The sequence below is a fragment of the Streptomyces sp. NPDC058650 genome (assembly GCF_042717315.1).
Lineage (GTDB): Bacteria > Actinomycetota > Actinomycetes > Streptomycetales > Streptomycetaceae > Streptomyces.
This window is the reverse complement of sequence record NZ_JBHXRL010000003.1, coordinates 165,462-223,132: the sequence shown is the minus strand read 5'-3', so window position 1 is coordinate 223,132 and position 57,671 is coordinate 165,462. Positions and strand designations below refer to the sequence as shown.

Annotated in this window: 44 protein-coding genes (2 of these 44 cut by a window edge); 25 read left to right on the top strand and 19 right to left on the bottom strand. The window is 74.0% G+C overall.

All coding sequences use genetic code 11. The annotated features are described in order from the left end of the window. A protein-coding gene (locus tag ACFWWU_RS07105; protein WP_384140133.1) for a hypothetical protein crosses the window boundary here: on the bottom strand, positions 1-114 show its 5' portion. 435 nt of this gene lie to the left of the window's left edge; only the first 114 of its 549 coding nucleotides appear in the window; its start codon is at positions 112-114; its stop codon lies beyond the left edge, outside the window. Positions 115-422: 308 nt separating this feature from the next. Here ACFWWU_RS07105 and ACFWWU_RS07100 point away from each other — a divergent pair, with 308 nt between their 5' ends. The 5 genes from ACFWWU_RS07100 (at position 423) to ACFWWU_RS07080 (ending at position 5,843) form a co-directional block, all read left to right on the top strand. Next, positions 423-1,382, top strand: a complete 960-nt coding sequence (locus tag ACFWWU_RS07100; protein WP_384140130.1) for a serine/threonine dehydratase — start codon at positions 423-425, stop codon at positions 1,380-1,382. Positions 1,383-1,505: 123 nt separating this feature from the next. Further along, positions 1,506-2,588: a magnesium and cobalt transport protein CorA gene (locus tag ACFWWU_RS07095; protein ID WP_384140637.1), complete on the top strand. Its 1,083-nt coding sequence runs from the start codon at positions 1,506-1,508 to the stop codon at positions 2,586-2,588. A 115-nt stretch (positions 2,589-2,703) separates the two neighbouring features. Further along, positions 2,704-3,183 carry an Lrp/AsnC family transcriptional regulator gene (locus tag ACFWWU_RS07090; RefSeq protein WP_384140128.1) on the top strand — a complete coding sequence of 160 codons (480 nt, stop codon included), beginning with the start codon at positions 2,704-2,706 and terminating at the stop codon, positions 3,181-3,183. Between the two features lie 139 nt (positions 3,184-3,322). Further along, complete coding sequence (locus ACFWWU_RS07085; protein ID WP_384140126.1) at positions 3,323-3,718, top strand: molybdopterin-binding protein; 396 nt, start codon at positions 3,323-3,325, stop codon at positions 3,716-3,718. 130 nt (positions 3,719-3,848) lie between these two features. Beyond that, the gene (locus tag ACFWWU_RS07080) at positions 3,849-5,843 is read left to right on the top strand and encodes an ABC transporter permease (protein ID WP_384140123.1); all 1,995 of its coding nucleotides are present in this window, start codon (positions 3,849-3,851) and stop codon (positions 5,841-5,843) included. Between the two features lie 178 nt (positions 5,844-6,021). Here ACFWWU_RS07080 and ACFWWU_RS07075 read toward each other — a convergent pair whose 3' ends face one another. Next, complete coding sequence (locus tag ACFWWU_RS07075; protein WP_384140120.1) at positions 6,022-8,085, bottom strand: SpoIIE family protein phosphatase; 2,064 nt, start codon at positions 8,083-8,085, stop codon at positions 6,022-6,024. Between the two features lie 358 nt (positions 8,086-8,443). Between ACFWWU_RS07075 and ACFWWU_RS07070 the strand changes: the two genes are divergently transcribed. Both ACFWWU_RS07070 and ACFWWU_RS07065 read left to right on the top strand, forming a co-directional pair. Further along, entirely contained in the window at positions 8,444-10,318 is a 1,875-nt protein-coding gene (locus ACFWWU_RS07070) for a hypothetical protein (protein WP_384140117.1), read from the top strand. Continuing rightward, on the top strand, positions 10,315-12,063 hold the full coding sequence (locus ACFWWU_RS07065; RefSeq protein WP_384140114.1) for a serine/threonine-protein kinase: 1,749 nt from the start codon (positions 10,315-10,317) through the stop codon (positions 12,061-12,063). Before ACFWWU_RS07070 ends, ACFWWU_RS07065 begins: the two co-directional genes overlap by 4 nt. Here the strand turns inward: ACFWWU_RS07065 and ACFWWU_RS07060 are convergent. Both ACFWWU_RS07060 and ACFWWU_RS07055 read right to left on the bottom strand, forming a co-directional pair. Continuing rightward, positions 12,045-15,314, bottom strand: a complete 3,270-nt coding sequence (locus ACFWWU_RS07060; protein ID WP_384140111.1) for an AAA family ATPase — start codon at positions 15,312-15,314, stop codon at positions 12,045-12,047. The genes ACFWWU_RS07065 and ACFWWU_RS07060 overlap by 19 nt on opposite strands. A 148-nt stretch (positions 15,315-15,462) precedes the next feature. Next, positions 15,463-15,945 (bottom strand): phosphoenolpyruvate hydrolase family protein, encoded by a 483-nt coding sequence (locus ACFWWU_RS07055; RefSeq protein WP_384140634.1) that lies wholly within the window; start codon positions 15,943-15,945, stop codon positions 15,463-15,465. Between the two features lie 533 nt (positions 15,946-16,478). Here ACFWWU_RS07055 and ACFWWU_RS07050 point away from each other — a divergent pair. The 6 genes from ACFWWU_RS07050 to ACFWWU_RS07025 all read left to right on the top strand — a co-directional run bounded on the left by ACFWWU_RS07050 (position 16,479) and on the right by ACFWWU_RS07025 (position 26,813). Then, entirely contained in the window at positions 16,479-18,134 is a 1,656-nt protein-coding gene (locus tag ACFWWU_RS07050) for an FAD-dependent monooxygenase (RefSeq protein ID WP_384140109.1), read from the top strand. A gap of 22 nt (positions 18,135-18,156) precedes the next feature. Beyond that, positions 18,157-19,845, top strand: a complete 1,689-nt coding sequence (locus ACFWWU_RS07045) for a flavin monoamine oxidase family protein (protein ID WP_384140106.1) — start codon at positions 18,157-18,159, stop codon at positions 19,843-19,845. Next, the gene (locus ACFWWU_RS07040; RefSeq protein ID WP_384140103.1) at positions 19,842-23,075 is read left to right on the top strand and encodes a ferritin-like domain-containing protein; all 3,234 of its coding nucleotides are present in this window, start codon (positions 19,842-19,844) and stop codon (positions 23,073-23,075) included. Before ACFWWU_RS07045 ends, ACFWWU_RS07040 begins: the two co-directional genes overlap by 4 nt. A 4-nt stretch (positions 23,076-23,079) precedes the next feature. Then, the gene (locus ACFWWU_RS07035) at positions 23,080-24,924 is read left to right on the top strand and encodes an FAD-dependent monooxygenase (RefSeq protein ID WP_384140100.1); all 1,845 of its coding nucleotides are present in this window, start codon (positions 23,080-23,082) and stop codon (positions 24,922-24,924) included. Continuing rightward, complete coding sequence (locus ACFWWU_RS07030; protein WP_384140097.1) at positions 24,921-26,201, top strand: cytochrome P450; 1,281 nt, start codon at positions 24,921-24,923, stop codon at positions 26,199-26,201. The genes ACFWWU_RS07035 and ACFWWU_RS07030 overlap by 4 nt, the downstream gene beginning before the upstream one ends. Positions 26,202-26,264: 63 nt before the next feature. Next, the gene (locus ACFWWU_RS07025) at positions 26,265-26,813 is read left to right on the top strand and encodes a carboxymuconolactone decarboxylase family protein (RefSeq protein ID WP_384140094.1); all 549 of its coding nucleotides are present in this window, start codon (positions 26,265-26,267) and stop codon (positions 26,811-26,813) included. Between the two features lie 16 nt (positions 26,814-26,829). On the opposite strand, the gene ACFWWU_RS07020 is transcribed toward ACFWWU_RS07025, so the two are convergent. From ACFWWU_RS07020 to ACFWWU_RS07010, 3 genes are all read right to left on the bottom strand, one after another. Next, positions 26,830-27,171, bottom strand: a complete 342-nt coding sequence (locus tag ACFWWU_RS07020) for an ArsR/SmtB family transcription factor (RefSeq protein ID WP_384140092.1) — start codon at positions 27,169-27,171, stop codon at positions 26,830-26,832. 120 nt (positions 27,172-27,291) lie between these two features. Next, a complete protein-coding gene (locus ACFWWU_RS07015) occupies positions 27,292-27,678 on the bottom strand; it encodes an STAS domain-containing protein (RefSeq protein WP_384140089.1) in 387 nt (128 codons plus the stop codon). 278 nt (positions 27,679-27,956) lie between these two features. Next, positions 27,957-28,535, bottom strand: a complete 579-nt coding sequence (locus tag ACFWWU_RS07010) for an isochorismatase family protein (RefSeq protein WP_384140087.1) — start codon at positions 28,533-28,535, stop codon at positions 27,957-27,959. Positions 28,536-29,183: 648 nt separating this feature from the next. Between ACFWWU_RS07010 and ACFWWU_RS07005 the strand changes: the two genes are divergently transcribed. Further along, positions 29,184-29,408, top strand: coding sequence for a hypothetical protein (locus ACFWWU_RS07005; RefSeq protein WP_384140084.1), 225 nt, complete (start codon positions 29,184-29,186; stop codon positions 29,406-29,408). A gap of 6 nt (positions 29,409-29,414) precedes the next feature. Next, positions 29,415-30,677 carry a helix-turn-helix domain-containing protein gene (locus ACFWWU_RS07000; protein WP_384140081.1) on the top strand — a complete coding sequence of 421 codons (1,263 nt, stop codon included), beginning with the start codon at positions 29,415-29,417 and terminating at the stop codon, positions 30,675-30,677. 25 nt (positions 30,678-30,702) lie between these two features. On the opposite strand, the gene ACFWWU_RS06995 is transcribed toward ACFWWU_RS07000, so the two are convergent. The 3 genes from ACFWWU_RS06995 to ACFWWU_RS06985 form a co-directional block, all read right to left on the bottom strand. Next, positions 30,703-30,900 carry a hypothetical protein gene (locus ACFWWU_RS06995; RefSeq protein ID WP_384140078.1) on the bottom strand — a complete coding sequence of 66 codons (198 nt, stop codon included), beginning with the start codon at positions 30,898-30,900 and terminating at the stop codon, positions 30,703-30,705. Between the two features lie 326 nt (positions 30,901-31,226). Beyond that, on the bottom strand, positions 31,227-31,616 hold the full coding sequence (locus ACFWWU_RS06990; protein ID WP_384140075.1) for an STAS domain-containing protein: 390 nt from the start codon (positions 31,614-31,616) through the stop codon (positions 31,227-31,229). Between the two features lie 178 nt (positions 31,617-31,794). Further along, the gene (locus tag ACFWWU_RS06985) at positions 31,795-33,030 is read right to left on the bottom strand and encodes a DUF418 domain-containing protein (protein WP_384140073.1); all 1,236 of its coding nucleotides are present in this window, start codon (positions 33,028-33,030) and stop codon (positions 31,795-31,797) included. A gap of 136 nt (positions 33,031-33,166) precedes the next feature. Between ACFWWU_RS06985 and ACFWWU_RS06980 the strand changes: the two genes are divergently transcribed. Further along, positions 33,167-33,790: a GNAT family N-acetyltransferase gene (locus ACFWWU_RS06980; RefSeq protein ID WP_384140070.1), complete on the top strand. Its 624-nt coding sequence runs from the start codon at positions 33,167-33,169 to the stop codon at positions 33,788-33,790. Beyond that, complete coding sequence (locus ACFWWU_RS06975; RefSeq protein WP_384140067.1) at positions 33,787-34,752, top strand: PaaX family transcriptional regulator C-terminal domain-containing protein; 966 nt, start codon at positions 33,787-33,789, stop codon at positions 34,750-34,752. The genes ACFWWU_RS06980 and ACFWWU_RS06975 overlap by 4 nt, the downstream gene beginning before the upstream one ends. A gap of 27 nt (positions 34,753-34,779) precedes the next feature. Here the strand turns inward: ACFWWU_RS06975 and ACFWWU_RS06970 are convergent, their stop codons facing one another. Then, the gene (locus tag ACFWWU_RS06970) at positions 34,780-36,195 is read right to left on the bottom strand and encodes an aminopeptidase P family protein (protein ID WP_384140064.1); all 1,416 of its coding nucleotides are present in this window, start codon (positions 36,193-36,195) and stop codon (positions 34,780-34,782) included. Positions 36,196-36,366: 171 nt separating this feature from the next. On the opposite strand from ACFWWU_RS06970, the gene ACFWWU_RS06965 reads away from it, so the two are divergent. Continuing rightward, a complete protein-coding gene (locus tag ACFWWU_RS06965) occupies positions 36,367-37,350 on the top strand; it encodes a LuxR family transcriptional regulator (RefSeq protein WP_384140061.1) in 984 nt (327 codons plus the stop codon). Positions 37,351-37,408: 58 nt separating this feature from the next. On the opposite strand, the gene ACFWWU_RS06960 is transcribed toward ACFWWU_RS06965, so the two are convergent. From ACFWWU_RS06960 to ACFWWU_RS06940, 5 genes are all read right to left on the bottom strand, one after another. After that, positions 37,409-39,445, bottom strand: a complete 2,037-nt coding sequence (locus tag ACFWWU_RS06960; protein ID WP_384140058.1) for a prolyl oligopeptidase family protein — start codon at positions 39,443-39,445, stop codon at positions 37,409-37,411. A 4-nt stretch (positions 39,446-39,449) separates the two neighbouring features. Next, positions 39,450-39,995, bottom strand: coding sequence for an FABP family protein (locus ACFWWU_RS06955; protein ID WP_384140055.1), 546 nt, complete (start codon positions 39,993-39,995; stop codon positions 39,450-39,452). 125 nt (positions 39,996-40,120) lie between these two features. Beyond that, positions 40,121-42,187 carry an iron ABC transporter permease gene (locus tag ACFWWU_RS06950; protein ID WP_384140052.1) on the bottom strand — a complete coding sequence of 689 codons (2,067 nt, stop codon included), beginning with the start codon at positions 42,185-42,187 and terminating at the stop codon, positions 40,121-40,123. Between the two features lie 4 nt (positions 42,188-42,191). Beyond that, on the bottom strand, positions 42,192-43,169 hold the full coding sequence (locus tag ACFWWU_RS06945) for an ABC transporter substrate-binding protein (protein WP_384140049.1): 978 nt from the start codon (positions 43,167-43,169) through the stop codon (positions 42,192-42,194). Beyond that, positions 43,166-44,026, bottom strand: a complete 861-nt coding sequence (locus tag ACFWWU_RS06940; RefSeq protein ID WP_384140046.1) for an ABC transporter ATP-binding protein — start codon at positions 44,024-44,026, stop codon at positions 43,166-43,168. The genes ACFWWU_RS06945 and ACFWWU_RS06940 overlap by 4 nt, the downstream gene beginning before the upstream one ends. 140 nt (positions 44,027-44,166) lie before the next feature. Here ACFWWU_RS06940 and ACFWWU_RS06935 point away from each other — a divergent pair, with 140 nt between their 5' ends. The 3 genes from ACFWWU_RS06935 (at position 44,167) to ACFWWU_RS06925 (ending at position 46,628) form a co-directional block, all read left to right on the top strand. Further along, entirely contained in the window at positions 44,167-44,250 is an 84-nt protein-coding gene (locus ACFWWU_RS06935; protein ID WP_313884353.1) for a putative leader peptide, read from the top strand. Positions 44,251-44,371: 121 nt separating this feature from the next. Beyond that, entirely contained in the window at positions 44,372-45,517 is a 1,146-nt protein-coding gene (locus tag ACFWWU_RS06930; RefSeq protein ID WP_384140043.1) for an LLM class flavin-dependent oxidoreductase, read from the top strand. 7 nt (positions 45,518-45,524) lie between these two features. Then, positions 45,525-46,628: an NAD(P)-binding domain-containing protein gene (locus tag ACFWWU_RS06925; protein ID WP_384140040.1), complete on the top strand. Its 1,104-nt coding sequence runs from the start codon at positions 45,525-45,527 to the stop codon at positions 46,626-46,628. Positions 46,629-46,766: 138 nt separating this feature from the next. Here the strand turns inward: ACFWWU_RS06925 and mltG are convergent, their stop codons facing one another. Together mltG and ACFWWU_RS06915 are read right to left on the bottom strand one after the other, a co-directional pair. Next, positions 46,767-47,654: an endolytic transglycosylase MltG gene (gene mltG / locus ACFWWU_RS06920; protein WP_384140037.1), complete on the bottom strand. Its 888-nt coding sequence runs from the start codon at positions 47,652-47,654 to the stop codon at positions 46,767-46,769. A 289-nt stretch (positions 47,655-47,943) separates the two neighbouring features. After that, positions 47,944-49,839: an ABC transporter ATP-binding protein gene (locus ACFWWU_RS06915; RefSeq protein ID WP_384140034.1), complete on the bottom strand. Its 1,896-nt coding sequence runs from the start codon at positions 49,837-49,839 to the stop codon at positions 47,944-47,946. 95 nt (positions 49,840-49,934) lie between these two features. Between ACFWWU_RS06915 and ACFWWU_RS06910 the strand changes: the two genes are divergently transcribed. From ACFWWU_RS06910 to ACFWWU_RS06900, 3 genes are all read left to right on the top strand, one after another. Next, positions 49,935-50,423, top strand: coding sequence for a MarR family winged helix-turn-helix transcriptional regulator (locus tag ACFWWU_RS06910; RefSeq protein ID WP_384140031.1), 489 nt, complete (start codon positions 49,935-49,937; stop codon positions 50,421-50,423). Between the two features lie 39 nt (positions 50,424-50,462). Further along, positions 50,463-53,387 carry an FAD-binding and (Fe-S)-binding domain-containing protein gene (locus tag ACFWWU_RS06905; RefSeq protein WP_384140028.1) on the top strand — a complete coding sequence of 975 codons (2,925 nt, stop codon included), beginning with the start codon at positions 50,463-50,465 and terminating at the stop codon, positions 53,385-53,387. 240 nt (positions 53,388-53,627) lie between these two features. Further along, positions 53,628-55,067 (top strand): Gfo/Idh/MocA family protein, encoded by a 1,440-nt coding sequence (locus tag ACFWWU_RS06900; RefSeq protein ID WP_384140025.1) that lies wholly within the window; start codon positions 53,628-53,630, stop codon positions 55,065-55,067. Positions 55,068-55,115: 48 nt separating this feature from the next. Here the strand turns inward: ACFWWU_RS06900 and ACFWWU_RS06895 are convergent, their stop codons facing one another. Beyond that, complete coding sequence (locus ACFWWU_RS06895) at positions 55,116-56,732, bottom strand: peptide-N4-asparagine amidase (RefSeq protein WP_384140023.1); 1,617 nt, start codon at positions 56,730-56,732, stop codon at positions 55,116-55,118. A gap of 191 nt (positions 56,733-56,923) precedes the next feature. Between ACFWWU_RS06895 and ACFWWU_RS06890 the strand changes: the two genes are divergently transcribed. Next, on the top strand, positions 56,924-57,671 hold the 5' end (the start) of the coding sequence (locus ACFWWU_RS06890) for an ABC transporter transmembrane domain-containing protein (protein WP_384140020.1). It continues 1,085 nt past the right edge of the window; 748 of the gene's 1,833 nt are visible here — the first part of the coding sequence; its start codon is at positions 56,924-56,926; the stop codon falls past the right edge of the window.

Below are 57,671 nucleotides of genomic sequence, written 5' to 3'. Positions count from 1 at the left end.
GGCGAGCTCGGCGGGCCGGGCCGGTGCGCTCGGGGCCGGGGCCTCGGGGACGGCCACGCATCCGCTGGTGAGGAGCGCGGCGAGGAGAGCGACCATCGCTCGGCGGGTGTTCATGGGGCTCACGCTGCCCCAGCCTGGCCGGGGCCCGCGCGCCGGACGGACCGGATCCACCGTGACGAGTGACGAGGGACGACAGGCGTGACGCTACGGGCCGGCGGCGGCGAGTGGCGCGGGTGTGACAGCGGACCGCGTCCCTCCGTCGGGACGGCCCCGCCCCGCCCGGGCGGCGAGAGCCCGGCCCCGCCCCGGCCCGGCCCCGGCCGGAGCCCGGCGTGCGCCGGGCGGTGGGGCGTCGCGATAGGTTCGGGGGACGTGCAGCGGGGTCGCCGAGCGCCCCGGCCGATCACCCCCGGGAGCCCCAGGTGCACACCCTCGTCTACGACGACATCACGACCGCCGCCGACCGCGTCGCCGGCCACGTCCGGCCCGTCGCCCTCGCCGGGCCCACGGAGCCCGGCGGCGTCCACCTCGCGCTGGAGCTGATGCAGCACACCGGCTCGTTCAAGGCGCGCGGCGCGCAGAACTTCCTGCTCGCGCACCGCGAGGCCGGCACCCTCCCGGACGCCGGTGTCACGATCGCCTCCGGCGGCAACGCCGGGCTGGCCTGCGCCTGGGCCGCCGCGCGGCAGGGCGTCCCCGCCACCGTCTTCCTGCCGACCACCGCGCCCCGGGTGAAGGTGGCCCGCCTCCGCCAGTACGGCGCGGACGTCCGCCTGGTCGGTACGGAGTACGCCGAGGCCCTCGCCGCCTGCGAGGAGTTCGCCCGAACGACCGGGGCGCTCGCCTCGCACGCGTACGACCATCCGCTGATCGCCGCCGGCGCGGGCACCCTTCTCGACGAGATCCGCCGGAACGTCCCCGGTCTCGACACCGTCGTCGTCGCGGTCGGCGGCGGCGGACTCTTCGCCGGGGTCGCCACCGCGGCCGGGCACCACGGCATCCGTACCGTCGCCGTCGAACCCGAGAACTGCCGCGCCCTCGACGCCGCCGTCCAGGCCGGGCGGCCGGTCGACGTCACCGTCGACTCCGTCGCCGCCGACTCCCTCGGCGCCCGGCGCGCCTCCGCCACCGCCGTGCGGGCGGCCCAGCAGGACGGCGTCCGCTCCGTCCTCGTACCCGACGCCGCGATCGTCCGCGCCCGGCAGGCCCTGTGGGACGACCGCAGGCTCGCCGTCGAGCACGCCGCCGCCACCGCCCTGGCCGCCGTGGCCCATCCCGCTGCGGACGTCCTCGGCGCCGGGTACCGCCCGGCGCCCGACGAGACGGTCTGCGTGATCCTCTGCGGCGCCAACACCGACCCCACGGACCTCGTGGCTCCCTAGGGCCCTGTCCAGCTGATCATCGCGGACCCCCTGGAGGGTTCCTTCGATCGGTGGGCACTCGCGGACGCGTCGCCGCCGGTGGCACACTGGCGCGTCGATCCGCCGAAGGAGCACGTCGTGTCCATGATCCAGCGTCTGCGCAGAGCCGTCCGTCTGACGTACCGGCGTGCCGTGGACCTCAGCCACCCGGCCCGCTCCCCGCTCGGCAGCGCGGTCGTCAACTGCGTGGTCTACATCGACGGCGTACGGCGCAGCGGGCGCGGGTCGGCCGAGGAGGCCCTGCGGCAGGTCCGCAAGGCCGGCGACGGGTTCGTCTGGATCGGTCTGCACGAGCCGGACGAGACGGAGTTCACGGGGCTCGCCGAGCTCTTCGGGCTGCACCCGCTGGCGGTGGAGGACGCGGTCAACGCCCATCAGCGGCCGAAGGTGGAGGAGTACGACGGCGTGCTCTTCGCCGTCTTCAAGACCGTCCGCTACGTCGAGCACGAGGAACTCACCTCCACCAGCGAGGTCGTGGACTCGGGCGAGCTGATGGCCTTCGTCGGGCCCGACTTCGTCATCACCATCCGGCACGGCGGCCACGGCTCCCTCGGCCCGCTGCGCGAGGCCCTGGAGGACCTGCCCGAGCAGCTGGCCAAGGGGCCATCCGCCGTGCTGCACGCGATGGCGGACCACGTGGTGGACGACTACCTCGCCGTCGCGGACGCCGTGCAGGACGACCTCGACGCGATCGAGAGCGCGGTCTTCTCCGAGCAGGCGGACCGCCGGGACGCGGGGCGGATCTACCAGCTCAAGCGCGAACTCCTCGAACTCAAGCGGGCCGTGACGCCGCTGGCACGGCCGCTCCAGCACCTCGCCACCCACCCGATGCCGCTGATCGACCCGGACATCAGGGCGTACTTCCGCGACGTGACCGACCATCTCGCCCGGGTCGCGGAGCAGGTCACGTCCTTCGACGCGCTCCTCGACTCGATCCTCCAGGCCCATCTCGCGCAGGTGACGGTCGCCCAGAACGAGGACATGCGCAAGATCACCGCCTGGGCCGCGATCGTCGCCGTCCCCACCATGGTCTGCGGCGTCTACGGCATGAACTTCGAGCACATGCCCGAGCTGCGCTGGACCTACGGCTACCCACTGGTCCTCGGCGTCATCGCCACGGCCTGCGTCGTCATCCACCGGGGCTTCCGCCGCAACGGCTGGCTCTGACGGCGGGACGTCGTGTGGGCGAGGCGGGCCCGTCGGGGCATCGTCGCAGGCCACGCCCTGGGTAGAGTCGAGATCCCGATGACTGGACCGTGGGAGCGAAGGAGGCCGACCGGCCATGGCGGTGGACGAACTCGACACCCGCATCCTGCGGCTCCTCATCGAGCAGCCGCGTACGAGCGTGCGCGAGTACGCGCGGATCCTGAGCGTGGCGCGGGGCACCGTGCAGGCGCGGATCGACCGTCTGGAGCGGGACGGGGTGATCACGGCGACCGGGCCCGTCCTCTCCCCCGCCGCTCTGGGGCACCCCGTGCTCGCCTTCGTCCACGTCGAGGTGACGCAGGGCCATCTCGACGAGGTCGGTGACGCGCTCGCGGGCGTCCCGGAGATCGTGGAGGCCTTCTCGATCACCGGCGGCGGGGATCTGCTGACCCGGGTGGTGGCCCGGGACGCCGGGCACCTGGAGGACGTCATCCAGCGGCTGATCCAGGTGCCGGGGGTGGTCCGCACCCGGACCGAGATCGCGCTGCGCGAGCGGGTGCCGCACCGGCTGCTGCCCCTGGTCGAGGCGATCGGCCGCCGGTCCGGCACGGGGTGAGCACGCCCGCGCCGGTCCGGCACGGGGTGAGCACGCCACGACCAGCACCTTGTGGATTCCTCCAACAAGACTGGCGGATGCGCCGAGAAACGTCTTGATTCGTTGTAGACGGGAACCCGCACGACCTACCGTGGCGCATATGCAGTCCTACACCATCGGGCAGGCGGCGCGTCTCCTGGGCGTCAGCCCCGACACCGCACGACGCTGGGCCGACGCGGGCCGGGTCGCGACCCAGCGCGACGAGAGCGGCCGGCGGCTCATCGACGGCCGCGACCTCGCCGCCTTCTCGATCGAGATCGCCCAGAGCGGCACGGACGACGAGGACGATTCGTACACGTCCGCCCGGAACGCGTTCCCCGGGATCGTGACCGCCGTCAAGCTCGGCGACATCGCCGCACAGGTCGAGATCCAGGCGGGCCCGCACCGCCTCGTGTCCCTCCTCACCCGCGAGGCGGTCGAGGAGCTGGGCCTTGAGGTCGGCATGCGGGCGACCGCCCGGGTGAAGTCGACCAGCGTCCACATCGACCGCACCTGATCCACGGCCTCCGGGGCGCCACGCCCGGTCTCCCGCAGCGACCGGCCGGACCCCCGGAACTCCTCGTGGGGGCTGTCCGCGTCCGGGGGGACGGACAGCCCCCACCTCCACCTGCTCCCAGGGAACACCGATGACACGCCTCCGCGTCCGCCCCTCAGGTCACGGCCCGCGCACGCCCCTCGTCCTCATCGTCCCCGCGCTGCTCGCCGTGGCGTTCCTGGTCCTGCCCCTCGTCGGTGTCCTGGCCCGTACGGAGTGGGGCGCCTTCGGTGCGCACCTGACGGATCCCGGCACCGTGCAGGCGCTGAAGCTGTCGCTGGTCGTCTCCTTCTGGGCGCTCGGTCTGTCGCTGCTGCTCGGCGTCCCGCTGGCCTGGCTGCTCGCGCGGGTGCCGTTCCGCGGCAAGGCGATCGTCCGTTCCCTCGTCCTGCTGCCCATGGTGCTGCCGCCGACGGTCGGCGGTGTGGCGCTGCTGCTCGCGTTCGGGCGGCGCGGGCTCCTGGGGCCCTGGCTGGAGTCCACGTTCGGCGTCACGCTCCCCTTCCACACCTCGGGCGCGGTCGTCGCCGCGACCTTCGTGGCGATGCCGTTCCTCGTCATCAGCCTGGAGGGCGCGCTCGGCGGACTGCGCCCCCGTTACGAGGAGACGGCGGCGTCCCTCGGCGCCTCGCCGGTGCGGGTGTTCTTCACCGTCACCCTGCCGATGGTCGCCCCGGGGCTCCTCGCGGGCGCCGCGCTGACCTGGGCACGGGCGCTGGGCGAGTTCGGCGCCACCATCACCTTCGCCGGAAACCTGCCCGGCACCACCCAGACCCTGCCGCTCCAGGTGTACCTGCTGCTCCAGGAGGAGCCCGAGGCGGCGACCTCCGTCTCGCTGCTGCTGCTCGTCATCGCCATGGCCGTCCTCGTCGCCCTGCGCGGCCGCTGGACGGGCACGCCGGCGTCGCCCCGGCGGACCGCACCCGCCGCCGAGCCCAGCCCCGCCCCGGAGCCCGGTCCCGCTTCCGAAGCCGGTCCCACCCCCGAGCGCGCCTCCGAACAGCCCGCCTCCGAGTCCGGCGTCGCAGCCGGTCCTCAGCCGGGCGGCGGGCGCTGGGCGCTGCGGGCCGAGGTCGGCGGCTTCACCGAGCTGGCCCTGGACGCCGACCCCGGCACCACGATCGCCGTCGTCGGACCCAACGGCGCCGGGAAGACGACCCTGCTCCGGGCCCTCCTCGGCCTCACCCCGCGCGCCCACGCCACGCTGCGGCTCGGCGACACCGACGTGACCGATCTGCCCCCGCACCGGCGGCAGGTGGCCTGGGTGCCTCAGGACGGCGCGCTGTTCCCGCATCTGTCCGCGCTCTCGAACACCGCATACGGCCTGCGGGCTCGCGGCGTTCCCCGTGCCGAGGCCCGGCGGGCCGCCCAGGCCTGGCTCGACCGGCTCGGCGTGGGGCAGCTGGCGCACCGCCGTCCCGCGCAGCTCTCCGGCGGCCAGGCCCAGCGGGTCGCCCTCGCCCGCGCGCTGGCCGCCCGCCCCCGGCTGCTGCTCCTCGACGAGCCGCTCGCCGCGCTCGACCAGACCACCCGTGCCCATGTGCGGCACACCCTGCGCAGCCATCTCGCCGGGTTCGGCGGTGTCTGTCTGATCGTCACCCACGACCCCGTGGAGGCCGTCTCCCTCGCCGACCGGGTCCTCGTCCTCGAGGGAGGCCGCACCCTCCAGGACGCCTCCCCCGGCGAGGTGTCGCGCCACCCCCGGTCGCCGTGGGTCGCCCGGATGCTCGGCAGCAACGCGTGGCCGGGGGCCGCGACCGCCGAAGGGCTGTCGCTCGACGGGGGCGGTGCCCTGGTCGCCGCCGAACCGCCGCCGCCCGGCACGCGGGCGCTCGCGATCATCGCGCCCGAGGCGGTGGCCGTGCACCGCGAGAAGCCGGGCGGCAGTCCCCGTAACGTCTGGCCCGGAACCGTACGGGAGATCACCGCGAGCGGCAGTCGGCTGCGGGTCCTGGTGACCTCCGACCGGGCACCGGACCTCGTCGCCGAGATCACCCCGCAAGCGGCGGCCGAGTTGGGGCTCGCGGACGGGGTGCCGGTCTGGACGGGGGTCAAGGCGACCGAGGTGACCGTCGTGACGCTTTGACCGTCGGGACGCCCTGATCGTCGGGACGCCCTGACGGCCAGACCGTCGGGACGCCCTGGCCGTGGTGACGTCCTGACGCTCAGACCGTTCGGACGCCCTGGCCGTGGTGGCGTCCTGACGCTCAGACCGTCGGGACGTCCTGGCCGCTCGCGTCGCGGCGTTCGGCGGGCCCCTGACCTCAGCGGGTGGTCCGCGTACGGGCCATGAGGACCGCCACGTCGTCCTGGGCCGGGCCCGCGAGCAGCCTCGCGAGGACCTCGTCGCACAGGGTGTCCAGCGGCCGGTCCAGGTCCCGGAGTGCCCGGGCGAGCTGGCTCATCCCCTGGTCGAGGTCCCGGTCGCGGGCCTCGATGAGGCCGTCCGTGTAGAGCACGAGCAGGCCGCCCTCGGGCAGGGCGACCTCTTCCGTACCGAAGTCGTGGGCTCCGGTGCCCAGCGGGGTGCCGGGTGGGCCTTCGAGGAAGGTGATGGTGCCGTCCGGGGTGGCGATCGCGGGTGGCGGGTGCCCGGCGCGGGCGATGACCCAGCTTCCGGTCGCCGGGTCGTGGACGGCGTACACGCAGGTGGCCATCTCGTCCTCGCCGAGGTCGGCCACGACGGCGTCGAGCGAGCTGAGCATCCGGGCCGGGGGGATGTCGTGGCGGGCCAGGGTCCTTACGGCGGTGCGCAGTTGGCCCATGACGGCCGCCGCGTGGATACCGTGGCCCATGACGTCGCCGATGACCAGGCCCGTCCTGCCGCCGGGGAGGGTGATCACGTCGAACCAGTCGCCGCCGACGTCATGGGCGCTCGCGGGCAGGTAGCGGCCGGTGAGTTCCAGTCCGGTGACGGCGGGCAGCGCGCTGTTGGTGAGGCTGCGCTGGAGCGTGAGGGCCGCCTCCCGCTGGGTGGTGTAGAGGCGGGCGTTGTCGATGTTGAGGGCGGCGCGGGCCACGACCTCGTCGATGAGGACGCAGTCCTGCGCGTCGAACGGCTCACGGGTCCGCAGCCGCGTCACGGTGACCGCGCCGAGCACCTGCCCCCTGGCCACGAGGGGGACGAGGCGCGCCGAGCCGATGCGGGTCGCGAAGTAGGTGCGGAGCGCCTCGGTGCGCGGGTCGGTGAAGAGTTCCGGGAGGTCGGAGGTGTAGAGGTTCGTGGGTCTCCCCCGGGCGACGACCCGCTCGTACACGGAGTCCAGCGGGAGCTGGAAGGTCTGGCCCGCGACGAGCAGCGAGGTGGGGGCGGTCGGGTCGGGGAAGCCTGCCGCGAGACGGCGCAGCACTCCTCGCGTGGAGCCGGCCGGGTCGTCCGGTTCGAGGACCGATTCCAGCATCTGTACGTCGGCGGAGTCGGCGAGCTGGGGCACGAGGAAGCTCACCACCTCCTCGGCCGTCTGGTCCAGGTCGAGCGTCGTGCCGATCCGGGCGCCGGCCTCGGCGAGCAGGGCGAAGCGGTGTCTGGCCCGCTCGACCTCGATGTGCGCCTCCTGGCTCTCGGTGATGTCGACGAGGGAGGCGATGAGCCCGAGGGGCTCCTCGGCGCGGTCGCTGAGGGGCGCGTACGAGCAGGACCAGATGTGGTCGCGGCCGGGGTCGGCGGGCGTGCGGCCGACCCTGCGGGCGTCGACGACGGCGGTTCCGCTGTCGAGGACCTGGCGCATGAGGGATTCGAGCACGGTGGCGTTGACGCCGGGCACGACCTCGGTGAGACGGCGGCCGACATGGGCGGCGGACGGTACGCCGTTCATCCGGGCGAGGGCGTCGTTGACACGAAGGAAGCGCAGGTCGGGGCCGAGGAGGGCGAGGCCGATGGGCGACTGGGTGAAGAGGCTCTCCAACGCCGCGAGGTTCTCCCGCATGCGCAGGACCTCGGAGGTCTCCACCGCGATGAGCATGGCGCCGGGACGCCCCTCCGGGTCGGCGGCGGGCACGATCCACATCTCCATGGCGACGGTGTGGCCGTCGCGGTGGCGGACGGGGAGCGTGCCGACCATGGTCTCGCCGGACTGGACGCGCCGGGTGAGCCGCTCGGCCAGTTCGCGGTTGGCGTCCGGCACGAGGAGCGGTGTGGCGAGGCGCCCGAGCACGTGCTCGGGCCGATGGCCGAGCAGGTCCTGGGCGGCGAGGGACCATTCGACGACGCGACCCTCGGCGTCCTCCCGCCAGAGGGCGATGGGCAGCAGTTCGCGGAGCACGCCCGCGTCCCCGACGGCCGCCCGGGGCGGCTGCGGAACCCTGCTCGACGACTGATGAGTCTCCAACGCATCGACCTACGCATCGGCCTGGCCCCAGAGGGCAATCCCTATCGAATCACCCTAGCGGAGTCGATGACGGCGGGCTCTGCGCAGTGCGGCCGTCCGATGGCGGGCCGCCGCCGCGGGAGGGAGCCGGGAGGGGATCGGGAGGGGATCGGGAGGGAGCCGGAGGGGATCGGATGGCAGTCGGGAGGGAGTCGACGGGCTCGGATGGGCGTCGGGCGTCGGGGTACCTACCGCTCCGCGGTTCTTCCGTAGTTCTACGGATGTGCGGGCGGCGGGCGTCTGGGAGAGTCGTCGCGACCTCCATGTATGCGCATCCACCTGCGCCGCCGTTCCGCCTCGCGCCCCCGGAGTACCCCGCATGACCAGCCGCCCGTCCGACGCGCGTCCGTACGACCGGGGGCCCGGCGGCGGCCGGCCGGAGGACCCGCACACCCTGCTCGACCGGGCGCGGCGGCTCTCCGCGGCCGGCGGACACCCCGCGGCCGGCGGGGCCTGGGAGCGGGCCGCGACGGCCCTGCGGCGCGCCGGCGGGGCCATCACGCCCGGGGACCACGCCGACGCGCTGGACGCCACCGCCCTCGACTGCCGGGGCAGGGCGCGGCTCGCAGCCGAAACCCTCTTCTCGCGCGCCGCCGAACTGCACGAACGGTCCGGTCAGCCCGGTAAGGCGCTCATCTCCCGGGCCCGGGCGCTCGCCACCGGGCCCGAACCGGGGGCGACGGCCTGCGCGGGACTCGCGGACCTCTGCGAGCGGGCCGCCGCCCTGCACGAGGCGGGCCGGGCCACCGTCGCCCAGACCGCGACGGTCCTCCTGCTGTCCTGCCGGGCCCGCGCCGATCTCCTCGACACCGCGCCCGACCCGGCGGCCGAGGCCGCCGCGCTGCGCGAGGACCTCGTCCGGCTCGTCGCCTTCGCCGCGCCGCACCGGACGGACCCCGCCGTCCTCGGCCCCCTCGCCGACTCCCGCGCGCTCCTCGGGCGGGTCACCGCGCCCGACGACCCGGCAGTGGCCCTCACCCACCTGCGGGCGGCGCTCGCGGACCACGGCGCCTCGGGACGGCCCTGGCCCCCGACGGAGACCGAGCTGCTGCTCGCCGGGGTGCTCCGGGCCACCGGGGCGCACACGGAGGCGGCCACCGTGCTGCGCACCGCCGTCGGTTCCGGCGAGGAGAACGCCCTCCTCCGAGCCGCCGACCGGGCCCGCCTCCGCCTCGCGCTCGCGCGGACGCTGGACGGGCGCGAGGAGCGCGACGGACACGACGGACGCGACGGACGTGAGAGGCGCGAGAGGCGCGACGGACGCCAGGGGCGCTACGGACGCGAGAGGCTCGCCGCGTTCGACGTCCTCGACGGGGACGGCGGGGACCACGAGGACCACGGGGAGGACGAGGACCACGGGGATCACGGGGATGCCAGACCGGCCGCTCGTGCGCGCGGCGAGGAGGTGGAGTCGCTCCTCGCCGAGGCCGTCCACCTGTCCGACCGCTCCGGCGAGGATCCTCGCCTGGGCGTCCTCGCCCGGCTGTGCCTCGGCTCCGCCCACGTGGCACGCGGCCGCTGGCAGGAGGCCGTCACCGTCCTGGAGGCGATCCTGGCCGGGCCGGCGCGGGACGGGGACGAGGCGGCTCGCGTACGGGCCAGGGCCTGGCTCGCCTTCTGCGTACTGCGACTGGGGGAACCCGAACGGGCCGCACGGCAGTACGCGCTCGCGGCGGCCGAGGCCCGGCTCCGGGCCGATCGCCGTGACGGCGCGGCCCTCAGCCACCGTGCCGCGCACGCCCTCGGTACGGCCGGGGCGCCGGAGAAGGCGGCCCGGGCCTACGAACGCGCCGCCGACCTGTGGCGTTCCGTCGGCGACCACGGCGCGGCGGCCCGCTCCCTGCGCGCGCGGGCCCGGCACGTACGGACGGCCTGGGGCACCGCCAGGGCCGAAGCGGTCCTGGAGGAGGCCCTCCGGGAGGCCCAGCGCGGCCTGCCCAGCGCCCCGGGTCCTGCGGAACGCGACCGGCTGCGCGCCGAACTCGTGGCGATCCGCGAAGAACTGACGGATCTTCTCGACCCCGGTGCCACCCTCGCCGCCTCCGGCACGGACGAAGGCACCGGTCCCGGTCTGTGGCTCCCGCCGGATCCGTACGAAGCGTCGGGGCGGTACCAGGTGAACGTGTACGGCGACGTGGGCGGGGGCGGCCCGCCGGCCGCCGCGCCGAGGACCCGAGTACAGGGGTGCGTGTGAGCAGAGTGATCGACGGCCGCTTCGAGCTGGTGGAGCGACTGGGCGGCGGCGGCATGGGAACGGTCTGGCGCGCCCGCGACCTGGCCCTCCATCGTGACGTGGCCCTCAAGGAGGTGCGCCCGCCGGATCCCGCGCTGGCCGAGTACGACGCCGAGGGCGCCCGGACCCTGCGGGCGCGGGTGCTCCGCGAGGCCCGCGCGCTGGCCCGGATCGACCATCCGGGCGTGGTGACGATCCATCACATCGTCGACGCGGGCGAGGGCACGTACCCGTGGCTCGTGATGGAACTGGTCACCGGCGGCTCTCTCCAGGACCGCCTCGACCGTGGGCCGATGACGCCCACCGAGGCCGCCGTGCTCGGGCACCACCTGCTCGCCGCTCTGACGGCCGCCCACGAGCGGGACATCGAACACCGTGACGTGAAGCCGGCCAACGTCCTGCTGCGTCCGGACGGGCGGCCGGTCCTCACCGACTTCGGCATCGCCGCGATCCGCGAGTCCACCGTCCTCACGGCGTCGGGTTCGATCATCGGCTCGCCCGACTACATGGCGCCCGAGCGGATCCGCGGCGGTTCGAGCGGCCCCGCCGCCGACCTGTGGTCCCTGGGCATGCTGCTGTACGTGGCGGTGGAGGGCCACCACCCGCTGCGCCGGGAGAACACCCTGGCGACTCTGGCGGCCGTCCTCTCCGACGACGTACCACCGCCGCTGCGGGCCGGCGGTCTCACCGACGTCCTGACCCGGCTGCTGGTACGGGATCCGACCGCCCGCCCGGACACGGCGGAACTCGACCGCGCCCTGGCCGCCGCGGCGACCGGCTCGGAACCGGCGGACCTGAAGCCGGCGGAGGTGAAAGCGGCGGGCAAGGACGCGTCGGGTGCGGAGCCCGGCGGGCACGAGAAGACAGCCGGCGAGGGGGCCGGTGCGGGGATTGCCGGGGAAGGGGCCGCGACCTCGTTCCGGCTCGCGCCTCCCTCGCCCTCGCTTCCTTCATCTCCTTCATCTCCCACGTCCCCACCGTCTTCCCCCTCGGGCGCGCACCCCGAGACGGCGCCTTCGACGCCCCTGCCTCCCGCCGGAGGCGGGCGTCGGCGGGGGCGCGCCGCCCGGTTCTTCGGCAGCGCCCTCGTCGTGGTCCTCGCCGTCGGGATCCCCGTCGGCGCGATGGCCTGGGATTGGCGGCCCGGCGAGGCGGGCAGCGGCCCGAGCAGCGCTCCGTCCTCGCCGCAGGTACCGGCCGCGCAGCGTCCCGGCTCGTCGACGGCGCCGGGGAAGACCTCGGCCCCGAAGGAGCGCGATCTGCTCACGCCCGCGGGGATCAGGGCCGCCGTCGCCGCGGTCCACGCCGCCACGGACGGCGCGAAGGTCACCAGTTTCGTCGTGTACCCGGACTACGCCGTGGCCCAGTCACTGGTCAAGGGCAGTACGAAGCGCTATGACCGGTACATCTACCGGGGCGAGGACGTGGCCGTCCGTCAGGGCCCGGGCGGCACCGCCTTCCCCGGATCGGTCCCCACCGACCTGGACGCCTTCGACTGGGACACCCTGCCCGCCCTCCTGAAGCGCGCCGACAAGGACCTGGGTATCGACCGGCCCACCAGCCGGTATCTCGTCGTCACCCCCGGCTCGACGCTGCTCAACAGCGACGCCGGCCTGAGCATCTACCTGTCCGACACCTACGGCGTGGCCTACATCAACGCCGACACGAAGGGCCGGGTGACCTCCACTCATCCCCGCGAGAACTGACCCCCGCCCGCCCCGGTCCTGACGACCAGGGAGGCGAGGCCCGCCCGGGTCTCCACACCCGTCTTCCGGTAGACCCGGGCGACATGGCTCTCGACCGTGCGGGGACTCAGGCAGAGCCGGTCGGCCACCGCCTGGTTCGTCAGCCCTTCGGCGACCAGGACCGATATCTCGCGCTCGCGCGGGGTGAGCACGGAGAGCAGTCCGCCGGGCCCGCCACCGTCCGGAGGCGTCGGTCTGGTCCGGTCGGCCAGGTCGACCAGCATGCGGGCGCCGCCGTCGTCCGCCAGGCGGCGGCCCCTGCGCCAGAGCGCGGCGGCCCGGAGGTCGTCGCCCGCGGCCTGTACGTGCGGGGCGGCGAGGAGCAGGCTGTGGGCCTCGCGGAGCCCGGCCCCGGAGCGGGCGCTCTCCCTCGCGGCCTCGGTGAAGGCCTCGGCGGCGGCCGCCGATTCGCCCCGGTGGGCCAGCACCCGCCCCCACGCGCGCTGGGCGGCCCCCCGCTGGACGGGCAGGCCGAGCCGTGCCGCTTCCACCAGGGCGCGCCGGGCCACGCGCTCGGCCTCCGGGAGGTCTCCGGCCACGAGGGCCGCCCCGGCGAGCAGTTCGAGATAGCCCGGGCGCAGGGAGGGCTGGAGCCGGGACAGGTCCCGGTCGCCGCCCGCCCGCAGGAGCGCCCCCCGCACCCGGTGCGGGTCCTGGCCGAGCGGGACGCTGTGGGCGAGCATGCAGCGGGCCTGCGTGGCCCACCAGCCCTGGGCGGTGCCCACGGTGGCCGCGGCCTCCTCCGCGGCGGCCAGTGTCTCGGGGTCGCCGAGGGGCCGGGCGTGGAGGAGGACGGTGGCGCGGATCGCCCGGCTGAAGCCGAGGAGTTCGGCGCCGCCCAGGGGGTGGGCGACGGCGAGGGACTCCTCGGCCAGGTCGAGCGCGGCACCGACCCTGCCCGTGAGGAAGTGGACGTACGCCGAGCAGAGGAGGAGCTGCGAGAGCGCGAAGGGCCGTCCGGCGCGGCGGGCCACCGCGATGCCCCGCGCGGTGTGGCGCTCGGCCGTTCCGTACTCCTCCAGGAAGGCCTCGGTCCAGCCCAGGCGCACCAGCGACTCGGCGTGGTCGGCCAGTTCGCCGTCCGTGAAGGCGTCGGTGAGCGCCGCGGCCTCCGTCGCGCGGGCGCGGGCCGTGGTGGTCTCGCCCTCGTACGCCTCGCCGAGCGCGGAGAGCGTCAGGGCCTCGGCCGTGCCGGCCTCGTCGCGGCGGCGCCGCGCGTCGTCGAGGGTCCGGGCGACCTCCCCGCGGACCTCGGGGTAGCGGGTGGCGAAGAGGGCCCGGGCGCCCCACTCGACGACGAGCCCGGTCCGCAGGCCGGCCCGCGGGCCGGGGCTGCGCTCCAGTTCGCGGCGGAGGAGCGCGTCGGCCTCGGGGTAGCGGCCGAGGTGGCGCTCCATGAACGCGCAGAGGAGGACGGCGGAGGTCCGGACCCCGGCTCTGTCCTCGGTGCCTTCCGTGCCCTCTGCGTCCTCTGTGCCCTCTGTGCCTTCCGTGCCTTCCGTGCCTTCGGGCGTGCCCTCTGTGCCTTCGGTTTCCTCTGTGTCCTCGGAACGACCGGGGTCCGGGCGGCACAGGTCGATCAGTCGGTGCAGGAGGTCCCGGCTCTCCGCGACGCGGCCCGCCGAGCCGAGCGCCTGGGCTCGGCGGAGCATCAGTGCGTGCCGGTCGGCGAGGTGTTCGGGAGCGTCGGGGAGGTGGTCGAGGGCGGCCGCGAGCCAGTGGGCGGCGCGCGCGGGGTCGACGGCTCCGGTCCGCTCTGCGGCCTCGACGAGTACGGCCGCGGTCTCGGCGTCCGGGCCGTCCGCGGCGCCCACGAGGTGCGGCGCCCGGGCGGTCGCGGGTGCGCCGGACCGGGCGAGTGCGGCCGCCGCCCGCCGGTGCAGTTCGCGACGGCGCCACGGGTCGAGGGCACCCCGGAGCAGTTCCGGGAGGGCCGGGTGGCGGGGGCCGAGGGTTCGGCCGTCCTGGTCGGGCCGTACGAGGTCACGGCGAGCCAGGGCGCGCAGGGCGGCGTCGATCACTTCCTGGCCGTCCCGGAGGTCCGCGGCGTCCCCTCCGTCCTCGCCGCGCCGACCGGTGGCGTCGGGGGTGGTGGCCACCGCCGCGACCAGTTCGGCGGAGGCACGGCCGTCGAGCACGGCGATCGCCTCGACGACCGCCCGCTCCAACGCGCCGAGCGGCGTCAGTTCGTCGAGGAGGACCGCCACCGGTCCGGTGCAGGGCGCCCCTGCGGGCCGGCCGCGGGTGTGGGCGAGCGCCCGGAAGTAGAGCGGGTTGCCGTCGCTGGCCGTGTGGAGCTCCCGGACCGTCTCCGACGGCACCCCGGGGGCGAGGCCGTCGGCGCAGTCGTCCGGCCCCAGCGGTCCGACGTCCAGCCGGGCGAGGGCGCCGGTGTCGGCGGCCCGGGCCAGACAGGAGGCGAGGGCCGGCGGGGTCTGCCGCTCGCGTCGGGCCACGACGACCAGGACGGGAGCGCGCAGCGGGTGCCGGAGCAGATGGTCGACGAGGGCGACGGTCGCCGGATCCGCCCGGTGGAGGTCGTCGAGGAGGAGCACGAGCCCGGGCGCCGGAACGCGGCCCAGCGCGGCGCCGATCCGCCGCACGCGTTCGCCGTGTCCCTGCCCGCCCGGCACCGCGTCCGGGCCGCCGCGGTGGCCGCCGGGTCCACGCGCGACCGCGCTGCCGCGTGCCGCCGCCTCAGGGAAGCCCGCGGTCGTCGCCGCGCGCGCCGCATCCGCCGCGTCCGCCGCTGCCGGCGAGCCGGTGACCGTACTCCCCCGATTCCCCGCGCACCGGGCGTCCAGCGGCTCTCCCCCGACCTCCTCGCCGATCAGCCCACCGCGGTCGCCGTCGACGCCTTGGTCGCCGTGCTCGACGAGTCGGGCGAGTTCGGCCAGGGCCGGGGCGGCGGCGCGCTCCTCGTGGTCGAGGTCGGCGAAGGCGTCCAGGACGGCCTGGAAGGGAGTACCGCCGTCCCCTTCGGCGGTTCCGGCCCGGCCGCACAGGACGGTCGCTCCGCGGCCCCTGGCCCGTACCGCGAACTCGGTCAGGAGCCGGGTCTTGCCGATGCCGGGCTCGCCCGTGACGTCCACGGCCACCGGCCCCGCGCCCTCTCTGCGGCAGCCCAGCAGCCCCTCCAGCCGGTCCAGTTCCCTGGCTCGCCCGGCGAGGGGCGCGCGGTCGGAGCACCCCCGGTCCGCGAAAGTGTCCACGTACAGTCCCCCTCGTGCGGTCACACGTCGGTCGCGCGGTCATGCGGTCGCGCGGACGTGCTCTGTTCCCCGCTCTCAGTTGTACGGCACGCCACCGACAAGTCCGTCGGCCGGTGGCCGGTCGCCGTCAGCCGTCAGCCGTCAGCCGTCAGCCGAGCGTGAGGGACTTGAAGACGCGGGTCTTCTCCGCGACGGCCCGCTCCGTGGGCAGCCGCTCGATCGACGAGGCCCCGAAGAAGCCGACGACCCCGGTGGTGTGCTCCAGGACGTAGCGCGCGTCCTCCGGCTCCGCGATGGGCCCGCCGTGGCAGAGGACCAGGACGTCGGGGTCACCCGCTGGGCCGCGTCGTGCATCCTCTGGACCGCCGCCGCTGCCTGGTCGAGCGTCAGGGCCGTGCCCGCGCCGATGGCGCCCTTGGTGGTGAGCCCCACGTCGGGCACGAGGGCGTCGGCGCCGGAGCCCGGCGAGCGAATCGCGGCCGGCCGGCCGGTAGCGGCCCGAGTTGTAGATGATCGGCAGGTCGAGGCCGGCGGCCTCGGCGCACCTGGCGGAGACGCCGGTGCCCGCCCCGGCGCCGACGGCCGCCGCCCCCCAGCCGTGTCCACGGCCGAGATGCCGCGCAGCGGCCAGAAGACCTCAGCGGGGCCGCGTGCGGTACGGAGCTTGCGGCCCATCGTGGTGCCGAGCCAGGCGCCCTTCCCACGCTCCTGGAGTGCGCGGAGCGCTCGGCTGCGGGGTGACGCCTGTCCAGAACTGGCCACGCTTTTCCACCGGGGAGGGCCACCCGCGCGCTTCGATCCGGCTCGGCGTGGCTTCCCTCCGCCAACTCGGCGGCGGCGAAACCGCGTCCGAGTGACTCGATCCGGCCAGGGGCCGGCGACTCCACACGGGCGGGCCACGGCCGCGGATCGCGACGGACGGCCTGATCCCACCCCTCGTCACCCAAACGGATCAGATGATGCACAGGTAGTCATCTCCGCTGGTCGCAATGATCCCCGCGCCCCCGTACACGCCCTGTTGAAGGTGATCTTCCGCCAAGCACGCTGAACACCGGGAACGGTGAGCGGAGAGCGGGGGTGACCAGGTTGGGCACAGGCAGGCACGGAAACGCCGACGGGGACAGGTCTGGTGAAGGAACCGTTGACGACGAGTCGGCCGGCGCCGTGGACGTGTGCGTGGTCGGGGCGGGCCCGGTCGGCCTCACCCTGGCCATCGGCCTGCGCCGGCTGGGGCTCCGCGTCCGGATCGTCGACAAGGCGCCCGCCACCAAGCGTGAAGCGCGGGCCCTGGTGCTGTGGGCGCGGGCCCGGGAGGCGCTCGACGCCCTGGGGGTCGGCGAGACGCTCCGGCGCCACGGGGTGGAGCTGGCGGCGGTGACCGTCCACGCCCGTGACAGGGCCCTCGGTGAACTCACCACCGGATGGGCGCGGTCGGCCCACGCCCGGCCCCTCAACATCGAGCAGCACGACATCGAGCGCCTCCTCTCCGAGGAACTGGCCCGGCTCGGCACCCGGGTCGAGTGGAACACGGAGCTGACGGACGTCAAGGTCCACGACGACCGGGCCGAGTTCACCCTGCGGCACGGGGACGGCACGGTGGAGTCCGCGGTCGCCCCGTGGATCGTCGGCTGCGAGGGCACCGCCAGCGTGGTCAGGGACCGGCTGGGCATCCCCTTCGAGGGGCGCCGCCGCACGGGCCTCCAGGTCGTCCAGGGCAACGCCCACCCGACCTGGCAGCTGGGCGAGGAGCCCGGCCGGGGCTACATCTTCCTGGCTCCGCACCGCTCCCTGCTCGTCTTCCCGCTGCCCGGCGGGGGCTTCCGCTTCTTCTGCTTCCGCGACGATCCCGACCCCACGCTGACCGCCGCCCCCACCATCGGCGAACTCCGGGACCTGGTCGCGGAGACCGCCCTGATGCCCGATCTGCGCATGGAACCCACCGAGCACCTCTGGCTCAACCGGGCCCGCTTCAGCGACCGGGTCGCCGCCCGGCTCCGCTCGGGGCGCGGGCTGCTCGCCGGGGACGCGGCGCATGCCTGGGCGCCGGTCGGCGGCCACGGCATGAACGTCGGCATCCTCGGCGCCCACAACCTCGCCTGGAAGCTGGCCGCCGTGCACCACGGGCAGGCGGGCGAGGAGCTCCTCGACACGTACAGCGACGAGCAACGGCTCCTCGCGGTCCGGTACATCCGCGAGATGCGGTTCAACTTCATGGAGCTGCCGCTTCCGCCGCTCGGCTACCGGGCGTTCACCGCCACCGTGCCCGCGACCCTCGCCCGGCGCGGTGTCCAGCGCCGGCTGGACCTGCGGCTGAGCGACCTGGGCCGGAACCACCGGGACAGCCCGCTGTCCCGGCACCGCCCCGGCCGGGGTCACCGCGCCGGTCCGCGCGCGGGCGACCGGATGCCGGACGTCGCCCTCACCACCGGCTCCGCCGGGGGCGACGCGCGAGCCGCCGACCGGGCCATCGACCAGGGCGCCGCGGCCGTCCGGCTGCACACGCTGCTCGGGTACGAGCGATGGACGCTGGTCCTGCACGCCGCTCGCGCCGACGCCGGCGCGCTCGACGCCCTACGGGAGGCCTGCGACGGGTTCCCGGCCCCGGTCCGCGTCCTCCCGGTGACGCCCTGGGACGCCGCCGAGGCGCGACGGCTCGGCCACCCCGCCGACCTGCGGCTCGTCCGGCCCGACGGATACGTCGGCCTGGTCGCCCCGCTCGCCCGTACCGCTCTGCTCCGCTCCTACCTCGCCGCGCTCACCGCCGAGGGCCGGATACCCGTCCGGCAGTCCCAGGAGCGCCACCCGCACCGTCCGCACTGATTCGAGGGGGAGTCGGACCGTCATGCAGACCGCACCCGTCACGCAGACCACCGCAGTGACGCAGCCCGCCAGCGCGCCGCAGGCCACCGCCGTGCCACAGCCCGCCACCGCACCGCAGGCCACCGCACCGCAGGCCGCCGCCGCGTCACCGCCCACCGCCCAGGCGCAGCCCGCCGCCGTCACACGGCCCGGCCGCGTTCAGCAGCTCCTGCCGCGCGCCCGCCGCCGTACCCGTGCCAACAGCACGGTCAGCGTCGTGGGCGCGGGGATGGCCGGTCTGGTCGCCGCGTACGAGCTGGAGCGGCTCGGGTTCCGCGTCGAGGTCATCGAGGGCAGCCGCAGGCTCGGAGGCCGCGTCCACACGCACCGGTTCGGCGCCTGGGAGGGCGCGCCGTTCGTGGAGCTCGGCGCGATGCGCATCCCGACCGCGCACCACCGCACGATGCGCTACGTCGAGCACCTCGGCCTCGCCGACCAGGTCCGCCCCTTCACGACCCTGCTGTCCGAGGAGAACGCCTTTCTGGCGACCAGCACCGGCCATGTCCGGCTGCGGGACGCCCCCCGCGCGCTGATCGCCGACATGCGCGCCTCGCTGCCGGGTGCCGACTACCGCGAGGAGACCGTGGTGTTCGGCGCGTGGCTCGCGGCCGTGGTCGACGCGGTGGCCCCGCCGGCGCTGCGAGCGGGGCTCCGCGCCGATCTCGCCCGCGACCTCCTCGACCTGGTCGAGGAGGTCGACGTGTCCCCGCACCTCCTCGGCCACGCGAAGGACCGGATCGACGTGCATGGCCTGTTCGCCGCCCACCCGGGGATCCGGTCCGGCTGCGGCACCCGGCTGAACAGCTTCCTCGACGACATCCTCACCGAGACCAGCCCCGAACTGGTGCGGCTCGCCTGCGGCATGGACCAGCTCGTGCAGCGGCTCGCCGCCCGCGTGCGCGGTCCCATCTGGTTCGGGCAGCGGGTGTCGGGCTTCGAGGTGGCCGCCGACCACGTCCTCGTACGCATCGGGGGCGGGCCGGGAGCGACCGTGCGGCGCTGCGACTACGTGCTGTGCACCGTGCCGTTCTCCGTGCTGCGCGGCCTCACGCTGAGGGGCTTCGACGAGGACAAGCTCGCGGTCGTGCGGGAGGTGGACTACTGCCCGGCGACGAAGGTGGCGGTGCACTGCCGCGAGCCGTTCTGGGAGCGCGAGGGGATCCGGGGCGGCGCCTCCTTCAGCGGAGGCCGCATCCGGCAGACGTACTACCCGCCCTCGGCGGCCGACGGATCCGTGGCCGACGGCGCCACGGATCCGGCCCAGGGCGCGGCCCTGCTCGCCAGCTACACGATCGGCGAGGACGCCGACCACTTCGGCCGGATGCCTCCCCCGCTGCGGCACCGGACGGTGGTCGAGGAGCTGGGCCGGATGCATCCGCAGCTGCTGCGGCGCGGGATGGTGCGGGGCGTCGCCAGCCTCGCGTGGGGCGAGCATCCGTGGACGGTGGGCGGCTGCACCATCCGCTGGGGGCAGGACGCCGCCGCCTGTGAGGAGCAGCGCGGGCGGGCCGTGCGGCCGCAGCGCCGGATGTTCTTCGCCGGGGAGCACTGCGCGACCGAGCCCGCGTGGATCGAGGGGGCGGTCGAGTCGGCCCTGGAGGCCGTGGAGCTCATAGCCCGGCACGCGCCGGGCCGGGGCGTGGCGGCGCGGGCCGGGCTGGAGGCGGCATGAGCGTGTTCGACCTTCCCCGGCTGTACTTCGGCGGGACCGCCGTGACGCGGCTGCCCACGGGGCCGCGCGGCGGACTCGTGGATCTGGCGCGCAACACCGCCCTTCGGGGCGCGGGGACCGGGGCCGAACGCCCCGCGGCCGTGGGCCCGTTCGGGGAGGACGGGCCCGCCGAGGCCTACCACGAGCACCTGGCGGAGCACGGTGCGCGCGGCGGGCACTTCTCCGGGAACGGCCATCTCGTCCTGGACGCCCGGGTGACCGGCGTGGAGCGGGCGGACGGGGCCGTCGAGAGGGACGATCCGGTCGTCGGGCGGGCCGTCGACCTGTGGGGCCACTACAACCCGTATCTGGGCACGACGGTGAACCGGGCCCGGGTCTTCGACGTCGATCCCGCCTCCGCGTGGACCATGACCCTGATGGGAGGCCAGTTCGCGTTCGGGCGGGAGGGCCGCTCGCACGACACGGGATATGTGTGTGTGGGGGACGTGGGCGGGTTCATGCCGCCCCGGTGGCACGGCTTCACGCCGGTGCGCCGCACGCTCCACCAGTTCGCGATCGGAGCTCGGGAGGGGCTCGACTGGCCGTCCTCGGCGGCGGACTCCCCCGCCGTCCGTGCCCTGCGGGCCGCCGTGGAGGAGGGTGAAGGCGGCGGGATCCTCGTCCAGTTCACCTTGGAGCAGGCGGCATCCACACCCGCGGAGGCCGTACGCGAGCCGGATGACGTGCCGGGGGTGTGGCGGCTGCGGGGCACCATCGCGCCCTGGCGGACGGACGAGCCGCGCACGCACCCGGCGGGGCGGTTGCTCGTCCCGTACGGGAGGGAGTCCCGTACGGACGTGGATTCCGGGCCGTGCACCGTGCGGATTTCCCCGGACACGGCCACGGTGGCGTTCAACCGGCCCTTCGCGCACGGTCTCGACGCCACCGCCGCGGCGGTACGGGTCGGGGGCCCCGGCCTGGAGTTGCGGACCGCCCGCTCGGACCTGCCGATCGCCGTGCTGCCGGCCGGGGCCGCCGGCGGCGGCGAGGTGGTGACCGTCCCGGCCGCATCGGCGGAAGGGGTGCGGCGGGCGGAGAGGGAGGGACTCGTCCTGGTGCGCCCGGCGGTGGACGGCGAGGGCGCGCGCACGGTGCTGCTGCGGGAGCGCGAGGCCGTCGTCCTGACCGACGAGGCCTGCCTGATCCTGGAGCATCCCGACCCCGAGCGCGGCGAGGAGCACGCGGTCGAGGTCCCGGTGCGTACCTTCGTGCGGGGTGTTCCGGCCGCTCTCGACGAGGTGGTCGTCCGGCAGTTCCCCAATCCCCGCGCCCTCCCGATGGACCCGGTGGCCTCGGCCCCGACGGCCCGCTGCGGGGACGTCGAGATCGTACGGCTCCGGGCCGGCCGGACCGCCGGGGAGAAGCCGCTCGCCGGGCAGGGGCCCGGTGGGGACGGAGCGTCCTGGTGCGGTCTCGCCACCGACGCGCAGGGGCGCGGCTGGTTCACCGTCTCCGGGGCGCGGGCCGGCACGGCACGGCTGCTGCTCGCGGCCGGTCCCGAGGAGCTGCCGCCCCACGATCCGGCCGCCCCGGGCTCCGCCGAGGCCTGCTACGACCACGGGGACGCCCTCGGCTTCTGGCCCTGGGCGGGCTCCGCCGCCGTCCGCGTCCTGCCCGACGACTGGCAGCTGGACGCCGTCCTCCAGCAGGACGTGACGTTCGAACTGCTGCACCGCGAGGTGTTCGCGTACTACGAGCAGCTGTTCCCGTTCATGCGCGACGAGGTGTTCAGTCTGGCGGACCGCTGCAAGGTGGAGACGTACGCGAAGCTCATCTGGCAGATGTGCGATCCGGCGAACAAGGACCGGACGTACTACATGCCGCCGACCCGTGACCTGTCCTTGCCGAAGGCGCGGCTGCTCCTGAAGTACCTGCGCGCGCGGAGCACGGCGGCGGCCGTGCCCCCGGCCGCCGTTCCGTCACCGGTCCGTACGTCTCCGCAGATCACCACCCGGGCGCAGCTGCGGTCGGCGCTCTGGCAGGCCGTCACGGTGGAGCTCGCCACCTCGCTCCAGTACCTCTTCGCGGGGTACTCGGTGCCGACGCACGGCACCGGGTTCGAGTACGTTCGCAGCGGGGTGTGGACTCCGCGTCAGCTGCGGCTGGCCTGTGGGGACGGCGGGGAGAGCCTGGCCAAGGGCGTCAGGGACAGCCTCTTCGACGTGGCCCGTGAGGAGATGATGCACTTCCTGGTCGTCAACAACATCCTGATGGCGATGGGCGAGCCGTTCCACGTCCCGGAGATCGACTTCGGCACGCCGGGCAGGCTGCCGCTGCCGCTGGACTTCGCGCTCGAACCGCTGCACCTGGGCAGTCTCCAGCGGTTCATCGCCATCGAACGGCCCGAGCGGCTCGCGGGCGGCACCGGGGCCGGGGCCGGGGCCGGGCCAGGTCCGTTCGGCTCGCCCAGCGAGCTGTACGCGGGCATCCGGGAGGGTCTGACCCGGGTCCCCGACCTGTTCCCGGTCGACCGGGGGCGCGGCGGGGGCGAGCACCACCTCTTCGTCGGCGGCACGGTCAACGCCGTGCATCCGGACTACCAGTTGGAGGTGGACGACCTGTCGAGCGCGCTCTTCGCCGTCGACTTCGTGACCGAGCAGGGCGAGGGCGGGGTCCTCGACATGGAGAAGGTCGGCTCCGAGTCCCACCACGACACGTTCGTCCGCCTCGCCGAGCTGCTGATGACGGAGCGCGCCGACGGGCCGCACGGCGAGGGCGGGCCGTGGCAACCGGCGTACCCGTCGCTGCGCAATCCGACGCTCGACCCGGGGCACCCCGGGCGGGCGGCGGTGAGCGATCCGCACGCGCGGCAGGTGATGCGGCTCTTCAATCGCTGCTACTTCATGATGCTCCAGCTGATCGTGCAGCACTTCGGGGAGAGCCCGGACGCGAGCCTGCGCCGCTCGAAGCTGATGAACGCCGCCATCGACGTGATGACGGGGATGATGCGCCCGCTGGCCGAGCAGTTGATGCCGCTGGAGTCGGGGTGGCGGGGGCGGACGGCCGGGCCCTCCTTCGAGCTGGAGGAGCCGCCCGCGTACATCGCGCGGCCCGACGTGGCCCGGCGCGGGTTCGCGATGCGTTTCCGGCATCTCGCGGTGATGGCCCGGGAGTGCGAGGGCGTGCCGGACAGGGTGCCGGAGCTGATGACCTGGTACGCGGAGCGCTTCGCCCACGAAGGGAGGAACTGAGACCGTGTCGGACAGCAGGAGTACGAGCACGAGCACCCACACGCGCACGTCTCGGGCGGCCGGGGGTGCCCGGCCCGCCGTCGAGGAGACCGAGGTCCTGATCGTGGGCGGCGGGCCCGTGGGACTCGCGCTCGCCCTCGACCTCACCCACCGGGGCGTGGACTTCGTCCTGGTGGATCCCGGGGACGGCCGGGTCACGCACCCGAGGGTCTCCACCATCGGCCCGCGCGCCATGGAGGAGTTCCGGCGCTGGGGCGTCGCGGACGCGATCCGGGGCGCGGGCTGGCCGGCGGACCACACGCTGGACATCGCGTGGGTGACCGCCGTCGGCGCGTACGAGCTGCACCGGCTGCGGCTCGGCACGGCCGGTGGCCGGCCCCTGCCCTCGTACACGCCGGAGCCCGAGGCGATCTGCCCGCAGCACTGGCTGGCTCCCCTGCTCACCGCCCGCCTGGGGGTCCGGCCCGCGGGACCGGTCCGGCTCGGCACGCGCCTGGTCGAGCTCACGCGTAAGCCCGACCGGGTCGGTGCGGCGCTCGTGGACGGGTCGGGGGTGCGGACGACGGTGCACGCCCGGTACCTGGTGGGCTGCGACGGGGCCTCCTCCCCCGTGCGCAAGGCCTGCGGGATCGACGCGCCCGAGCGGCACCGCACCCGCACCCTGCGCAACATCCTCTTCCGGGCCCCCGGGCTCGGAGCCCTGCTCGGCCCGCGCGCGGCGCTCGTCCACTTCGTCACCGAGCCCGGCGGGCTGCGCTATCCGCTGCGGGCGATGGACGGCCGGGAGCTGTACCGGCTGACGTGCCCGGCCGGGCCCGCCGACGCCGAGCGGGTCGTGCGGCGGGCGGTCGCGCTGGACGTGCCGGTCGAGGTGCTGTCGGACACCACCTGGCACCTGACCCATCGGGTGGCCTCGCGGTATCGCGACGGGCGGGTCTTCCTCGCCGGGGACGCGGCGCACACCCTGTCGCCCTCGGGCGGGCTCGGGCTCGCGACGGGCGTGGGCGACGCGGCCGGTCTCGGCTGGAAGCTGGCGGCGGAGCTGGCGGGCTGGGCCGGGGCCGGGCTGCTCGACACGTACGAGAGCGAACGGCGGCCGATCGCCGTCCACAGCCTGGAGGAGAGCCATCGCCACCTGCGGCGGACCATCGACCGCCGGCTCTCCGGCGCGCTGCGCGACGCGACGGAGGACGGGGAGCGGGCCCGCGCCGCACTGGGCCGGGAGATCGCGGACTCCGATCCGCTCAGGGAGTTCGACGCGCCCGACCTGCACTTCGCCCACCGGTACGCGTCCGCGGTCATCGCGGACGAGAAGGGGAGGGCCGACCCGCCACGCGACGCGGCCGGGCCGGGCGGCTCGGACGGGCCGGACGGCTCGGACGTGTCGGAGCTGGCGACCGGGCCGAGCCGGTCGAGCGGGCCGGGCCGGCCGGAGCTGGCCACCGGGTCGAGTCGGTCGAGCGGGCCGGACGGGCCGGAGCTGACGACGACCGGGCCGGACGGGCCGGTCTGGAACCGTACGACGCTTCCCGGGGTGCGGGCTCCGCACGCGTGGCTCGGGCCCGGCCGGTCGACGCTCGACCTGTTCGGCGGGGAGTTCGTCCTCCTCTGCTTCGACGGCTTCGACCGCTTCGACACCGGAGCCGGCACTCCCGACGGTCTGGTCCGTGCCTTCGCCGACCGCGGGGTCCCCCTCCGCGTACGGCACTGTCGCGACCCACGGGTGGCGCGGCGGTACGAGCGGCCGTTCGTCCTGGTGCGCCCCGACGGGCACGTGGCATGGCGCGGGGCCGCCCCGCCCGCCGATCCGCTGCGGATCGCGGATCTGGTGCGCGGGGCGGGCGGATGAGCGGGCGGACGGGTGGGGCCCGTGCGGGAGAGGGCGGGCCGCCGGAACCCTTCGACCCGGCGCGGCTCGACCTGGCCGATCCGTACCCCGTCTACCGGCGCTACCGCGAGACGGACCCCGTGCACGCCGTGCGAGGCGGGCGGGACGAGCACGGCGTGGCGGCGCCCACGACCTGGTATCTCTTCGGCCACGCGGAGGTGGCGCACGTCCTGGCGGGGCAGGCCTTCCGCCGGGCGTCCCCGCTGACGGCACGGGCCGCGCCGGTCCCGGACGGGTACGTCACGCTGCGGCGGGTCGTCGAGAACTGGCTCGTCTTCCTCGACCCGCCCCGGCACACACGGTTGCGCGCGCGGGTGACACCGCCGCTCGGGTCCGCCGCGGTGGCGGCGCTGCGTCCGCGCGTACGGGAGATCGCGGAGGAGCTCGCCGCGCCGCTCGCGCGGCGGTCGGTGGTGGAGCTCGTCGAGGGGTTCGCGGCCCCGTATCCGCTGCTGGTCATCGGGGGGCTGCTCGGGGTGGAGGCCGAGCGGTGGCCGTGGTTCCGCGAGCACGCGCTGGCGCTCCAACGGGCGGGCGGGACCCGGGGCGACCGGACTCCGGCCGCGCTGGCCCGCGCCGAGCGGGCGGCGGCCGAGCTGGACGGGTACTTCCACCGGGAGCTGGCGGCACGGCGCGCCGAGGACCGCGGGGACCTGCTCTCGGCGCTGGCGCGGGCCGGCGCCGAGGACCCGTCCCTGAGCGGGACGGAGCTGGCGGCGACCTGTACGCATCTGCTGACCGCCGGGCACGAGACGACGACGGGGCTGATCGGCAAGGCGGTCCTCGCGCTGCTCGCGCGGCCGGAGGTGGGCGACGAACTCCGCGCCGATCCCGGGCTGTTGCCGAAGGCCGTGGACGAGTTCCTGCGGCACGATCCGCCCGTGCAGATGGTGACCCGGTGGGCGCACCGGGACGCGGAGCTGGCGGGCCGGACCGTCCGGCGGGGCGACCGCCTCCAGTTGGTCCTGGGCTCGGCCCACCGGGACCCGGACCGCTTCCCGGACCCGGAGGTCCTCGACATCCACCGGGACAGCGGCCGCCACTGCGCCTTCGGTCTGGGCATCCACTACTGCGCGGGGGCGGCGCTCGCGCGCGCGGAGGCCGAGATCGGTCTCGGTGTCCTGCTCGACCGCCTGCCCGCGCTCGCCGCCGGCGCCCGGCCGGGCGTCGAGGTGGAGTACGCCCCCGACTGGGTGTTCCACGGGCCGTCCCGCCTGACGCTGTCCTGGCCCCGCTGACACCCGGGAACTCCCTCACCCCCCTCCTCGTTATACCCCCCACGGGTATAACGAGGAGGCTCCATGACCACGAGAAGACTGACCGCGCTCACCCCCGAGCAGGCGTCCGGCCGGGCGCGCGAGGTGCTGACCGACATCGTCGAACGGCACGGTTCGGTCGGCGAGATGGTGTCGACGATGGCACATTCGCCCGCGCTGCTCGACGGCTATCTGAGCCTGTCCCGGGCCATGAAGCGGGTGAAGATCCCCCGCACCCTCAGCGAGAAGCTGTCGCTCGCCGCGCAGGAGTGGATCGGCTGCGGAACCTGCCGTGAGGCGCACCGCTCGGCCGGGCGCGCGGCGGGGCTGAGCGAGACCGACATCGAACTGGCCCGCCAGGGCACGTCGACCGATCCGCGCGAGGCCGCGCTCATCGGCCTCGCGCTCCGGGTCCTCGCGGAGCCGGGCGCCCTCTCCGACGACGACGTCGCCGAGGTGCGGGCGCACGGCTGGAGCGACCGGGTGATCGCGGAGGTGGTCGGGGTGGTCACGCTCAACCTGCTGACCGGGGCCTTCAACCTGCTCGCGGGCATCCAGCCGGAACCAGGGCCGGAGCCGGAGCCGGAGGCGTGACACGAGCGGCGGTGCCCTACGGCACGGGGGACGAGCCCTCCCGCAGGTCGGCGAGGAGTTCCGCCTGTCCCGCGAGGACGCCGGACAGGATCGAGCGCGCCACCGACAGGAGTTCCGTCACCCGCGGGCTGGTCAGCGTGTAGTACACGGCCACGCCCTCGCGCCGGGCGACGACGAGGTTCGCCCGGCGCAGCACGGCCAACTGCTGGGAGAGGTAGGCCGCTTCGACGCCGGTGTCACGCAGCATCTCGGCGACCGCGTGCTCGCGTTCGCTCAGCAGCTCCAGGACGCGGATCCGGACGGGGTGTCCGAGAGTTTTGAAGAACTCCGCCTTCAACTGATAGAGCGGCGCGCTCATCGCACCCATCCCGCGCCTCGCGTCGAACCAGCACCATGCACCATGCCCCCATCCTCGCGCCTTCCGGGGCGCGCGAGTTACCGATCTCCGGAGTCGGGCGCGCTGAGGAGTGAGGCCGGTTCACTCGCTCGGCCACGCGTCGCTGCGCCAGGCGCGCTGTTCCGCGCCCGCGTCGAGGTGGGCGGCGAACGCCGCGTCCAGGTCGCAGTGGACCGGGATCGCCGGGCCGTCGCCCGAGGGGACGAGGGAATCGTCGGTGGGGATCGCGGCGAGTTCGAGGCTCCGGCCCGCGGCCCGGAGCCGGTGGGCCGCCTCCGTGACGGCGAGCTGCCCGCCCGCGGACCAGCCGCGCAGCCGGCTCAGATCGAGGACGACCGGCCCCGTGCCGCGCGCCACCGCCCAGCCCACGGCGCCGGTGAAACGCCCGAGGGCGTCGGCACCGAGGAACCCGGCCAGGGACAGCACGCCCAGCTCCTGCTGGACCGTGTAACGCCATTCGATGGTCATGCGCGTCGTCTTCCCTGTCGTACGGCGGTGGTGACGGGTGCGTAGGCGGGAGGGGCCTGGGCGCGTGGGGGCCGGACCAGGATGTAACGAATTGCAGGATTGTGCAATCTCCCATCTCACGGAGCGGATGGGATCGCGGAGAGGATCGCGGAGGGGACCGCGGAGGGGACCGCGGAGGGGATCGCGGAGGGGATCGCGGACGGGTCGGTCCGCCGCCTCGCCGGCCCGCGGTCGCTCGCGCGGCGCCGTGGACGTGTTCCGTTCGGTACGGAGTCGGGTCAGCTCGTCGCGGGGGCCGTGAAGGTGACGTCGGCGGCGGGCACGGTGACCTCCGCGTCGCTCCCGAGGGCGTACGCGGCGACCCGGGAGACCGTCGCGGCCGGCACGGCCTCGCAGATCCCCGGGACCGCCGGACAGTCCTGGGTGGCGTGGGCGTCGTAGGGCACGACGACGCGGTAGCCGCGCGCCAGGGCCGTACGGGCCGTCGCCTGGACGCACATCTCGGACATCACGCCGCAGACGGCGATCGCCCGGACCCCGGCGTCGGCGAGCGCGCCGCCCAGCGGGGTCTCGTGGAAGCCGTCGTCCCGGGGCTTGCGGATCACCAGCTCCCGGGGGCCGGGCCGGACGGCGTGGTGGAGCTCCCAGCCCGGCGTGTGGGGCTCGTCCTCGGATCCCGGCTCCCCGTCGTTCTGCAGATGGACGACGAGCGCCCCGTCCCTCCGCGCCCGGGCGATCAGGTCCGTCGTCCGCTCGACGAGCCGGTCGGCCGCGGGCACGGCCCCGGCACCGACGACGAAGGCCGACTGCACGTCCACGACGATCAGGGCGTCCACGGGCTGCGGGTGCTGGATCATCCCGCCATCATCACGCTCAAGGGCCCCGTGGCTCCACAGGATTTCGGCCGAGATCCTTCCCGCTGCCGCGTCTTGGGCCGGACAACGGCGCGGTGGGCAGGTCCTGGCGCCGGGATCCGGCGCCAGGACCAGGAGCGGACCCGCGGCAACGAGTCGGCTCTCTCCGGTATCCGAGTTGCCCGCAGCACATCGGAGAACGCCCGGCGCAGGCACAAGCCACAGCCGGGCGCAGGGACAAAGATCGGGCATGCCGCAACCGACGTCAACAGCGAGACGTGGGTGCGGAAATCCTCGGCGTTCATGCCCCTTGAGCTGGACTCATACAGGTACGGCCGTACCCGGAAGGTTGTCGGATGCCAGGGACGCTCCTGCGGATACCGGCGTCGGGCCCGCAAAAAGGTGGGACACATCTGCGGATACTCGCCCCTCATCTCTCACCTGAGCAGCGAGAACGCCCGGATGAGGCAGCCCCCGGAGGGCGCTCCCCTCAGGGACACAGATGCGGATTCGGCCCGTCGGGAGTTCGTCCGGAGGCTCCGCATGCTGCAACATCACTCACCACGAGGGCGGCGGCAACCGCCCTGAACGACCGACCAGTTCACCCGTAGTACGTCGCCCGCTGTCCATCGGAAACAGAGGTCCCTCCCCATGAACAACTCCACGTGCGGCACGTCCCGCACCGCGCCGCGCCACCTGTCCGCCTGGGACGTCGCGGTCGTGGTCGTCATCATCGTGGCCGCCGCCTTACTGGCGTACGCCGGATGGCAGATCATCAGCGTGATCGTCCTGACCGCCGAGGTGGCGACGCTCGGCGTGCGCTTCCTGCGCCGCCTGCGCGGCGGCGGGCCCGCACTGGGGCTCACGGGGGTCTAGCCACCGATGGGGCGCCGTGAGAATCCGATCGCGCAGTGCAGCAAATCCCTGCGCATCCTCGCGACGTGGCTGCGTGACGGCCGGGCGGAGGCGGGGCTGACCTACGGTCAGCTCGCCGCCCGCACCGACTTCAGCGCGGACACTCTCGCGCGCGCCGCCTCGGGACGCCACGTGCCGCAGAGCCCGAGCGTCGTCATCTCCTACGCTCAGGCCTGCGGCCGCAGCACCAAAGAGGCGGAGCGGCTGTGGAAGTTGGCCCGCCGCGACGAAGCCCACGCCCAGGGCGTCCTTCGAGGCCACCGCAGCGGAGGTCACATCAGCGTCGTGAAGGACTTCGCCGACCTGCGCTCCGCCATCGTCGACCTCTATCAGCACGACGGCGGCCCTCCTCTGCGCAGCCTGGACCAGCGCATCGGGGGTGTGGGCCGTCTTCCCCACAGCACGGTCGGACGTGTTCTGGCCGGCCGGTCGACGCCCGGCCGCTCCCTCGTCCTCGCCTTCGCCGAGGCCTGCGGCGTACGCAAGGCCGACCTCGCGGAGTGGGGCAAGGCCTGGGACCGTGCCGACGCCGACCGCCGCACCACCCGCGCGCGCCGGAGTCGACCGACCGCCGACCTCCACACCCACGACCGCGTCACACCGCGAGACCTGCAGCTCCTGATGAGCGACCTGGAAGCCTCCGCCCGCAAGGAGCCCGGTCTCAAACTCCTCGTGACGGTGCCCGACCCGAACGAGGCCCGCCGCGACCAGTCCGCCCGCATGACCCGCGAGCTCCTCGTCGACCAGGCGCAGCGACGAGGAGAACTCGCCTGCCCCCAGTGCCGCCGGCCGTCGTTCGGCTACGACGGTACGAGGGGATGGATCGCGGCCCCGTGCAAGGACTGCGCCGTCGACCGTGCCGCTGCGCCCCCGGGCCGGACCCTGGACACCCCGACGCTGACACTGAGACTGCCCGCGGCCCCTGACCGGCCCCCGCTCCCACGACGGGCGCCCCGGACTTCCTGGCCTCGTCCCGCGGAAGGGACGCCCACGCTGTCGCTGAAGGCCGATGATCTCCCCACCCTTACCGACCGACCGGCGCCCGCCGCCCCCGACGCCCCGGCCACCGATTGGTTCGCGCCGCCGACAACCACTCGCACGCCGCCCCGACCGAGCACGGCCCCCACCCCGTCCGACAAGACAGGTACCGTCCGCATCCGCATCAGCCTTCCCGGCGGCAAGCCCGTCCCGCGATTCCTGGTGGACCGCCCGCAGCACGACGAACCCTGAGGTCACCTCGGGGGGCGTGCACGGCCTACGGCCGGAGCCGGGGCCCGCCTCGCTGCCCCGCGTTCGCCCTCGACAGGAGCAGGCGGCCCGCGACGCCGGTCGTGAACAGGCCGGCGACGAGGGCGAGCAGCCCGAGGGTGGCGACCCAGCCGAGGCTGAACAGGGCGAGGAACAGGGGGCCGCCGTGGACGGCCTGGAGGGTTCCGCCGTTCAGCAGGCTCAACCGCGAAGAGGCCGACGAGGACGATCGCGAGCGGCAGGACGAGGCACCGCGCAGGGGGCCATGGTGCGCGCGGCCTCGACCTTCACGTCGTACGGACTGGCCTCGCCCAGCTGGTCGATGATGCCGAGCACGAGGAAGGAGGGCGTGGTCAACCGGACTTCAGACATGCCGCGGCGGTATCGCGGCGGTCCGGGAGACAGGCCGCGGAAGCGGTCTCGGAGTACCGTCCGGAGGGCGATCGCCACGTTCGTCACTCCGCTCACAGGGCGCGCCCCGTGCCCGTACGTGCTCGTCGCGCAGGGCGCGCCCCGTACTCGTAGGGCTCGTCACCCCTGGCTCGGAAGGCCGGGCCCCCGGGGCACCGTGGCTCCCGGGTGGTCGCCGGGCGCCGTGGCCTCGGGGCGGAGGAGCTCGCCGAGCGCCGTCAGGCGGATGAGCCGGAGGATCCACGGCTGGTCGCATAACAGCCGCCAGCGGGCGCCCCGCGCCTGGACCCGCCCGGCGCAGTGGGCGAGCAGGCCAAGACCGGTGGCGTCGCAGAAGGTGAGCCCGCGGATGTCGACGGTCAGAGCCTCGGACTCCCGGACGAGGGCGTCGAGCTCGGGCCGCAGGTGCCGCACCAGGACGAGATCGAGCTCACCGCGGAGCACGGCGACGGTGAGTCCGCCGGTCGAGCGGACGACGAGGTGCGGGTCGTGACGGGGAATCAGCTGCATCGGACGCTCCACAGGGTGGGTCCATGTGTCCCGTCGAGCGTGGCCGCGTCCGCGCCGGGAGGGACGTTTCGCCTCGACACCTGTCACCTGAACCGGTGAATACGCGGGCCGCTCGGAGCCACCGACCCCCACACTTCCGAACGCGCGGGCGAACGAACCCACCCGGCTCCCGCGGGGCTCAGGGGCGCCGCAGGGGCGGCCGGGTCAGCGTCGCCCATCCCCGCAGCAGCCATTCGAGCGGTCCGTACCGGTACCGGCGAAGCCACCATCGCGCCCCGGCGGCCTGCACGGCGAAGAGCGCGATCGCGATCGCGAGGACGCCCGGCGGCGGCACCCGGCCCACCAGGGCGGTGCCGTAGCCGGTGAACAGCAGGGCACAGACGAGGGACTGGGTGAGGTAACCGGTCAGGGTCATGCTCCCCACGGGCCCGAGCACGGCGGTCGTCCGCTCGCCGTGCCGCCCCACGGCGAGCCGGAGGACGGTCGCGGCGTACGCGGCGGCCAGTAGCGGGGCCGTGACGACGTCGATCCCGAGGGCCAGGAACTGGTAGGCCCCACCGGGATGCACCAGGCTCGCGTGGGCGTACACCAGGCCGCCGAGCAGTCCGACCGTGAAGCCCGCCCACTGGAGCCGGACCAGGGTGCGGCGGTGACCGGCGAGGTCTCCGAGAACCCGGCCACGCCCGGCGGCGAGGCCGAGGAGGAAGGCGGCCAGCGCGGCCGGGGCCTGGAAGAAGACGAGCAGGAACGCCACGTCGGGCAGCTGGTCCAGATGGGCCCCGAGCACGGATGAGGGCCCGCCGCGCAGCGCCTCGGCGGCCCGCTCGGCACCGGCCGCCGCACCGGGGTCCACTCCCCCGCCGCCCGCCGCGTGCACGGCCAGCGCGAGGAGGACGTACGCCGCCGCCGTGACGGTGAAGAGGACGACGGCGGTACGGACGGCGGTACGGGGCCGGAGCCGTCGGGCGGCGAGCAGGACGAGGCCGAGGACCGCGTACGTGGTGAGGATGTCTCCGGGGAAGAGGAGGACGGCGTGGAGCGCGCCGAGCACGAAGAGTCCGGCCAGGCGCCGCAGGAAGCGCGGGGCGAAGGAGGCGCCGCTCCGCTCGGCGGAGTCCAGCTGGAGGGTGAAGCTGTAGCCGAAGAGGAACGAGAACAGCAGGAAGAACTTGGCCTCGAAGAACACGGCGACGAACCACCGGACGGCCGCGTCGAGCGGCGAGTCGAATCCGGGGTCCTCGATCCCGGTCCCGTGGTAAGCGGAGGCCAGGTAGCCGATGTTGACGATGAGGATGCCCTGGAGCGCGAATCCGCGCAGGGCGTCGACGTGGGCGAGCCGTGGGCCGGCCCGGGCGGTCGGGGCGGTCGAGGTGCCGGCCGGGTGATCGGTCACGGCGTCGGGTGTGGTGGTCACGGGCTCCTCCGGAACGGGCGGGGCGTAAAGCCATCCATCAAAACTATCGAATCAGAAACGCTCGTATCAAGAATGAACGTTATAGACTCGATCAGGCAAGGGGTACAGACCCGACCCGCGACGAACGAGGTGCCCGATGAACGCGACGACGGTGGTACGCCGGGGCGTACCGGAGGACGGTGCGGCGCGCGTCGCCGCCCTGTACTGGGAGGCGTTCGGGCGGAAACTCGGCGCCGCGCTCAACCCGCCCGACAAGGCCCGCGCGTTCCTGACCGCCCATCTCCACCACGACCGGGCCGTCACCGTCCTCGTCGACGGCGAGGTGGCCGGCGTGGCCGGGTACCGACTCGGCGGGCGCGGCCTGCTGGGCGGCGGTGCGGGGGACGTCCTGTCGGCGTACGGCGTGCTGCGCGGACTGCACCGGGTGGCCCTGCTGGCGCTCCTTGAGCGGAGCCCCGCGCCCGGCGAGCTCGTGATGGACGGCATCGCCGTCGCCCCCGGGCACCGCGGCGCGGGCATCGGCACGATGCTGCTGCGCGAGATCACGGCCGTGGCCGCCGAGGCGGGCAGCCGCCGGATCCGGCTCGACGTCATCGACGTGAACCCGCGGGCCCGCGCCCTCTACGAACGGCACGGCTTCGTCGCCGTCCACACCGAGCGGACGCCGTACCTGCGCGAGTTGATGGGCTTCGGCGCCGTCACCACCATGCACCGGCCGGTCACGGCGGCCGACGCGTCCCCCGGCCGGGAGGCGCGATGATCCCGGCCGACGGCATCCCCGACCTCGCTCCCGTCCCGACGCGCACGCTCGTCCATGCCCTCGTCCGTGAGGACGGCACCGTGGACGCCGGCGAGCTCTACACGGTGGCGGGTCTCCTCGGCATGACCGACCAGCAGGTCCGGCTCTGCCTGAAGCGGCTCGTCGCCGAGGGGCGGTTCACCCACGAGGGCCGCGGACGCAAGGCGGTCCTCCGCGCGGTCGCCGACGCCACCGGCGCGATCGCCCCGGACGCCGCCCACGTCCGCCTCGCCTACCGGCAGGACCACGGCCTCGCCCCGTGGGACGGCGTGTGGCACCTCTTCGCCTTCGCCGTCCCCGAGTCCGAGCGGGCCGCCCGCGACGCGCTCCGCGACACCCTGCTCCACCTGGGGGCCGCCCCGCTCCACGGCGGCCTGTACGTCTGCGCCCACCCGATCGAGCCGCTCGTCGAAGCCCGGGCCGAGGAACTCGGCGTAGCCGCCTCGCTGACCTGCCTGACCAGCACGGACCTCAGCATCGGCGGGGTCGCCGAACCGCGGGCGCTCGCCGCCTCGCTCTGGCCCCTGGACGGGATCGCGGCCCGCCACGACGCCCTCGCCGCCTTCGCCGGCTCCTGCCTCGAACGCCTCGAACGCCTCGAACGAGGCGACCGACCCGACCGACCCGAACGCAGCGACCGCCTCGAAGGCACCGACGGACCCGACGGACCCGACGGACCCGACCGCCCGGAACCCCTCACGTCCGCCGAGCGTCTGAGCCTCGCGATCCGGCTCGCCGCGGCCTTCTCGTACGCGATGACACCCGACCCGCTCCTGCCCGCCGAGCTCCTCCCCCAGCCCTGGCCCGGCACGCGGGCCCGGCACCTCATGGCGACCGCCTGGGCCGCACTCGTACAGCACGCCCCGGACGACAGCGCCCCCCTCCCCCGTCTCTTCGTCCTCTACGAGGACTTCGCGGGGTAGGGGGGCCGTTGCGGCTCGGCCGTCGGATCAGCCCGCGAACTCCGCCATCCACGCCTCGACCTCGGCCGAGGAGCGCGGCAGGCCGGCGGAGAGGTTCTCGTTGCCGTTCTCGTTGACGACCAGGTCGTCCTCGATCCGGACGCCGATGCCGCGCCACTCCTCGGGCACGGTCAGGTCGTCCGGCTGGAAGTACAGGCCCGGCTCGACCGTGAGCACCATGCCCGGCTCCAGGAGGCCGTCGACGTACTCCTCGTTCCGCGCGTGCGCGCAGTCGTGGACGTCCAGGCCGAGCATGTGGCCGGTGCCCGCCATGGTGAAGCGGCGCTGGAGGCCGAGCTCGTACGCCCGGTCGACGGGGCCCTCGATGAAGCCCCACTCGACCAGCTTCGCCGTCATGCTGCGCTGGGACGCCTCGTGGAAGTCGCGGTACCGGGCGCCCGGCTTGACGGCGGCGATGCCGGCCTCCTGGGCCTCGTACACCGCGTCGTACACCCTGCGCTGCACCTCGTTGAAGGTGCCGCTGATCGGGAGGGTGCGGGTGACGTCGGCGGTGTAGAGGGAGTTCGTCTCCACGCCGGCGTCGAGCAGGAGCAGCTCGCCGGGGCGGACCGGTCCGTCGTTGTCCGTCCAGTGCATGATCGTGGCGTGCTCGCCGGCGGCGCAGATCGAGCCGTAGCCGAGGGCGTTGCCCTCCAGGCGCGCGCGGCGGAAGAAGGTGCCCTCGATCCACCGCTCGGACGTGGCGATCGCCCGGGACAGCTCGGAGACGCAGTCGGTGAAGCCGCGCACGGTGGAGTCCACCGCCTTGCACATCTCGCCGATCTCCCAGTCGTCCTTGACGAGCCTGAGGTCGCTGAGCGCCTCCTCCAGCTCGTAGTCGCGGTCCTCGTCGGTGGTGACGGCGGCCTCCAGGGCCGGGTCGTGACCGCGCACGATCCGGGTGGGGACCTCGGTGGAGGCGGCGGCCAGGTCCGCGGCGATCGTGCGGACGTCGCGGCAGGGCAGACCGAGGACGATCTCCGACTCGGCGAGCGAACGGCGCCGGCCCATCCACAGCTCCGCCGTGTAGCCGATCCAGAACTCGTCGTTGTCCCGGCTGTCCCGGGGCAGCTGGTAGCAGTACGCGTCGTGGCCGCCGTCCGCGCGGGGTTCGAGCACGAGGGCGCCGTCGCGGGCCTGGTCGCCGGTCATGTGCACGTACCCGGTGTACGGGCGGAACGGGTAGGTGTCGTCGTTCGAGCGGGTCTTGAGGTTGCCCGACGGGATCACCAGGCGCTCGCCGGGGAAGAGGGCCGAGAGGGCCGCGCGGCGGGCGGCCGCGTACGGGGCCTGCTCGTCGGCCTCCAGGCCGTGGCGCTCGGTGTCGGCCCAGCCCGTCCGCATCAGAGCGGAGAGCTCCGCGGAGACGCCGTCGTAGAGCCCGTTCTTGCGACGCTTCGCCATGCGATGCACCTTCTTCTCGGAGGGTTCCTCGGCCACCGGTCATCGGCGGCTCACGGACAGTACTGCGCCGAACGCCCGCCGGGTGCCCAGGACCGCCAGTGGCACAGATCGGCCATCGGGCGCCTCGCCCATGGGTGCGGAAGAAGCACCGGGCCGTCGATAATGCGGCCCATGGCGAACGCGAAACTCGGTGAGGCCCTCCGGCTGCTCGGGATCGGTCACGACGCGGTCCGGGTCTACCTGGCACTCCTCGATCTGGCACCCGCGCCGCTCAGCGCGATCGGTGCGGCGGCCGGTCTGGAGGGCGCGGCGCTCTCGGCGGCGTACGGCGACCTCGTCGACGCCGGCCTCGCGAGCGCCGCCGCGGAGGGAGAGGACGTCGTGGCGCCCGTTCCGCCCGCCGCGGGCCTGGAGATCCTCGGCCGGCACCGGGCGGCCGAGCTCGACGAGTCCCGCATCACCGTCGGGGGCGCGTTCGAGTCGTTCCGCAGGCAGCGGCTCGCCGGCGAGACCGACCACCTCGTGGAGATCGTCACGGGCGAGGCGATCGGGCTCCGGATGCGTCAGGCCTGGGCCAGTGCCCGTCACCAGATCCGCCAGCTCGACTCCCCGCCGTACTTCCCCCTGCCCGGCGCCACCGAGGACGCGCTGGCCACCCTCGCCCGCGGAGTGACGCAACGCGTCGTGTACTCACGGGAGTCGCTGGAGCTGCCGGGCAATCTGGAGTCGGCCATCGAGCCCTGCGTCGAGGCCGGCGAGCAGGCGCGGGTCCTGCCGTCGGTGCCGGTCAAGTTGGTGATCATCGACGACGCGTACGCGCTCGTGTCGCTGTCGATCAAGGAGGCCGACGTCCACAACACGATGCTGGTCGTGCAGCCCTGCGGCCTGCTCTCGGCGCTCGTGGCGCTCTTCGAGCAGGCCTGGCAGAACGCTCTCCCGTTCCACGGCCACACCGCCCGCCCGGGCGGGCTGCCGCCCTCCGACCGGCGCCTGCTGTGGCTGCTCGCGGGCGGCGCGAGCGACGACGTGATCGCCCGAGAGCTCGGCATCAGCCGCCGCACGCTGTTCCGGCGGATCCAGATCCTGATGGCCCGGCTCGGCGCCACGAGCCGGTTCCAGATGGCCTTGCAGGCCCAGCGCTCCGGCTGGCTGTGACGCCAGGCCCGCTCGACGCGCGACGGACACGGCGTACGCGACGGACACGGCGTAACGGTCAGTCCGTGGCCGGGCCCGCGAGTCGCTGCCACAGGAAGGTGTGCACGAGGGCGCTGTTGTGCGCGGCCTGTTCGTTGTCGCCGGCGCCCGCGTGTCCGCCGCCGGTGTTCTCGTGGAACAGCACCGGATGGCCGAGTTCCCGCAGCCGCGCCGCCGTCTTGCGGGCGTGGCCGGGGTGGACGCGGTCGTCGCGGGTCGAGGTCATCAGGAGCACCGGCGGGTAGGCCGCGTCCGCCGCGAGACGGTGGTACGGGGAGATGTCGCGGAGGTGCGGCAGATCGGCCTCGTCGTCGGGGTCCCCGTACTCGGCGATCCAGGACGCGCCCGCGAGGAGCTTGTGGAAGCGGGTCATGTCGAGCAGGGGCACCTGCGCGACGATCGCGCCGAACAGTTCGGGGTGACGGGTCAGCATCGCGCCCATGAGCAGGCCGCCGTTGCTGCCGCCGGAGGCGCCGAGCATGGCCGGGGTGGTGATGCCCCGCGCGACGAGGTCCTCGGCGACGGCCGCGAAGTCCTCGAAGGCCCGCGGCCGGTCCGCGCCCAGCGCGGCCTGGTGCCAGTCCGGTCCGTACTCGCCGCCGCCCCGGATGTTCGCGATCACGTACGTGCCGCCGCGCTCCAGCCACGCCCGGCCCGTCACGGAGCCGTAGTAGGGCGTCAGGGAGACCTCGAAGCCGCCGTAGCCGTAGAGCAGCGTGGGGCCGGGGCCGGTGGCGGCGTGGTCGGGGCCGATGACGAAGTACGGGACGCTCGTGCCGTCCCGGGAGGTCGCGAAGTGCTGCTCCACCGTCAGTCCGGCGGTGGAGAAGCGGTCCGGGGCCTGCTTGAGGAGTTCCGTGTCGGCTCCGACGCTCCCGCGGTACAGGGTGGAGGGCTGGAGGAATCCCGACACGTCGAGGAAGTACTCGTCGGAGACGTCGGGGTCGGTGTCGACGACGCTGACGGCGGACAGCTCCGGTACGCCGACGAGCGGTTCGCGGGTCCAGCCGCCGTCGGGGTCGGGGGTGAGGACCTCGATGCGGGTGCTGACGTCGTGCATCGTCTCCAGGATCAGATGGCGACGGGTCCACGCGTGCCCGGCCAGGGCCGTCCGCTCGTCCGGGGCGAACAGCACCTCGGGGGTGCGGTCGCCCGCCAGGAAGGCGTCGAAGTCGAAGGCGAGGAGGGATCCCGTCGGCTGCCCGAGCCAGTCGGACTTCAGGGAGACGATCAGATGCCGGCGGTGGGCGTACGCGACGGCGTCCTCGGGGACGTCGATCCTGACGAGCGTGGAGTCGGGCCGCAGGAGGTAGGTCTCGCTGCGGAAGAAGTCGAGGGCGCGGCCGACGAAGTCCCGCTCGAAACCGGGGGTGTCGTCGCGGTATCCCCAGGCCGACACGTCCCCCTGCCCGGCCTCGTAGACGAGCTCGGCCTCCTCCACCGGGGTGCCCCGCCGCCACCTGCGGACCTGCCGCGGGTAGCCGGAGTCGGTCAGTGAGCCGGGCCCCGTGTCCGTACCGACGAAGACGGTGTCGTCGTCGATCCAGCCGGTCCGTGTCTTGGCCTCCGCCACCCGGAAGCCGTCCTCGACGAACCGCCGGGTGCCGAGGTCGAACTCCCGGACCACCACGGCGTCCCCGCCGTCGCGCGACAGCCGCACCAGCGCCCGGTCGTGGTCGGGCCGGCGTACGCGGGCCCCGTCCCAGACCCACTTCTCGTCCTCGGCCGCGGCGAGCGCGTCGACATCGAGGAGGACCTCCCACTCGGGGGCGTCCTTGCGGTACTGCTCCAGGGTGGTGCGCCGCCACACGCCCCGCACGTGCTCGGCGTCGCGCCAGAAGTTGTAGAGGTGCGCGCCGCGCCGGACGGTGTACGGGATGCGGTCGGCGGCGTCCATCACCTCGCGCAGGCGCTCCTTGAGCGGGGCGAACGCCGGGTCCGCGGCCAGGGCGTCGGCCGTCTCGGCGTTCCGCTCGGCCACCCAGGCCAGCGCCGCCTCGCCCGACACGTCCTCCAGCCACAGGTACGGATCGGCGTCGCTCACACGCTGCTGCATGGACTCAGTTCCCGTTCTCGCGTCGGAGGTGTGCCGAAAGGTGGTACTGGAGCGGCTGTCCGACCGCCGCGAGGTCGTGGCGGAAGTCGAGCGTGTCCTCGTCCGTCAGGGTGTAGCGGCGGCGGGTGGCGGTGACCTCCTTGGCCGTGGGGGTGAGCGCCACCTGATGGGTGGTGAGGTCGACCGCGCCGTCGGCGGCGCCGCCGACGAGGATCTCCGCGATGCCGGTGGGCTGGGTGATCAGCGCTTCGACGCGACCGTCGGGCTGCATCCGCCACCAGCCGCTCTCCCGGGCGGCGGGCCGCAGCGGGGTGCCGTCGACGTCGACGATCCAGGCGCGGGCCGCGTAGTGGAGGAAGGGGCGCCCGTCGTGGCTGAAGGTGACCTCCTGCTCGTACGTGAACTCCTCCGCGAGCGTCGGGTACGAGCCGCGGCCGCGGCCGACCCAGGTGCCCAGGAGACCGGTCACCGGCGCCAGGAGCGCGTGCGGGGCGGGCGCCGCGTCGGCTCGCGGGGCGTCGGGGTAGGGGTGCTTCCGGTCGCTGAACATGAGGTGCGCTCCTGGGTCGGGGCCTGTGCCGGATGGCAGCTTAGGCCCTGCCCTGGGCGCCTCTCAGGTCTTCGGCCCGCCGGTCGCGGTTCCCCCGCCCGCGACCGGCGCGCTCCTGCCCGTGGCTAACCCCGGCTGCGTATCAGCAGGTAGAGGAAGTACGGGGTGCCGATCACGGCCGTCATGAGGCCGGCGCCGAGCTGGGCCGGGGCGATGACGGTACGGCCCACCAGGTCCGCGGTGCAGACGAGGACGGCGCCGAGGAGCACCGCGACCGGGACGACGCGGGCGTGCTGACGGCCGACGAGGGCGCGCGCCGCGTGCGGTGCCACGAGTCCCACGAAGCCGATCGTGCCGGCGGCGGCCACGGCGGTGGCGGTGAGCAGGACGGCGAGGGCGAGGAAGCCGAGGCGTGCGCGTCCCAGGCCGAGGCCGAGGAGGCGCGGGGTGTCCTCGTCGAGCGAGACGAGGTCGAGTTCGGTGCGCCGGGCGAACGCGACGGCCGCGCCCACGGCGAGGACCGCGCTGAGGGGGACCACGTCGGGCAGGGACCGCCCGTAGGTGGAGCCCGACAGCCAGGTGAGGGCCTTCGTCGCGTTGAACGGGTCGGTGAGGATGATCAGGAGGCTGATCAGGGCGGAGGCGGCGATGGCGACGCCGAAGCCGACGAGGACGAGCCGGTTCTGCTGGAACCCGCCCCGCGCGGCCAGTCCGAAGACGAGGACGGAGCTGGCTGCGGCGCCGGCGAACGCGGCGCCGGCCATGCCCCACGAACCGGCCAGGGGCACGGTCGTCACGAGGAGTACGGCGCCGAGCGCGGCGCCGCCGGAGACGCCCAGGATGCCGGGTTCGGCGAGCGGGTTGCGGGTGACGGCCTGGACGAGGGTGCCGGCCAGGGCGAGCGCGGCGCCCGCGAAGAGGGCGGCGAGGACGCGGGGCACCCGGGTGTCGAGGACGAAGGTGACGGTCCGGCCGGCCTGTCCCTGGGCCCAGTTCACGACGTCGCCGAGGAGCAGCTTGCTGTCGCCGAGGAGTACGCCGGCGACGGCGACGGCGATCACCACGGCCGCCAGGACGGCGGTGACGGTGAGGAAGCGGGCCCTGCTCCTGATGCGGAGCCGCTCGGTGGCGGTGGCTCCGGCCGTGTCCCGGACGCGGGTGGCCATGACGATCAGGAAGACGGCGCCGACGAGGCTGGTGACGACGCCGGTGGGCACGGAGACGGCCACGTCCGCCGGTACGAGGGCGCGCAGCAGGACGTCGGAGCCGAGCACGAGGGCGGCACCGGTGAGTCCGGCGGCGGGCAGGAAGCCGCGCGAGGTGGTGAAGCCCCGGAACCTGCGGGCGAGGGGCCGGATGAGCGCGGGGGCGCAGAGGCCGACGTAGCCGACGGGTCCCGCGAGGGTGACGGCGGCCGTGGAGAGCAGGGCGGCGAGGACGACGGCGGTGACCCGGGTGGCGCGCACGGGCACGCCGAGGCCGCGGGCGGCGTCGTCGCCGAGGGCGAGGGCGTCGACCCGGCGGGCCAGGAGCAGCAGCCCGACGAGGCCGATGACGGCGATCGGGGCCATCTGCAGGACGCCGTCGAAGCCGTTCTGGCCGATGCTGCCCTGGTTCCAGTTGTAGAGGCCCTCGGTCTGCCGGGGGAACAGCAGGAGCAGGCCCTCGGTGACGGCGGTGAGGCCGAGGGTGAGGGCGCTGCCGGCGAGGACGAGCCGGACCGTTCCGGCGCCCAGGCCCGAGAGGGCGAGGACGACGGCCGCCGCCGCGAGACCGCCGACAAAGGCGAGGGCGGAGGAGGCGAACAGCGGGAGCGAGAGGCCGAAGGCGGCGCCGAGGCCGAGCGCGAAGTAGGAGCCCGCGTTGACGGCGAGGGTGTCGGGCGAGGCGAGGACGTTGCGGCTGACGGCCTGGAGGGCGGCGCCCGCGATGCCGAGGACGGCGCCGACCAGGAGGCCGGCGGTCATCCTCGGCAGGCGGGAGGCGATGACGACGGACGCGTCGGCCGGATCGGCCTGGCCCGTGAACGCCTTCCACACCTCGGGCGCGCCGACCGCGGCCGTGCCTTGCGTGATGTCCACGAGCGCGAGGGCCGCGACGAGGAGGACCAGGGCGGCCGTCACCGGGGCCGCGCCCGTCCGGGACGTGGCCGTCGGCGGACGGGTGGCGGGGGTGGTTGCGGTGACGGCCATGGTGTTACTTCGTCAGCGCGGTGACGACGGAGTCGACGTACGTGCTCATCGACTGGGGGCCGCCGAACATCCAGATGCCGTCGGGCAGACGGTGCACGTTGCCCTTCTTGACGAACGGCAGGGACGTCCACACCTTGTCCTTGGCGAGGACACCGGTGAACGGGGTGCTGCCGGCGTCGCCGTCGTTGCCGACGTAGGCGAACTGCACGTCACCGAGCTTGGTGAGGCCCTCGACGTCGGTGGCGCCGAGGCCGTAGGCCGGGTCGCCCTTGACGGTCCAGGCGTTCTTCAGGCCGAGCTTCTCGTTGACCGCGCCGATCAGCGAACCGCTGGTGTAGGGGCGGATCGAGACCTGGTTGGACATCACGTAGCCGTCGGCGAAGGCGTACTTCGTCCCGGCGAGGCCGGCGTCGGCGAGCTTCTTCTTGCCCTCGTCGAGCTTGGCCTGGAACTGCTTCTTCAGCTCCTCGGACTTCTGCGTGGTGCCGGTGGCCTTGGCGATGGCGTCGAGGTCCGCGTTCATCCGGCCGATCGGGTCGGCGGCGTCGGCGGCCTTCAGCGTCAGGACCGGGGCGACCTTGCGCAGCTGCTTCACGGCGGCCGGCGGCAGGTCGGTGGTGGCGACGATGAGGTCGGGCTTCAGGGCGGCGACGGTCTCCACGCTGGGCTCGCCGCGGGTGCCGATGTCCTTCGGCTCGTTCTTGAGCGGGACGGCGGTGTCCCAGGTCTTGTAGCCCTTGACGTCGGCGACGCCGACCGGGTCGACGCCCAGCGTGATCAGGTGCTCGACGACGTTCCACTCGGTCCCGACGACCTTCTTGGCGGGGCCGTCGAGCTCGACCTTCTCGCCCGTGGAGTCGGTGAGGGTGATGCGCTCGGTGCTCTTCTTCGCGTCGTCGGCGGCGGGCTCGGTGGTGCCGCAGGCGGACAGGGCGAGGGCCGCGGTGGTGGCGGCCGCCGCGGTGAGGAGAAGTCGTCTCATGATGTGGTGCTGAGCCTTTCGCTTCGCGAGTGGTGGCGGCCTATCGCACGGGTGCGCAGCCTGCCGGTGAGTGGATCGGTGTCCACTTCGATACGGATGCCGTACGTGCCGGTCAGCCGCTCGGGAGTCAGTACGTCCTCGGGGTCGCCGTCCGCGACGACCCGTCCCGCGTCGAGCAGGACGATCCGGTCGGCGACGGCCGCGGCCTGATCGAGGTCGTGGAGGACGGCGCCGACGGCGATGCCGTGGTCGTCCGCCAGGTCGCGCATGAGGTCGAGGAGTTCGACCTGGTACCGGAGGTCGAGGTAGGTCGTGGGTTCGTCGAGCAGCAGCACGCCCGTCTGCTGCGCGAGGCAGCCGGCGAGCCAGACGCGCTGGAGCTGGCCGCCGGAGAGGTGCTCGGCGCCGCGCTCCGCGAGTTCCGTGACGCCCGTCATGACGAGCGCGCGGTCCACCGCTTCCTTGCCGCCCGGGTCGGCCTTGCCCCAGCGTCCCCGGTACGGGTAGCGGCCGAACTCGACCACGTCCCTCACCGTGAGCCCGCTGGGCGTGGGGCGTCCCTGGGTGAGCAGGGCGACGTGGCGCGAGAACTCACGGGGACTCAGCGCGAGACCGTCGGTGTCGCCGTCGAGGACGAGCGTGGCGGTCCGGGGCTGCTGGAGGCGCGCGATGGTGCGCAGCAGCGTGGACTTGCCGCTGCCGTTCGGGCCGACCAGGACGGTCACTTCGCCGGGGCGCAGCGTCATGGACGCGTCGTGGACGACGTCGACGCCTTCGTACGCCACGGTGACACCCATGGCCGAGAGTTCATGACCGTGGGGGCCGGGGGCCGCGGAGGTCTGTTCACCTGCTTGCACGTCCCGAAGGTTAGCCTAACCTTAGCGACAGGCAAAAGGGGGTCCAGGATTCGACCGCAAGGCGAATTCCGGCCAAGCATGCAGGTCCACACGCCGGGACGTCCGTTGACCCGGCAGACGGGGGCGGCTACGTTCGCGCCATGTTGCGTTCAGCACTGCTCACCACGCGCGGTCACATCGACCTGCTGCGGGTGGCCTCCGCCGCGTGTCGCCGCGGCCGCTGACGCCCTTTCACCCCCGCCTCACCCCTCTGCCCCTGACGCCCCGACCGTCGTGCGCGCGTGCCCGCTCCGCGCCCACGGCCGCCGGGGCGCACCCTCGACGCGTTCACGGAAAGGCCTCCTGATGACCGTCCACCTGCACTGGTTCCTGCCGACCGGCGGCGACGGCCGGACCCTCGTCGACCGGCACGCCTACGCGGACGGCGGGATCACCCGGAACGGGACCGTGCCGGGGCTGCGCGCCCCCGACATCGCCTACCTGACCCAAATCGCCAAAGCAGCCGAGCAGTTGGGCTTTGAAGCGGTGCTGACCCCGACCGGGACGTGGTGCGAGGACGCCTGGCTGACCACGGTCGCGCTCGCCCAGCACACCGAGCGCCTCAAGTTCCTCGTCGCGTTCAGGCCGGGGGTGATCTCGCCCGTGCTCGCGGCACAGATGGCGGCCACGTACCAGCGGGTCACCCGGGGCCGTCTGCTCCTCAACGTGGTGACCGGCGGCGACTCCGCCGAGCAGCGCCGCTTCGGCGACCGCCTCGACCACGACCGGCGCTACGCGCGCACGGCCGAGTTCCTCTCGGTGGTGCGGGGCGTCTGGAGCGGCCGGCCGTTCGACTACGACGGCGAGCACTTCCGTATCGAGGGCGGGCTGACCGCCCTGCCGCCGGACCCGCTGCCGGAGGTCTTCTTCGGCGGTTCGTCGGCCGCGGCGGGCCCGGTCGCGGCGGAGCACGCGGACGTCTACCTGACCTGGGGCGAGCCGCCGTGGCAGGTGAAGGAGAAGATCGACTGGATCCGTCGCCTCGCGGAGGAGCGCGGGCGCACGGTCCGCTTCGGGATCCGGCTGCACACGGTCTCGCGCGACTCGGCGCGGGAGGCCTGGGCGACCGCCGACCGACTGCTCGCCGACCTCGACGCCGGGACGGTCGCCTCCGCGCAGGAGCTCCTCGGCCGCACCGAGTCCGTCGGCCAGCAGCGGATGCTGGCCCTGCACGGAGGCGGCTCCCTGGACCGGGACAAGCTGGAGATCTCGCCGAACCTGTGGGCGGGGGTCGGCCTCGTCCGGGGCGGGGCCGGAACCGCGCTGGTCGGCAGCCACACCGACGTCGCCGACCGGATCGAGGAGTACCACGACCTGGGCGTGGAGCATTTCGTCCTGTCGGGCTACCCGCACCTGGAGGAGGCGTACTGGTTCGGCGAGGGTGTGACGCCGGAGCTCGTGGCGCGCGGGCTCGTCGCCCGGCGGGAAGATCTCCGACCCCCGCAGAGTTAGTAGAACCGTGAACGAATTCGATGGAGCAGCGGTCCAGGCCACATCCGTGGACGTCGTCGTCATCGGCGCCGGACAGGCGGGCCTCTCGGCCGCCTTCCACCTGCGGCGCGCCGGCATGGAGCCGGACCGGGACTTCGTCGTGCTCGACCACGCCCCGCACGCGGGCGGCGCCTGGCAGTTCCGGTGGCCGTCCCTCACGTACGGGAAGGTGCACGGCATGCACGCGCTGCCCGGCATGGAGCTGACCGGCGCCGACCCGGCGCGCCCCTCCTCGGAGGTGATCGGCGCGTACTTCGACACGTACGAGCGGACCTTCGACCTGCGGGTCCACCGGCCCGTCGACGTCACCGCCGTCCACGAAGGCGACGGCGGGCGGCTGCTCGTCGAGACCTCCGAGGGCGTGTACGCCCCGCGCGCCCTGATCAACGCGACCGGCACCTGGGACCGCCCCTTCTGGCCCCGGTACCAGGGGCAGGAGACCTTCCGGGGCCGCCAGCTGCACACCTCCGGCTACCCGGGCCCCGAGGAGTTCGCCGGGAAGCGGGTGATCGTCGTCGGCGGCGGGGCCTCCGGGACCCAGCACCTCATGGAGATCGCCGACGTCGCCGCCGCGACGACCTGGGTGACCCGCAGCGAGCCCGTCTTCCGCGAGGGCCCCTTCGGGGAAGCCGAGGGCCGGGCGGCCGTGGCGCTCGTCGAGGAGCGCGTACGCCTCGGACTGCCGCCGCAGAGCGTCGTCTCGGTCACCGGCCTCCCGCTCAACGACGCGATCCGCGCGGCGCGCGAGCGCGGCGTCATGGACCGGCTGCCGATGTTCGACCGGATCACCCCGACCGGGGTGGCCTGGGACGACGGGCGGACCGTCGACGCGGACGTCATCCTGTGGGCGACCGGCTTCCGTGCCGCCATCGACCACCTGACGCCGCTGCGCCTGCGGGAGCCGGGCGGCGGCATCCGGGTGGAGGGCACGCGAGCGGTCCGCGACGAGCGCGTCCATCTCGTCGGCTACGGGCCCTCGGCCTCGACGATCGGCGCCAACCGCGCCGGCCGCGCGGCCGTCACCGACATCCGCCGCCTATTGACCCGCGAACCCGCCGCCGCGACGGCCTGAGACTTCGCGGACCGGTCCGCGGAACGCACGGACCGGCGGCCCGAGCGGACCTGCCCGAGCGGACCGGTCTGAGCGGACCGGCCCGCGCGAGGCGGCCCAAGCGGACCGACCCCGCCCTCGGACCCGCCCGAGCGGCCCTCAGCCGGCGCGTTCGGCGCGCCGGTTCGCGTTGAACTCCGCCACGTTCTCCTGGTGGAGCGCGTAGTCGGCCGTGAAGCGGGTGTCCCCCGGGGCCACGGTGACGAAGTACAGCCAGTCCCCGTCCGCCGGGCGGATCACCGCGTCCACCGCCTCCTCGCCCGGGTTCCCGATGGGTGTCGGCGGCAGCCCCTTCCGCTCGTACGTGTTGTACGGGCTGGCGCTCCTCGTGTCCGCCAGGGTCGTGTCGACGGTGCTGCGGCCCAGCGCGTAGTTCAGCGTCGAGTCCATCTGGAGGGCCATGCCCCGGGCGAGCCGGTTGTGCACGACCCGGGCGACCTTGGCCATGTCCTCGGGGCTGTCGGCCTCCGCCTGCACGATGCTGGCCGCGATCACCGCCTGGTACACGCTCATCCCGTACGCCCGCGCGCCCTCGGCGATCCGCTCGGTGCCGAACCGTTTGTTCGCGGTCTCCGCCATGTAGCGGAGGAGGCCTTCCGGGGTGGTGGCGGCCACGACCGGATAGGTGGCGGGGAAGAGGTAGCCCTCCGGGTTTCCGCCGGCCTCGGCGGGGATCGGGAGGGCGGCGCCCGGCACGGTCGCGGCCTTCCGCGCCGTTCCCTCGGGCAGGCCGAGCGCCCGGTCGACGGCCGTGTAGACCTGCCCCGACCGCCACCCTTCCGGGACGAGGAGGGTGCGGGGCTGTTCGACGGCCGGTTTGTCGCCCGGGAGCAGCAGGAGCGGGACGGAGATCGCGGCGGCCACGGCGACGACGGCGCCGAGCAGGAGTGCCAGGCGGCCGCGGCGGGTGAGCCGGGCGCGGCGGGGCGGCCGGGGAAGTGAGGGGCGGCGTGGGGGTGCGGACGGCGACGACTGCCGGTACGTCATGGCCGCACGCTAACCCGCCTCGTACGGGATTCCGGGGAGCCCCGCGCACGCGGCGGCGCCGCCGGTCCCCTGGGACGGGGAACCGACGGCGCCGGACACTGCGATCGTCAGACGAGCCAACCCAGGAAGTGGAGGACGCCGGCGAGCAGATCGGTGATGACGTTCATAGTGGTGCTTCTCCTCGTACTGGTACATCAGTGGGACTGTGCGGTCGCGGTCTGCAGCCCGTCGCTCGCACTCCGTAATCCTCCGATGCCGTACGGGAGTTGGGCAACGATTCCCGGCACGATCACACGTTCTGGGGAACAACCGATCCCACGTTCGTTTGTTCGCCTTCCGGGGCGCCTTCGGCGGCATCCGTGACGTCGGCACCCGGCACGGCGGCCCGGGCGTCCCTGCGGACCAGGGCCGCGTACCGCCCGTCCCGGGCGAGCAACTCCTCGTGTGTCCCGCGCTCCGAGATCCGCCCCGCCTCCAGGACGACGATCTGATCGGCGTCGCGGACGGTGGAGAGCCGGTGGGCGATGGTGATGGTGGTCCGGCCGGCCGAGAGCGCGTCGATGGCCTGCTGCACGGCGTGCTCGGTGCGCGTGTCGAGGGCGCTGGTCGCCTCGTCGAGGATGAGCACCGGCGGGTCGCGCAGGATCGTGCGCGCGATGGCCAGCCGCTGCTTCTCGCCGCCCGAGAAGCGGTAGCCGCGCTCCCCGACGAGGGTGTCGTACCCCTCGGGCAGGGAGGCGATGTGGTCATGGATCTGCGCGGCGCGCGCGGCGGCCTCGATCTCCTCGTCGGTGGCGTCCGGCTTGGCGAAGCGCAGGTTGTCGGCGACGGAGGCGTGGAAGAGGTAGGTCTCCTGGGAGACGACGCCGACGGCCCGGGCGAGGGTGTCGAAGTCGAGGTCCCGCACGTCGACGCCGTCGAGGGCGACACGGCCGCCGGTGACGTCGTACAGCCGGGGGACGAGGTAGCTGAGGGTGGACTTCCCGGAGCCGGTGGGGCCGACGACGGCCAGGCTGCCGCCGGCGGGGACGGTGACGTCGATCCCGTCGAGGGTCGGGCGGCCCTGGCCCTCGGGGTCGTAGTGGAACGCGACCTCCTCGAAGCTCACCTCGCCGCGGACCTTCGCGAGCCGGACGGGCTCGGCGGGCTCGGTGATGTCGACGGGCAGGTCCAGGTATTCGAAGATGCGCTGGAAGAGGGCGAGCGAGGTCTGCATCTGCACGCCGGTGGAGAGCAGGCTCACGGCGGGCCGGAAGAGGCCCTGCTGGAGCGAGACGAAGGCGACGAGCGTGCCGAGCGATATCGCCTGGCCGCCCGACTGGAGCGCGAGGCCGGCGGCCCAGTAGATCAGGGCGGGCATGGCGGCCATGACGATGCCGATGGTGGACATGCGCCACCGTCCGGCCATGGAGGAGCGCACTTCGAGGTCGACGAGGCGCTCGGACTCCTCGGCGAAGGACCTGGTCAGGGAGTCCGCGCGGCCCATGGTGCGGCCGAGCAGGATGCCGCTCACCGAGAGGGACTCGGTGACGGTCGCGGCCATCGCGGCCATCTGCTTCTGGCGCTGCGTGGTGATCGCCTTGCGCTCGCGGCCGACGCGGCGGCTGATCCAGACGAAGACGGGCAGCAGGAGCAGGGAGACGACGGTGAGCCGCCAGTCGAGCGCGAGCATGGCGACGACGGTCGCGACGACGGCGGTGAGGTTGGAGACGAGCGAGGTGGCCGTGGAGGTCACGGTCGCCTGCATGCCGCCGATGTCGTTGGCGATGCGGGACTGGACCTCGCCCGTGCGCGTGCGCGTGAAGAAGGCGAGCGGCATCCGCTGGAGCTGCTCGTAGACCCCGGTGCGCAGGTCGTGCATGACGCGCTGGCCGACGGTGGTGGAGATCAGTGTCTGGAGCACGCCGAAGACGCTGGTCAGGACGGCGGTGGCGATCATGCCGAGGGCGAGGAGGCTCAGCAGCCCCGTGCGGCCCTGCGGGATCGCGGTGTCCAGGATCTCCCTGAGCAGGAACGGCGAGGCGACCGAGACCAGCGAGGCGGCGCCGACGAGGAGGCCGACGAGCACCAGGCGGGCGCGGTAGGGATGGAAGAGCCGCAGGATGCGCCGCAGCTGTGCGGGCTCCTTGGGCTGGGCGGAGTCGCGGGGCGGGGGCGTCCAGTCGGACTGGTCGTGGGGGCGCATGGCTCCTTCGGGAGACGGACTTCGACGGGCGATGAAGACCCTAGCTCATTGTTACCTATACTCACAATGAACCAGGTCCTGATATTGTTCCCGGCATGAGCACCTCCGACCTCCCGAGCGGCCCCGACCACCGGTTCAGCGGAACCGACGCCGATGCCGACGGGGTCCTCGCCGAGCAGTTGCTGCGGCTCACCCGGCGCCTGCACCGCATCCAGAAGCACCACTTGGCGCCGGTCGGCATCACCCCCGCGCAGTCCCGGCTCCTGCGCACGGTCGCGCACTTCGGGGAGCCGCCCCGGATGGCCGACCTCGCGACCCGGCTCGAAGTCGTCCCGAGGGCCGTGACCAGCGTCGTCGACGGCCTGGAGACGGGCGGCCGGGTGCGCCGGGTCCCGGATCCGAGCAACCGCCGCGTGGTCCGGATCGAGCTCACCGACGCGGGGCGCGCCACGCTGCGGGAGCTGCGCAGCGCGCGCCGGGCGGCCGCAGAGGACATCCTTGCTCCATTGACCGTCGATCAGCGCGAGGTGCTCGGAGGTCTGCTGTCCGCTCTGGTCGACCGCGTCCCGGAGAGCGGCTGCTGATCCCCCGGGCACGGGGACGCGCCGAAGGGGAGCCGTGCCATGCCGCTGCTGGAACCGAACCCGCAGGCCCTTCGCTCCGGTACGAAGCGGAGTCCGGCGCCGGACCGGGTTCCCGATCTCCAGTCGCGGGGCACGCCGCGGCGGCTGCGTGAGGAGCTGACCGAGCTCCTCGGCGCGGAGAAGGTCCTGTCGGGCCTCTCCGACCTGGTCCGTTACGCCTCCGACGCCAGCCCGTACCGTTTCGTCCCGCAGGTCGTCGTGGTCGCCGAGGACCTCGACGACATCTCCGCCGTCCTGTCGTACGCGCACGGCCAGGGCCGCGAGGTCGTCTTCCGGGCCGCCGGGACCAGTCTCAACGGCCAGGCGCAGGGCGAGGACATCCTCGTCGACGTCCGCCGCCACTGGGCGGGCGTCGAGGTCCTGGACGGCGGCGCCCGCGCCCGGATCCGCCCCGGCACCACCGTGGTCCGGGCAAACGCGGCGCTCGCGCCGCACGGGCGGGTCCTGGGGCCCGATCCGGCCAGCGCGATCGCCTGCACGCTCGGCGGGGTCGTCGCCAACAACGCCTCGGGGATGACCGCGGGGACCACCCGGAACTCGTACCGGACACTGGCCTCGCTCACCTTCGTCCTGCCGTCCGGGACGGTGGTCGACACGGCCCACCCCGCGGCCGACGAGGAGCTCGCGCGCGCCGAGCCGAGGCTGTGCGCGGGGCTGATGGCCCTGAAGGCGGAGATCGAGGCGGACGCCGAGCTCACGGCCCGGATCCGGGCCAAGCACGCCATCAAGAACACCAACGGCTACCGGCTCGACGCCTTCCTGGACGGCTCCACGCCGGCGCGGATCCTGCGGGGCCTGATGGTCGGCTCCGAGGGCACCTTCGGGTTCATCGCCGAGACCGTCTTCGACACCCTCCCGTTGGACCGCGAGATCTCCACCGCCCTGCTCTTCTTCCCTTCGCTGCCGGCCGCCGCGGCGGCCGTGCCGCTGTTCAACGAGGCCGGGGCGCTCGCCGTCGAGCTGATGGACGGCAACACGCTGCGGGCCTCGGTCAGTGTCTCCGGGGTGCCGGCGGACTGGGCGGAGCTGCCCAAGGAGACGGCGGCGCTCCTGGTGGAGTTCCGCGCCCCGGACGCGGCGGCGCGCGAGGCGTACGAACGGGCGGCGGGCGCGGTCCTGGCCGGTCTCGACCTGGTCGCCCCGGTGGCCTCCGTGGAGAACGCGTTCACCCGCGACCCGAAGAGGATCAACGGCTACTGGAAGGCCCGCAAGGCGTTCGTGACGGCCGTCGGCGGCTCGCGGCCGTCGGGGACGACCCTGATCACCGAGGACTTCGCGGTGCCGCCGGACCGGCTGGCGGAGGCCTGCGCCGAGCTGCTCGACCTCCAGTCCCGGCACGGCTTCGACGCGGCCGTCGCCGGCCACGCGGCCCACGGCAACCTCCACTTCCTTCTCGCCTTCGACGCCGGGAACCCCGCCGACGTCGAGCGGTACGCGGCCTTCATGGACGAGTTCTGCAAGCTGACCGTGGAGCGGTTCGACGGCTCGCTGAAGGCCGAGCACGCCACCGGACGCAACATCGCGCCGTTCCTGGAGCTGGAGTGGGGCACGAAGGCGACCGAGCTGATGTGGCGGGTCAAGGAGGTCATCGACCCCGACGGGGTCCTCGCCCCCAGGATCGTCCTCGACCGCGACCCGCAGGCCCACCTGCGCGGCCTGAAGACCATCCCCAAGGTCGAAGCGATCGCCGACCCCTGTATCGAGTGCGGCTTCTGCGAACCGACGTGCCCCAGCCACGACCTGACGACCACTCCGCGCCAGCGGATCGTGCTGCGCCGCGAGATGATGCGCCAGCCGGACGGCTCCGCCGTCGAGGCCCGCCTCCTGGAGGCGTACGGCTACGACGCCGTCGACACCTGCGCCGGCGACTCCACCTGCAAGCTGGCCTGCCCGGTCGGCATCGACACGGGCGCGCTCATGAAGGAGTTCCGCCACGAGCGGCACTCTCGCCGCGAAGAGAGGCTCGCCGCCCTCACCGCGAAGAACTTCCGCGCGGTGGAGGCCTCGGCGCGGCTCGCCGTGGCCGCCGCGGACCGGATCGGGGACCGGGTCCTGGAGCGGCTGACCGGCCTGGCGCGCAAGGCCGTCCGCCCCGACCTCGTACCGGCGCGGCTGCCCGAGATCCCCGGCGCCGCCGCGCGCCGCCTGCCCCGCACCCACCGCCCCGCCGCCTTCGCCGTCTACTACCCCGCCTGCGTCAACCGCATCTTCGCGGGGCCCGACGGCGCCAGCGGCCCCTCCCTGCCGGAGGCCGTCGTCGCTCTGTCGGCGCGGGCCGGGAAACCGGTGTGGATCCCCGACGACGTGGCGGGAACGTGCTGCGCCACCATCTGGCACTCCAAGGGGTACGAGCGGGGCAACAAGGTGATGGCCAACCGGATCGTGGAAGCGGCTTGGGGGTGGACCGCCGGCGGAAAGCTCCCCCTCGTCGTCGACGCCTCCTCGTGCACGCTCGGCATCGCGCACGAGGTCGTCCCCTACCTCACCGACGACAACCGCGAACTGCACGCCGAGCTCACCGTCCTCGACTCCCTCGTCTGGGCCGCCGACGAGCTGCTCCCCCGGCTCGACGTGCGCCGACGGGTCACCTCCGCCGTCGTCCATCCGACCTGCTCCATGCGCCACCTCGGCGACGAGGAGCAGCTGACCAGGCTCGCCGAGGCGTGCGCCGAGGAGGTCGTCGTCCCCGCCGACGCGGGCTGCTGCGCCTTCGCGGGCGATCGCGGGATGCTCCACCCCGAGCTGACCGCCTCGGCCACCGCCCGCGAGGCCGCCGAGGTGACGGCCCGTACCTTCGACGTGCATGTGTCGGCCAACCGGATGTGCGAGATCGGGATGGACCGGGCGACCGGCCGGAGCTACCGGTCGGTGCTGCTCTCCCTGGAGCGCGCGACCCGGCCCTGACCCCTCGTCAGCCTCCGGGCTTCCCCTCCGGAGAGACCCCTCACCCCGGCCGGTGAGGGGTCCTTCGTATGTTCGGGTGACGGCCGGTGCACGGTACGACTCCACGCGATATCCGGAACAGTAAAGTCCAACTACCCGTCGCAAGAGTCCTATCCGCGCCCTTGCGCACCGTCGGTCACCGGGGCCAGGGTCCTGTGCGGGATTCATGAAACAGCCGTGCACACAGCTCCTGGAGGTTCCATGAAAGAGCAGGTACCGCCTACCCCGAGCCGCCGGAAGGTCCTCAAGACCACCGCCGGCGCGGCCGGCGCGGGTCTCGGCATCGCCGCCGTCGGCGCCCCGACCGCCCAGGCCGCCACCGGATCCGCCGCGACGACGTCCACGGCGACCGAGACTGCGGCGGAGACGGCGACACCGGCCGCGCCGAGGCGGCGCGGAGCGACCATGGCCGGGGTCGCCTTCGAGGGCCGTTCCACGGTCCGTGTCGGGATCATCGGCCTCGGCAACCGGGGCAACGGCATGATCGGTCTCTTCCTCGCGCTCCCCTGGGTGCGGGTGGTGGCCGTCTGCGACCCCGTGCGGGAGAAGGCCGAGCGGGCCGCCGCCAAGGTCGTCGCCGCCGGGCAGCCCACCCCCGCCGTGTACACCCACGGCGAGGACGACTACGAGAACCTCTGCGCCCGCTCCGACCTCGACTTCGTGTACGTGGCCACGCCCTGGGACGCCCACTTCCCGATGGCCCGGGCGGCGATGCTGAACGGCAAGCACGTCGGCGTCGAGTGTCCGATCGCGATGCGGCTCGACGAGCTCTGGGAACTGGTCGACCTGTCCGAGCAGACCCGTCGCCACTGCATGCAGCTGGAGAACTGCTGCTACGGGCGGAACGAGATGCGGGTCCTGCGCATGGCGCACGCCGGCAAGTTCGGCCAACTGCTGCACGGCGCGGGGGCGTACAACCACGACCTTCGCGGCCTGATGTTCTCGCCGACGTACTACGAGGGTCCGTGGCGCCGGCTGTGGCACACGAAGCTGCGCGGCGACCTCTACCCGAACCACGGTTTCGGTCCCGTCGCCAACTACATGGACGTCAACCGGGGCGACCGGGTGGTGAGCATCAGCAGCTTCGGCACCCCGGCGCTCGGCCTGGCCGAGTACCGCGCGGAGCACATGCCGCCCGGCGACCCGAGCTGGAAGGAGACGTACATCGAGAGCGACCGGACGATCAGCATGGTCCAGACGGCCAAGGGCCGGGTGATCCGACTGGAGCACGACGTCTCCACCCCGCACCCGTACAGCCGGATCAACAGCCTGGGCGGGACGAGGGGCGTCTTCGAGGACTACCCGGCCCGGATCTACCTGGAGCCGGACCACACGAACGACCAGTGGGCCGACTTCTCGTCCTACGCCGCCGAGTTCGACCACTGGCTCTGGAAGGAACACGCCAACCCGCCCGGCGGCCACGGCGGCATGGACTACATCATGATCTACCGGCTGATGCAGTGCGTGCGGCTGGGGCTCGTGCCGGACTTCGACGTGTACGACGCCGCCACGTGGACGGCTCCGGTGCCGCTGAGCCACGCCTCGATCAAGGCGAAGGGCGCGCCCCAGGAGATCCCCGACTTCACGCGCGGCGAGTGGCGCAAGGCCCGCTCGGGCGTGGACTCGGCCAAGCCCTCCTGAGCTGCACGGTGCCCGGTCCCCGTACGCGGGGGCCGGGCACCGTCGTGTTCAGCAGCGCCGCCGGTCCTCGGTGAGCGTCCCCTGAACCGTCGTCAGGGTCCGGTCCCAGCATCCCGCGGAGCCGTACAGCCGGTAGCGCTCGGTCGTGGTGCCGACCGCGTGCCGCTGGTCGCGCGGGACACCGGTGGTGTAGGTCGCGTCCCCGGTGTACGTGTCGTCCAGGCGCGACCAGGAGAGGCGCCGGCCGTCGCGCAGGACGACGGTGTCGGCGCGGTCCCCGAGCGTGAGGACCGTCCGCAGCCGGTCGCCCGCGCCGATCGTCGTCTCGCCGTCCATGGTGTACCCGCGGTGGACGCGGGTGACGGTCCGGCCGCTGGTCACGGTCTCGTCGTCCGTCCAGCGCGCGGTGAAGGCGTCCGGGTTCTCGCCCTCGCCCCAGCGGTGGGCGGAGGTGTGGCCGACGGTCCGGTCGACGGTGGTGGCGACCCTGCCGTGCGAGGTGTTCAGGTGCCCGGCGACGGTGAGCCGGTGCCCGGCGCCGGTGTCGACGGTGTGCGGGACGGTTCCGGAAGCCGCCGTGTACACGGAGGAGTTGCGCGGGGCGCTCTCCTCGTGCCGGTCGAGCCCGCCGGTGACGACGCGGCTGCCCTCGTCCTGCCAGAGCAGCATGTTGGTGGGGACCGACCAGCCGCTCAGGCCGGCCGGGACGCCGGCGACCGAGACCTCCACGCGGTGGGCGCGGCCGTCGTTCAGGACGGCGGCGAAGGGCGTGAGGTCGTAGACGATCGGCTGGACGTCGAAGGCGCGCGGGCCGGGGGTGACGTACCAGAGGAATGGATTGGACCAGCCGCCGGTCCAGACCGTGGGGAAGGGAGCCGCGATGCCCGCGAGCCGGCCGTCCACGGAGACGCGGACCTCGCGGTGCGGGCCGTCGGTCGCCCGGCAGGAGTACGGGGCCGTGTCGGGGACGGAGAGGTACCAGTACTCCTCGCAGCCGCCGCCGGAGCCGGTGGCGTACACCTCGGCGAGCAGCCGTTCGGTGTTGCGCGGGGTGGTGAGGGTGGAGCCGGTGAGGGGGATCACCCGGTCGGGGGTTCCGGCGGCGGGTTTCACGCGGCCCTCGGCGGTGTGGAAGGTGAGGGTGACCCGGACGTCGAGGACGCCGGTGTACGTCTCGTTCACGACATTGCCGATGAGCATCTCGACGGGCTGCGGGCGGCTGAGGGTGTCGCGGTAGCGCGTGACGTCCTTCTCGACGGACCAGGTGATGCCGTCGGGTGAGGGCTGGGGCGTGGAGGTGCGGAGGATCTCCACGCCTCCGACGGTGACGTAGCCGAGGCGGTCGTACTGACGGCCCTTGACGCTTCCTTCGAGGCGGAGGACGACCTTGTTCCAGCGGGTGCCGCACTCCTTCGGCGGGGTGTATCCGCCCTGGTACGGGGTGAAGTCGCGGAACTGGGCGGCGGCGAGGGTGACCTCGCAGCTGCGGGTGCCGGGTGTCTCGACGGGCGGGGCGGCGGTGACCGGGTCGTGCCAGTCGCTGGTGAACTCGGCAGGGGGCGTCGGGCCGTTCGGACCGTCGGCGGCGGCCGGGTGGGCGGTGAGCAGCGCTCCGGCGGCGAGGACCAACCCGCTGAGCATGCTCATGATCTTGAGTGATCTCATGGGGCGGAAGTGAAGCGCGGTCACCACGGCTCGGTCCAGAGGACGATGAGCGGACATGGCGCGATCTGTCCCCTCAGGGGGAAAATCGATTGCCGCGCCACGGGGAAAAAGCGAACCTTGCACGGTTTCCCCTCCGCCGTCGCACCCCCGGCGCGCGATCCACCAGACAGACCCGGAGACCCTGGGACGCCATGCAGATTCGAGATCTTCCCTACGCCGACCCAGGGGTCCCCGACGTCCGCTCGGGCACCCGGTTCCTCCTCTGGCTCGGCCGCAACCAGCTCGGCGGGCAGGTGAAGGCCCTCCTCTGGGGGCTGCTCCTCCAGCTGGGCATCGCCGGGCTGCCGCTCGGCGTCGGCGTCGCCGTACAGGCGGTCGTGGACCGTGACGGCGGGCGGCTCGGCCTCGCCGGTGGCCTGCTCGTGGCCTTCGGGCTCGCGATCGCGGTCGGCGACACGATGCTGCACCGGGTCGCCGTCACCAACTGGATCACCGCCGCCGCCCGGGTCCAGCAGCTCCTCTCCCGCAAGACCGCCGAGCTGGGGTCGGTGCTGACCCGGCGGGTCGCCGCGGGCGAGGTCGTATCCGTTTCCACGGGCGACGTCGAAAAAATTGGATGGTTCGTCGAGGCGCTGTCCCGGTTCGCCGCCGCGGCCCTCTCCCTGCTGATCGTCTGCGTGGCCCTCGTCGTCTACCAGCCCGACCTGGGCGTCGTCGTCGCCATCGGCGTCCCCGTCCTCGCCCTCGCCGTGCTGCCGCTCCTCCCCCGCGCGACCCGCCGGGCGGACGTCCAGCGCGAGAAGGCGGGCAAGGCGACGGAGCTGGCCTCCGACACCGTCGCCGGGCTCCGCGTCCTGCGCGGCATCGGCGGCGAGGAGCTGTTCCTCGGCCGCTACCGCGCCGCGTCCCAGGAGGTCCGCAAGGCCGCCGTGCACAGCG

What these genes read in the sequence shown, in the direction of transcription:
- ACFWWU_RS06965 (WP_384140061.1), top strand. Translation starts at nt 36,367, where the DNA reads ATGGCGAACGCGAAACTCGGTGAGGCCCTCCGGCTGCTCGGGATCGGT.
- ACFWWU_RS06915 (WP_384140034.1), bottom strand. Translation starts at nt 49,839, where the DNA reads ATGCGCCCCCACGACCAGTCCGACTGGACGCCCCCGCCCCGCGACTCC.
- ACFWWU_RS07025 (WP_384140094.1), top strand. Translation starts at nt 26,265, where the DNA reads ATGACCACGAGAAGACTGACCGCGCTCACCCCCGAGCAGGCGTCCGGC.
- ACFWWU_RS07085 (WP_384140126.1), top strand. Translation starts at nt 3,323, where the DNA reads ATGCAGTCCTACACCATCGGGCAGGCGGCGCGTCTCCTGGGCGTCAGC.
- ACFWWU_RS07020 (WP_384140092.1), bottom strand. Translation starts at nt 27,171, where the DNA reads ATGAGCGCGCCGCTCTATCAGTTGAAGGCGGAGTTCTTCAAAACTCTC.
- ACFWWU_RS06945 (WP_384140049.1), bottom strand. Translation starts at nt 43,169, where the DNA reads ATGAGACGACTTCTCCTCACCGCGGCGGCCGCCACCACCGCGGCCCTC.
- ACFWWU_RS07045 (WP_384140106.1), top strand. Translation starts at nt 18,157, where the DNA reads ATGCAGACCGCACCCGTCACGCAGACCACCGCAGTGACGCAGCCCGCC.
- ACFWWU_RS07030 (WP_384140097.1), top strand. Translation starts at nt 24,921, where the DNA reads ATGAGCGGGCGGACGGGTGGGGCCCGTGCGGGAGAGGGCGGGCCGCCG.
- ACFWWU_RS07010 (WP_384140087.1), bottom strand. Translation starts at nt 28,535, where the DNA reads ATGATCCAGCACCCGCAGCCCGTGGACGCCCTGATCGTCGTGGACGTG.
- ACFWWU_RS06935 (WP_313884353.1), top strand. Translation starts at nt 44,167, where the DNA reads ATGTTGCGTTCAGCACTGCTCACCACGCGCGGTCACATCGACCTGCTG.
- ACFWWU_RS06975 (WP_384140067.1), top strand. Translation starts at nt 33,787, where the DNA reads ATGATCCCGGCCGACGGCATCCCCGACCTCGCTCCCGTCCCGACGCGC.
- ACFWWU_RS07040 (WP_384140103.1), top strand. Translation starts at nt 19,842, where the DNA reads ATGAGCGTGTTCGACCTTCCCCGGCTGTACTTCGGCGGGACCGCCGTG.
- ACFWWU_RS07015 (WP_384140089.1), bottom strand. Translation starts at nt 27,678, where the DNA reads ATGACCATCGAATGGCGTTACACGGTCCAGCAGGAGCTGGGCGTGCTG.
- ACFWWU_RS06930 (WP_384140043.1), top strand. Translation starts at nt 44,372, where the DNA reads ATGACCGTCCACCTGCACTGGTTCCTGCCGACCGGCGGCGACGGCCGG.
- mltG (WP_384140037.1), bottom strand. Translation starts at nt 47,654, where the DNA reads ATGACGTACCGGCAGTCGTCGCCGTCCGCACCCCCACGCCGCCCCTCA.
- ACFWWU_RS06905 (WP_384140028.1), top strand. Translation starts at nt 50,463, where the DNA reads ATGCCGCTGCTGGAACCGAACCCGCAGGCCCTTCGCTCCGGTACGAAG.
- ACFWWU_RS06990 (WP_384140075.1), bottom strand. Translation starts at nt 31,616, where the DNA reads ATGCAGCTGATTCCCCGTCACGACCCGCACCTCGTCGTCCGCTCGACC.
- ACFWWU_RS06950 (WP_384140052.1), bottom strand. Translation starts at nt 42,187, where the DNA reads ATGGCCGTCACCGCAACCACCCCCGCCACCCGTCCGCCGACGGCCACG.
- ACFWWU_RS06960 (WP_384140058.1), bottom strand. Translation starts at nt 39,445, where the DNA reads ATGCAGCAGCGTGTGAGCGACGCCGATCCGTACCTGTGGCTGGAGGAC.
- ACFWWU_RS07070 (WP_384140117.1), top strand. Translation starts at nt 8,444, where the DNA reads ATGACCAGCCGCCCGTCCGACGCGCGTCCGTACGACCGGGGGCCCGGC.
- ACFWWU_RS07095 (WP_384140637.1), top strand. Translation starts at nt 1,506, where the DNA reads ATGATCCAGCGTCTGCGCAGAGCCGTCCGTCTGACGTACCGGCGTGCC.
- ACFWWU_RS07090 (WP_384140128.1), top strand. Translation starts at nt 2,704, where the DNA reads ATGGCGGTGGACGAACTCGACACCCGCATCCTGCGGCTCCTCATCGAG.
- ACFWWU_RS07000 (WP_384140081.1), top strand. Translation starts at nt 29,415, where the DNA reads ATGGGGCGCCGTGAGAATCCGATCGCGCAGTGCAGCAAATCCCTGCGC.
- ACFWWU_RS06895 (WP_384140023.1), bottom strand. Translation starts at nt 56,732, where the DNA reads ATGAGATCACTCAAGATCATGAGCATGCTCAGCGGGTTGGTCCTCGCC.
- ACFWWU_RS07080 (WP_384140123.1), top strand. Translation starts at nt 3,849, where the DNA reads ATGACACGCCTCCGCGTCCGCCCCTCAGGTCACGGCCCGCGCACGCCC.
- ACFWWU_RS06980 (WP_384140070.1), top strand. Translation starts at nt 33,167, where the DNA reads ATGAACGCGACGACGGTGGTACGCCGGGGCGTACCGGAGGACGGTGCG.
- ACFWWU_RS06955 (WP_384140055.1), bottom strand. Translation starts at nt 39,995, where the DNA reads ATGTTCAGCGACCGGAAGCACCCCTACCCCGACGCCCCGCGAGCCGAC.
- ACFWWU_RS06910 (WP_384140031.1), top strand. Translation starts at nt 49,935, where the DNA reads ATGAGCACCTCCGACCTCCCGAGCGGCCCCGACCACCGGTTCAGCGGA.
- ACFWWU_RS06900 (WP_384140025.1), top strand. Translation starts at nt 53,628, where the DNA reads ATGAAAGAGCAGGTACCGCCTACCCCGAGCCGCCGGAAGGTCCTCAAG.
- ACFWWU_RS06970 (WP_384140064.1), bottom strand. Translation starts at nt 36,195, where the DNA reads ATGGCGAAGCGTCGCAAGAACGGGCTCTACGACGGCGTCTCCGCGGAG.
- ACFWWU_RS07005 (WP_384140084.1), top strand. Translation starts at nt 29,184, where the DNA reads ATGAACAACTCCACGTGCGGCACGTCCCGCACCGCGCCGCGCCACCTG.